Genomic DNA, 56022 nt, shown 5'->3' with positions numbered 1-56022 from the left:
TAGGTGCTTGCAGACCTTTAGAAGCATGCACGGTCATAATTTTTATCTTATTTGACGATTCTAAGTTTCTTTTAATCTCAATTTTTTTATTTTCAAACCAATAAACAAAGCTTTGCAAAGAGCTATCTATATTATTAGCATAATTGCTACTCAAATATATCAATTCATTTATTACATCATTACTATCAAATCCATTAGCTTCAACTAAAACCTTTCTAACATCCAAACAATCGACAATAAGTGAAAAAAAATTCTCACAATTTGTAACCTTGTATAGCTGCAAGAAATGACACAGTTTCTTATATATACTTGCATAGTTTGAGACAGTTTGTAGGTAACCCCAAATAGAATTCTTACCTCGAGAAATTGCAATAGTTTGTAGTGCCTGTTCACTCATACCAATTATTGGTGATTTTAACAGACTAGCCAAATTCAAATCATCTTGAGGTAGTAGTACAAATTTCGCTATGCTCATTAAGTCTAATACTGACAAATTTTTATTTAAAGTGATCCGATCAACATCTTCTACTGGCAAACTACGTTGCTTAAGACAGTTAATAATTTCAAGAATCAACTCATCTCTCTTGCGTACCAAAATCATAAAATCTGATTCTTTAACTTCGGAATTAGTAGCAGGCAGGATTCTTCGACTTGCTATTTGGCTTTTTATAAAACTAGCAATTTGTTGTGCAAGTAATTGCTGAGCAGATTTGGATTTATTATGCTCTTCCAGTAAAGACCAAAACAACTTACTCTCTTTTTCACCCTTAACTAATGACCAAAGTTCAACTCTACCTTTATGAGTTTGACGAAATGGCAAAATTTTAGGATTATCAGATGTAAATAATTGTGGAGTAGTATGTTTAATTTGTTGAAAAATTAGATAAACAATATCAATAATTTCTTTAGTAGATCTATAAGACCACTGGAGGGTAATATTTCTGAAATTCTTATTTGCATCAGATAGGTTTTTATACAAATTTTCATTAACATAACTAAAAGAGCTAATATCTGCTCCTTGGAAGCTAAAAATCGACTGTTTCTCATCGCCTACGACAAAAATAGTACTTTTTTGCTTAGTGCTAGAAGTAAAGTCTGCTATAATTGCAGTGATAATGTCCCATTGTTCCGGGCTAGTATCTTGTGCTTCGTCAACAAGCAAGTGGTCAATCCCGCCATTAAGTTTATAAGCTACCCAATTTTTTGCAGCATTATCCATTAATAATAACTGCGTAAGATAAATTAAATCATCATAATCAAGCAAACTATGCTGGGTTTTGTAGGAATCATATTTATCAAGAAAAATCTTTGCCAAGTTACGTAATGAATTTGAGTAATTCTCCATATCTTGCATTTTAGCTTGTTGATCTAGCTGAAAAATTTTCTCTTGAATATATTCAAGTTCATTCAATAACTTTGGGTACTTCATTGCCATAGATTTAGGCAATATATTCTTACGCTTAAGGTTTTCTTTAGTAAGAAAAAATTGCTGAATTTCTTGATCTAAGTTAATAGCTATTGAGTATTTTGCCAATAATTGCTTGGCTTGGTCATAAATATTTGATAATTGTGCAAAAATAGTTTGAGCATCGTACTCTACAAAATCCATTTGTTTGGCAAATAATTTCTTAAACTTAATTTTTTGCTGGATTATTTCAGAGAAAATATCATTGATAGTTGTTTCATGGAAATTTGTCAGAAAAAAACTAATCAGCTCATTATAAGTCGGATCTAAATAGATTTGGTTTCTTATTTTGCTAAGAACCCCTTGTGTTGTAATCTCGTCAAGAACCTGAAATTCTGGATTAATGCCAACTTCAAAAGGAAATAATTTAAGCATCTTCTGACAGAAAGCATGGATAGTGTAAATATTAATACCATCTTCAGAGTTTAGTAGTCTGTTATATAAAGTTTTGGTATATTGCACCTCACTTTCTAAAGGCTCTCTAGTAAGTAATAAACCTAACTCTTCAGTTAATTTAGCGGTTTCGTTTGCAGCAAATTGAGCAAGCTTATTTTTAATCCTACTCTGCATTTCAAGGGTGGCTGCATTAGTAAAAGTTAAGCATAGGATCTTTTCAAATGGAACTTCCTTAATTAGTAACCGTAGCACCCTATCTGTTAAAATTTTGGTTTTGCCTGTACCAGCTGAGGCAGAAACCCAAACAGAATATTCTGGGTCAGATGCTTGTTGTTGTAATTCATTCATTTTATTTCTATTTGAGTAACTTAAACTTTTTTACTCACATTAATAGCCATATTACACATTAATTTAATAACTTTATTAATTAAGGAAGCAAATACTACCTTACTACTACCTTGTACTAGAGCTATATCTTTATGTTCAATTTCCTCAGCCTGAAATTGTTTTATGCTATTTACTAATTCTTTCTCTAAATTATACAATTCGAGATAATCTATTTGTTTCTGATAATGTTGTTCAATCACTTCTTCTACACTTTGTGTTAGTAGCATGGCAGTTTCTGTTCCTATCAATATCGAACCACTACCAAGTACATAGCCAATAATATGCCAAAATGGTATCAAAATAGTTGGTCTAACATTATGTTGTAATAACAAGTTAGTAAAGTAGCTCAAATGTACTTCTTCTTGCTGCATCATATGTTTTATTGTAGAGGAATCTTCGTGGTTTTTGCAATAATTTAATTGCCCTTGATAAATTCGTTTAGCCCCATATTCTCCAGCATGATTTACTCTAATCATTTCTTTTATGATATTGTCTGAATTGGTGAAATCAGGTCTTGCCATATGCTGCCTTAGTATCTAAATAACGGATAATTTATTGCATTACGCGAATTCTGGTATTTTATAATAGACCTTATATCTTAAGAATGTGTTATAAGTAATTAAAGAGGGTGACTTGAATAGACCTTGACTAAAATAGTCGCTAAGAGAATAAGTACCCTCTTTTTGGTAGTTTACCTTGAACAAATTGCAGAAGGTGGTCTTAAAAAGAGCAGCCTTGCACAATAAGAAGAAGGAGATTATATCATGAATAAAATAATAGGTCTAGACGTAAGTAAAAACTGGCTTGATATATGTGTATATAATACAAGAGATAAACCTAAATATCATCGTTTTGCCAATGATGCAGCTGGTCATGAAGAGATGATTAAATTAGCAAAAGAGCAAGAGATTAAGCTAATAATATGTGAACCTACTGGAGGATACGAAGCTGAGATTTGTCAAAAGCTGGATAATAATAACCAACAAATACATAAGGTCAATACATATAGTTTTAATTCTTTTAGTAAATCGGTGAATTTGTGTAAAACTGATAGGAAGGATGCATTTAAATTAGCATATTATGCGGATAAGATGCAGCTTTCAGCGAATTATATATATCAAGTTGAATCAGAGACTTTGAAGAGATGTCAACAAAGACGAGAAGATTTAGTATTAATGCTTAGCAATGAAAAGAAAAGACTACATCATAGCATTGATGGTATTGATAAAGAGAGTATAGAAAAGCTCATTAAATTTTTACAGAATGAAATAGCTGAGCTTGATAAAAAGTTAAACAAAACAATAGATGAGTCAGAAGAGTTAAAAGAGAAGGTAAAAATATTAGAGACTGTACCTGGTATTGGTAAATGTTTAGCTACAAAACTAATTAGTTTTGTACCTGAATTAGGGGATAAAAATTATAGTAGCAATGAATTGTCATCAATTGTTGGTATAGCTCCATATGCTCGTGATAGTGGTAATAAGCAAGGACGAAGATTTATTCGAGGAGGCAGGAAAATACCTAGAGATGCTTTATACATGGCAGTATTAGCTGGTAAGAATGGTTTCCAATATTTAAAAATTTTATATGATAGGCTTGTTAATAATTTTAAACCTAAGAAAGTTGCGATAGTTGCTTGTATGCGTAAGTTACTTGAAGTGTGCCATAAACTTATTCAACAAAAACGTGTTTTTGTTATTAAATAATATTTATCTATTTTTATAAAATTTAGATAAAAGATAATTGCTATTAGGAATTTGGATAGGCAAGAATGAAGGTGCTAAATTTTGGATGCAGGTAGTAACAGAACTGAAGAATCGAGGAGTTGAACAAATATATGTTGCATGTGTTGATGGTCTTAAGGGTTTTCCAGAGGCGATAAATAGCATTTTTCCAAAAACGATAGTGCAGTTGTGTATTGTTCATATGATAAGAAACTCTGTAAAATACGTATCATATAAAGATTTAAAATCGGTAACAGCTGATTTAAAGGCAGTTTATTCTGCAATAAATGAAGCAGAGGGATTAAGAGAATTACAAAATTTTGCCAAAAAATGGGATGAAAAATATCCAGTTATTTTTGACATATGGCAACGAAATTGGTCTGGCATAGCTCCATTTTTTAGCTTTCCGGAAGACATTAGAAAAGCGATTTACACTACTAATGCTATTGAATCCACTAACCGTCAAATTCGTAAAATTATTAAAAATAAAGGAGTGTTTCCAGATGACAAATCAATTCAGAAAATAATCTTTTTGGCGTTGACAAATGCCTCTAAAAAATGGACAATGCCTATTAAGAATTGGGCGATGGCTTTAAATCAATTTGCAATCCTTTGTGATACTAATTTACAAAATTGGGCAAATGGAGAAATCATACTTACACAAAAAATCTGACAGACCCAATTTTAATTAACAATGGCAGCCCTTTGGGCTGCTCATAACCGTCAAGCCCCTCGCTTTGCGAGGGCGTTCTGACTGTTTCATCTAACTTATCCTGTGCTACTTTTAATGCGTCATCTTTTGCCTGTTTCTCTTTAAGCAAATCTGCCATTTGTACTGCATGCTCTTGCTCTTTTACTTGCTGAGCGTCAACCGCTTCAGCTAACTTAGCCTGCTCTTGTAATGCCGCCTGTTTTTCTTTAAGCAAATCTGCAACTTCCTGCTCTTTTGCTTTATGAGCTTCCGTCAAAGCTTCTATTTCTTTGCCTTTTTCTGCTAGCTGCTTAACGGCATCATCCTTTGCTTTAGTCATATCTTTCTGAGCTTGATTCAAATCTGCTATTTGCTGATCTTTTTTTGCTTTTTCTTCAGTCAAATCTGCAATTTGTTTTTCACGAGCTTCAACCGCTTCAGCTAACCTAGCCTGCTCTTTTAATGCCTCCTGTAGTTCTTTGTCCAGTATTTGATGAAGAATGTGAGTTATCTGAGGTATTACTACTATTATTTTGAGAGTCCTCCAATTCTCGCGCTTTTTCCTCTAATGCTTCCTGAAGCTCAAATTTCTTCCTCATCAGGTCCTGTATAGCACCTGCTTGAATTATGTTTACTTTCTTAAGTTCAGCCGTATTATCCTCAGTATTCTCAAAAGCATTAACAGAACTACAAAATAGCAGTATCATAAGAAAGTATAGTTTTTGGATTTTTTTATTCATTTGTATTTAGTTCTCCAACTATCAGAAAAAGTATTAATATATTGTAAATATAAATTGAAATATCCTTAATTTATCAAACTATTATTATAATTTGTCAAGTTTCGATTCCGGTGCGTCAATAAGTTATGACCTATTTCGTATTGTTGAGTGAGTTGTCTCATCTTCAATCAAAACCTTGACTCCGTCATGCAATCCTTTCTTTCCTGAAATAACCACTTGGTCATTCGGTTTGATGCCAGTAACTACCTCTACACTTTGGCTATCACTATCACCTATTTCAATCCTTACTTTTTTAGCTGTATTATTCTCAATAACATAAACATAGTAATAAGAGTCAAAGAAAACAGCTGAGTTTGGTAATTTTATCCGTTGCTTGTTGCCATTGAAAATAACATTTACGTTAACAAATAAGCCCGGCATGATTGAATTATCATCATTTGGAATCAATGCTTCAATATAGACTGAGTGATTCTTATCTTGGGCAATTTCTGAAGTTTTAAAATCACTTAGTTTAAGGGCTAAGTTTAAAGCGGGAATATAGATGTTGACATAGCTCCCTCCCGCACTTTTAAATTTTTGATAGTCGCTTTCATCAAGACCAAACGCAACCTTGATAATATGAATATCATAAAGAACGACTATTTTATCCTTTTGTGTAACAAGCTCTCCAACAGTAACAAGTTTTCGTTCAACAATTCCACTTAATGGGGCAACAACATAATGATTGGTTTTTTCATCAAGTAATGTATAATATTTTTGTTTAGCATCAAGGTATTCTATGTTATGGTTCACATACTCTGTATATCTAATGAGGTTCTTATCCAATAACTGCTTCATCGCATTAGCTTTTTTCTCTTTAAGACGATACTCTTCATTTGCTAGTTCAATCAGATAGTCAATTTGCGTGGTATCTAATACCGCTAAAATATCACCTTTTTTAACATAGCTACCTATAGGTAAGTCAAGTTCTTTAATTCTTCCTGTTGTATTGACTTTAACTGCATGTGTTTCATAGGCTAAGGTTTTGCCTGTTGTAACCAATATATCATTTGTCTCCTCTGAATATTGAGCCTTAACCACTTCAACAGGAATTACGACAGCTTGATTGTCCACTTGCTGTGTTGGGGCTTGTCTACTGACTACTTTTTTGATAGAAACTATCACTACAACAATTGCTACTGCAACAAATAATAGTCCATATATATAGTATCTTCGACTTATTAATATCTTCCCTAGGGTCATTTGAATTTTACCATATTTCTGATTAGATTGCTAACCTTCTCTTTAATCTATTCATTTTCAACTTCGATTATACTCAAATCATTTGAGTATAATTTCTGATAACAAAAGAACCGTGACAAACGGTTTTATTGTTTTCTAGTCACATATACAGTAAAATTTTATTTTGTGCAAGTAATTATTTTAAAATTTTTTAATTTTATTTACAGAAAGTAGTAGTGTAGCTAACATGGAAATGTTTTAACCATAACTAGTGTATAGCCTTATATACATTATAGCCAATATAGAAATGTTTGAGTCATAGTAATAGAATTGATGTGACCCCCTGCAAAACAAGGGTCTACAATCTATAAATATCCCCTCAGAACATTGCTTTTCCGCACCGAGGCTGGTATGACATCGATAGAAGCTAAATCTATATTTATACCACCCACTGGTAACGACTTTTAAACTGCCCTGTACTTATGTCTATATGCTGAGCTTACTACTAAACTCCTTACAAAAATTGTAGGCTATTGATGTAATCTACGCTTCTATGTTGCTATCGTCTTTTTTATTATTTAACAACTCTCTTGCTTTAGCAAATCTTATAAACCGTGCAAAAGCAAAAATCATAGAATCAACAAAACCATCAAAACCAAATACCCAATATCGTCTTATAAAAAATGATTTTAAAAAATAAAAAATACTTTCTGTAGCAATTCTTGTTTTTGATGGATTCCTACCTAATTTAACTAAATCTTTTGCTTGCTCAGAGGAATAAAAATTTGCTTTAGCTACTAGTTGCTCAATTGACGTGCCAGACCTATGATAAATTATACCATTTAAATCATAGATTTTGTTTTGTGAATTAATATTTGGATTAAACAACACCGAATCATGAGTAGTAGTGTTATTATTAGAAAAACTACTATATTTACGATTATATAATCTGATACATTTATTATAAGGAGCAAAACGACGAACCTTCTGATCATTACGGTGCAATATAACAATTTTAGTACGGTAAGCTAAATAATTAGCTTGATTATTTGAAGCAAATATAAACTCTATTTCATCTTGTAATTCTTTTGATAGTTCTTCATCAGCATCAATATTTAATATCCAATCATTCTGACATAAATTTTCGCCAAAAGTCTTTTGTTTAACATAACCATTCCATTCGTTAAAAATCACTTTGATTCCTAAATTTCTAGCAATTTGTACTGTATCATCAGTACTCCCACTATCAACAACAATAAGCTCCTCGACAATGTCCTTAACACTGTTGATAGCCCTTGCAATCCTAGTAGCTTCATTTTTTGTGATAATAAAGGCTGAAATCTTTAGCATATCCCTCTCAACTAGGTCCTTGCATACATTTTCTATCTAGCTTCTGTAAAGGTTTCATTTCTATAGTCTATATGTTCATTATTTTTAGGAAGTACCCACAAATTGAATAATTTTTGAGGAATTTCTGAGTAAAAGAGTAGCCAAGTAACCACAAGCAGTACATAATATGTCCATGAGGAACGAAAGCAAATTTTGACAACAAAATTACCAAAAGGAATCAATTCGTGAACACTCCTTTTTGTTCTCGAATCCTCACTTGCATACCTACTATTACCTACATCTTTTAAAAGTCGTATATTTGAACCTACTGACGTCATATACGACGTCCCACAAATCTAGAATGTGGGTAATAGTAATAAGGCAGGGATAATACACCCTAGGCTATTAAACTGTCTTTCATCGAGATTGGTATTACATAAAAGGCATACACAAGAAGCTAGAAGCTAATTCATATTTTTAATTTTTTGAGATAATCTACTGATTTTACGTGAGGCTGTATTTAATTTGATAATGTTTTTTGTTACACCTTTCATTATTTCAGATTGTGCAACAGTCAAAGCTAATTTAGCTGATTCTTTTGAGCCACTAATAACTTCTTGCAAAACTTTTTTTATATATGTTTTAATTCTACTTGACCTATTCTTATTTATTAAAGTTTTTTTTATTGTTTGTCTTATTGCCTTTTTTGCTGATGAATGATTAGCCATATTTATTATTTTCCTACAGATTTATTAGTTTTGTTCTTCATGGTTATGACTTTCTACTTTTGGGGTCATACAGCCTTTACTATTTACATCTCTATCAACGAACTCAATATAAGCTACTGATGCCATATCTCCATAACGAAAACCAGCCTTTATTATCCTAGTATAACCACCTGGACGTTCACTATATCTTTTACCTAAAACACTAATAAGTTTTTCAGTAGCAACTTTATCTTTGATTTTAGCAAGCAACATTCTTCTAGTCGCTAAATCAAATTTCTTGGCCTTAGTTATTAGTACTTCAATATATGGTCTAAGCTCTTTAGCCTTAGGTAAAGTTGTTTTTATTTGCTCATTCATCACAAGTGCAGCAGCCATATTAGCAAACATCGCCTGTCTATGACTACTTGTTCTATTAAGCTTTCTACCCTTAATTTTATGTCGCATGTTATTACCTTTTTATTAACCTCAATTCGATATAAGAATTGTTAATTCTTATATCGAATTGGCTTGTTATAAGGAAAAATGCATTCTTGAAGCGGATTTTACGAATGCATTTTAATCTATTACCACTAAATAATCTTATTTTTATATCATATAAAAATTAAGATTATTAGCAAATTAATATTTAACAATCAGGTGATGAACTGCTTCAAACCTGATTGTTTCTATATGTATCCCTGAATTAGATATAACCTGTTACATCTAATTCAGGTTTTATTAATATGGATCTTCATAACGCTTAGATAGTTCCTGAATATTTTCTGGAGGCCATCCTGGTATGTCCATACCAAATTTTAAACCAAAGCCTGATAATATATCCTTAATCTCATTAAGAGACTTTCTACCAAAGTTTTGAGTTCTAAGCATTTCTGCTTCTGTTTTGATAACAAGATCACCTATATAAATTATATTTTCATTTTTTAAACAATTCTGAGATCTAACAGATAATTCTAATTCCTCAACTTTCTTCAACAACGCTGGATTAAATGCTAATTCTTCTAACTTATCCTGTTTATCTTCTGTTTGTTCTTCAAATGTAATAAATAATTGTAACTGATCTTGCAGAATTCTAGCAGCAAGTGCTATAGACATCTCCGGAGAAATACTACCATTAGTTTCAACGGTCATAATCAATTTGTCATAATCTGTAACTTGACCAACACGTGTATTATCAACTTTATAGGTAACCTTTCTTACAGGACTGAATAACGCATCTATTGGGATAACGCCAATAGCTAATTCCGAACCAACGCTGCTTGCAGCGGGAACATACCCTTTTCCTGTCTCACACACTAATTCCATTTCAAGCTGAGCCCCTTTTGCCAAAGTACAAATCACATGGTTAGGGGTTAGTACCTCCACATCATGCCCTGTTCCAATCATCCCAGCAGTTACAACGCAAGGACCAGTAGCACTTAATCTGACAATCTTTCTTTCCGAAGAATGCATCTTAACGACCACAGACTTAAGATTCAAAACTACATCAACTAAATCTTCCTTAACCCCAGGTATAGCAGAAAATTCATGCACCACCCCTAGTATCTTTATTGATGTTATTGCAGCACCCTGAAGAGATGAGAGTAGAATTCGCCTCATAGCATTACCTATTGTTAAACCAAAGCCTCTCTCTAAAGGTTCAACCACAATTTTTACTATATTACTACTCTTATCAGGACTGTCATAAACTATCTTAGAAGGTTTTATTAATGCACTCCAGTTTTTATTTAATGATAACATTATTTACCTATGCCCCTATACTCTTCTTCTTTTTGGTGCTCTAACACCGTTATGTGCAACAGACGAAATATCTAAAACTGACGTAACTATAAAATTTTGACTAAATACCGCACGCATAGCCGATTCCCTTTGAGCCCCTGCACCTTGAACTCTAATTGAAACAGTTTTCAGACCGTGTTCTTTTGCAACTTCTGAGGCTTTATCAACAGTTATTTGAGCAGCATAAGGCGTAGCTTTTCTAGCCCCCTTAAAACCATGTGTACCTGCTGTTGAAAAAGCTATAGCATTACCTTGCACGTCCGTAAAAGTAACAATAGTATTATTAAAAGTTGTCTTTATATGAACAACACCAAGAGTGATATTTTTTCTTTTTTTCTTGACCTTAGTATTAGCCTGACTCATCATTATACCATATTACTTTGTAACTTTTTTCTTACCGGCAATCGCAACAGCTTTACCTTTTCTTGTTCGAGCATTAGAATGAGTATTCTGACCTCGAACAGGCAACTTTCTTATATGTCTAAGACCTTGGTAACTTCTAATATCCTTTTTCTTCTTGATATTAAGATTCACCTCTCTTCTTAAATCACCTTCTACTTTATATTCTTTTTCAATAATATTACGTAAAATAATAAGCTCTTGATCTGTTAAGTCTTTGACCCTTTTACTTTCAGATATTCCAGTTTTTCGACAAATCTCTTCTGCAGCAGAAAAACCAAGCCCATAAATATATGTTAAGCTCACTACTAATCTTTTGTTTGCTGGAATATTAACACTCGCTATTCTTGCCACAAATAATCTCCAAAATTTCGATAATAACCAAAAGGGAATAATATAAAAATATCCCTTAAAGTCAAATCATTTTTAATACTTTATATAAAACAAGCTCTACTTCTTCTTTATCCTTATTTGCATCAACAACATAGAATTCACTATTATCTCTATAATAGTTAAGTAACGGATAAGTTTCTATTTTATATTCTTCTATTCTTTGCTTAATAGTCTGTTCATCATCATCTTGTCTGTGCATAAATTTATCTGATCCACAAACATCACAGACATTATCAACCTTAGGTTTAATGAAATAACTATTATAAATTTGTCCACAATTTTCACAATTAAACCTACCTAGAATCCTCTTGATAATCACTTGATCGTCTATGTCGAAAAACACAACTTTAATCTTTTGATTAGCAAACATTCTTAGAAAATTAGCTTGCTCTAAATTACGAGGATAACCATCTAGAACATAACCGTTTTTATATATATCCTGAGTTAAAAACTCCTTAACTACATTATTCACCAATTTAGGAGGGACAAGTTTTCCTTGTGCCATATACTCTTTAATTAACAAACCATCCTTGTTATTAACCTTTACCATTTGCCTGAATATATCACCAGTAGACACATGAGGTAAATTTAACTTTCTTGCCAATAACTGCCCTTGAGTTCCCTTCCCTGAACCAGGAGACCCTATAAGCACTATAATCATTTGAAACTCTTCTTTAAACATAACATAATATATACCCTCCACTAAGTTAAAATGTATAATTTTTTGCTTTAAAGAATTGTTTTTTTATAATATAAGTTAGTTTTTTAACTTCATTTTTTTAATTAATCCCTCATACTTACTGCTAAATAAATGAGTTTGAATTTGTACAAATGTATCTAGAACAACATTAACAACAATTAAAAAACTTGTACCCCCTAAGGCAAAAGATACGGCATATTTATTCATTAACATTTCAGGAACTATACATATAAAACTAAGATATATACCACCTATTACAGTTAACCTAGTTAACAAATAATCAAAATATTCCGCAGTATTCTTACCAGGTCTTTTGCCAGGAATATATGCCCCATATTTTCTTAAGTTATTTGCTGTTTCTTCTGAATTAAAAACTACTGCTGTATAAAAAAAACTAAAAAACATTATCAACGCAACATACAACAAAATATATAAAGGCTTCCCATGCCCTAGATGGAAAGTTAATAAACTCATAATTTCTGAATTATTGCTAGAAAAATTAGCTATTGTCACAGGAAACAATAAAATCGAACTAGCAAATATTGGCGGAATTACCCCAGAAGTATTAAGTTTAAGAGGCATATGAGTCGAATCACCACCATAAATTTTATTACCAACTTGTCTTTTTGGATATTGTACCAAAACTTTTCTCTGTGCCTTCTCAAAGAAAATTATTATAGCTATAATTACAATAACTCCTAAACAAATAGCCATAACTACTATCGGAGACAAACCACCACTTCTTGACAACTCAAACATGCTTATAATACCACTTGGTACACCCGACACTATACCTATAAATATAATTAAGGACGATCCATTACCAATACCTCTACCAGTAATCTGTTCACCAAGCCACATTAAGAACATAGTACCTACAACTAAAGTAATAACGGTAGTAACCTTAAAAAAAAGCCCCGGTATAATAACTACTGGACCTACATTAGTCACAACATGTTCCAAACTTACTGCAACACCATATGCCTGAAAAGAAGCTAATAAAACAGTTAAATACCTAGATAATTGATTGATTTTCCTTTTACCAACCTCACCTTCTTTTTTTAAATTCTCTAAAGGCTTGTAGGCTATTGACATTAATTGAATGATAATTGAAGCAGTTATATATGGCATAATTGCTAAAGCAAAAATAGACATTCTACCTAGGGATCCCCCAGATAGCATATTAAACATACCAAGTATACCCGATTGATTTTGTTCAGCCACGCTGCTTAATGCAACCGAATCAATACCCGCTATAGGAATAAATGACCCAAATCTACATACTATAAGAGCCAAAATAGTAAAAATAATCCTATTAGCTAAGTCTTTATTAGATTTTTGTGTGGAATTTAAACTCATAAATTACAATATTTGACCACCAACTTGTTCTATTAACTTCTTAGCAGAGCTAGAATAAGCATCTAATTGAAATGATAAGGGACTATTAAAATCACCACTGCTAACAGATAATAACTTAACCAATAAGTTAGTATTCTTAATTAACCCGACTTCAACTAATCTATCCTTTGTTACAACTTCTGTTGAGTTCAAACGATTTTCTGCTATTAAAAATTCTATATCAGCAATATTTACTACACTATATTTCTTAGAACTAGGACAGTTAAAGCCTCTCTTTGGCAATCTTTTAATCATAGGCATCTGCCCCCCTTCAAAACCTTTGATAGCTACACCAGATCTAGATTTCTGTCCCTTAACACCTCTGCCACATGTTTTACCTTTACCACTGCCAATACCGCGACCTACTCTTTTTTTATCTTTCTTGGCACCAAAATTGTTAGATAACTCATTTAATTTCATTTTCTAAACTCTAATTTATTCTAATTTATATTTTCTACTTTTAACAAATGTTGTACCTTCTTGATCATCCCTCTAACAGAGTTTGTATCTTTCAAAATAACAGATTTATGCATTTTATTTAGACCTAAACCTACCAAGGTTTCTTCCTGATCATATTTACGACCTATACTACTACCAATTTGGGTAACTTTAACCTTTACCTCATTCACTTTTTCTTGATTACTACTCATAAATTCCTACAACCCAATTATTACTTTACTTTAAATATAAAGACTCACTATAGCCCATTGCTTCAAAGCCCCATTCACACGCAAATTCGGGATAAAAATTTGTCAATTCTTATCCCAAATTCGGTGAAATTATCGAAACAATCAGATTTGAGACGGCTCTGCATCTGATTGTTAAATTAATATTTTGCTAAAAACATGATTTTAATCTTTTAAAATCATGTTTTTAGCTTAAGGTTTAAAATGCATTCACAAAATCACTTTAAGAATGCATTTTTCTTTATTTTTTAGATTCTGCTACCTACCAAATCAAAACTTCTTAAGTTGACACTCATGAGCCTACGCTGGAAGGACTATTACACTACTTAAACTTGCACACTTGGTTCTGATATTATTTGTTGCCCTTTTGTAGATTTAGTTGATATCTCATTTATTCTTTTTCCTCTCCTTTCAGCAATATTCTTTGGAGAAGAGAGTTGAGATAACGCATCAAAAGTTGCAGCAATCATCGCATATACATTACTAGAACCCAAAGATTTGGCAACAATATCATGAACTCCTAAAGAATCAAAAATTGCCCTCATAGCACCGCCAGCGATAACACCAGTACCGGCTTTGGCTCTCCTTAAAATGACTTTAGCTGCTCCGCTTTTACCAATGACATCATGATGAATAGTCCTATTTTGATAAAGAGGAATTTTAATCATATCTTTCCTTGCTTCTTGAGTAGCCTTAGCTCTAGCTTCTGTTACCTCTTTCGCTTTGCCATGACCATAACCAACCTTACCGGCTTTATCACCAGCAACAATACAAGCAGAAAAAGAGAATTTTCTACCCCCCTTTACTACTTTAGTAACTCTGTTTACATCCACCAAAGTTTCTGTTAGTGCTTCACCCGTATTTTTTTTAGCTTTAGCCATTTCTTAAACCTAAAATTAAAATTTCATTTTTTTTCTTGCTGCATCAGCTAAAGCCTTAACAACACCATGATATTTATAACCACCCTTATCGAATACAACTTCTTGCACCCCTTTAAGCGATGCTCTTTCGCCTATTAAATCACCTACTTTCGTGGCTGTACCAATATTACAGTTGGATTTTTTTAACTGTCTAATTTCTTTATCTAAAGTCGAAGCAGATGCAATAGTTATTGATTGTTTGTCATCTATGACTTGTGCATATATGTGCTTTCCAGACTTAAAAATAGACAGCCTGAGTCTGTTTGATTTTGATATCTTAGACCTTACTCTAGCCTTTCTTATATCAAACTTTAACTTTGAACTACGCATATTGAACTCTTAAATTTTAATTTTTCTTACCTTCTTTTCTCTGAACATATTGACCTTTGCGTTTAATACCTTTACCTTTATATGGTTCAGGTGGTCTCTGCTTTATAATAATTGATATAAACTGACCTAATTTTTCTTTATCAACACTTTCCAATATAATCTGATTTTGTTTAGGAGCGGTAACTTTAATATTTTGAGGTATTTCTACTTTAGTATTATGACTTTTAGCAAGCATTAAGTTTAAATATTTATCCTTCACCAAAGCCTTATAACCAACGCCATTGACTTCAAGCTCTTCTGTAAAACCTTCTTTAACACCTTTTATCATACTATTTATTATACTTCGTGCCGTACCCCACATAGATCTAGCACTTTTAGTCTCTGCTAATGGTTTTACAAAAAGCTGATTATCTTGCAATAAAATTGCTATATTTCCTGCGAAAGTTTTTGTTAATTCTCCCTTGGGACCAACAACATTAACTTTCAACCCATCAAGTTCAACTTTCACCCCTTCAGGCACAGGGACTGGTAATTTTCCAATACGTGACATCTTTATACCTTAAAACACTTTACAAATTACTTCACCGCCAATTTTTTGGCTATGTGCTTCTCTATCTGATAAAACTCCTCTAGAAGTAGAAAGAATATAAATACCCATATTGTTATAATATCCTTTTAATTTATCAATAGAAGAATAAATCCTCTTACCTGGTTTTGAAACTCTACTTATTTCACATATAGCAGGTTTTCCATTAACAGAATATTTTAGATCCACTTCAATATGACTTATATTACCATCCTTGACAACTACATACTCTTTTATATAACCTTCTTTTTTTAAAACATCCAAAATAGTACATTTTATTTTTGAACAAGGTAGAGATATATTCATCAATTTACTTTTTTGACCATTTCTAATTCTAGTCAACATATCCGCTATATTATCTGTCATTGACATACGATAAACCTACTATTTTAACCTCAATTCGATATAAGAATTTTTATATCGAATTGGCTTTGTTATAAGAAAAAGTGTACCCTTGAAGCGACTTTTACGAGTACATTTCAACTTTTTTCATCATTCAATGGGTGATTTTAATTATTAAAACCACCTATTGAATAGAATATTACATTTTAACAATCAGGTACTGAACCGCTTCAAACCTGATTGTTTCTACTTAACCCTTGAATTCGATATAATAAGTTATATCGAATTCAAGCTATTTTACCAACTTGCTTTAATCAAACCAGGAACTAATCCCTTACTACCAAGATCTCTCAGCTTATTTCGCGATAGACCAAATTTACTATACACTCCTCTTGGACGTCCAGTAAGCTCACACCGATTTCGAACTCTATTCATAGCTGAGTTTCTAGGTAACTTAGCTAAAAGCATCACTAACGAAAATCTTTCTTCCAAAGATAAAGTTTTATCGTAAATCTTGTCCTTTAATTTAGCACGCTTGTTATATAAACTTTGTGCCATCTTTCTTCTTCTATTATTCTTTTTTATAGAACTTACTTTAGCCATCTATTTTTCTTCTAAAAATTAATTATAAAAAGGCAAATTAAAGCCAGAAAGTAATAATTTACCTTCTTCATTATTCATAGCACTTGTAACAATCGTGATATCCATACCACGAATTACATCTATCTTGTCGTAATTAATCTCTGGAAAAACAATCTGTTCTTTTATACCAAAAGTAAAATTACCTCTACCATCAAAGCTTTTGCTTGAGAAACCTCTAAATTCTTTAATACGCGGTAGAGCAACGATTACTAATCTCTCTAAAAAATCATACATTCTATCTTTGCGCAGAGTAACTTTACAACCAACTTTCATACCTTCACGAAGCTTAAAAGTAGCAATAGACTTTTTGGCCTCAGTTACTAAAGGCTTTTGTCCTGAAATTAGAGTTAGATCATTGACAGCATTATTAATTACCTTAGAATCTGCAACCGTCTCACCAACACCCATATTAACAACAATTTTTACAACCTTAGGCATTTGATGTTTATTCTTGTACGCAAACTCTTTCTGTAAGTTTGGTACAATCTCTTTAGTGTATAAATCTTTAAACCTGAGCAACATTACTTACCTTCCTTATTACTAATAATTTCACCAGACTTCTTAGCTACTCTTACTTTAGAGCCATCTTCTAGAAATTTAAAAGCAACTTTTGTATGGTTACCTGTTTTAGGATCTATGTGAGCAACATTGGATATATGTATGGATAATTCCTTTGACACTATGCCACCTTCACTTGTTTTACTCGCCTTAACATGCTTGCGAACAATATTTATACCCGAAACAATAGCTCTATTTTGCTCAGGCAAAACCTTTAAGACCTTACCCTTTTTTCCCTTATTTTTTCCGGTGATAACAATAACTTCATCACCTTTCTTAATTTTTAGCTTAATCATTACAACACCTCTTCTGCAAGTGACATAATCTTAACGAATTTTTTTGCCCTTAATTCTCTAGTTACAGGACCGAAAACTCTTGTACCTATTGGTTCTCCTTGCTTATTTAAAAGTACTGCTGCATTAGAATCAAACTTAATTGTACTACCATCTGTCCTTCTAACACCCTTTTTTGTTCTAACAATTAGAGCCCTATGTACGTCACCTTTTTTTACTTTTCCGCTTGGTAAAGCTTCTTTTATAGATACCACAATGACATCCCCAAGATTTGCTATCATGTGATGTGAACCACCAAGCACTTTAATACACATAATTTTTTTAGCACCAGAGTTATCCGCAACATCTAAGATGCTCTGCATCTGAATCATAACTTACTTCCACTTGAGAATTTAATAACGCAACAAAATAAACAATCTAAATAACAAAGTCAAAGGATAAAACTCACCATTCTGTGACAACCAAACCTATCATTAGAGAGATGCCTTTACATCCCCTAACACCACCCAAGACTTAGTTTTAGATATAGGACGACTTTCAACTATACTAACCTTATCACCATCCTTATAAGTATTTTCTGGATCATGAGCAGCATATTTTTTAGAGACTTTTACAATTTTTTTGTATATAGGATGCTTAAACCTACGCTCTACTTTAACTGTAATAGTCTTATCAGTTTTCGAACTTACAACAACGCCCTGTAGCACTCTTTTCGGCATTTCCCTATTCTCCAGTTTTTGATCTTATAGTTAACTCTGTATTAATACGAGCTATTGTTTTTTTTACAAAAGAAAACCTGCTAGTATTTTGTAATTCACCTAATGTTCTTTGAAACCGTAGATTAAAAAACTCTTTTTTAAACAAAGTTCTCTTTTTGTGAAGCTCTTCCGTAGTCTGCCCAACCAATTCCTTTGCTGATACCCCTAAATTATTCATAACGCCTCACTATCTTTGTTCTTACAGGCAATTTTGCACTAGCAAGCTCAAGTGCTTTCGTCGCTATATCATCTGTAACCCCTTCCACTTCAAACATAATTCTTCCAGGTGATACTCTCACTGCAAAAAATTCAGTAGAACCTTTTCCTTTACCCATTCTAACTTCCGCAGGCTTCTTTGACACAGGCAAATCAGGAAAAATTTTAATCCATAATCTCCCCTGCCTTTTCATACAACGAACTGCAGCCTTTCTTGCTGCCTCTATTTGTCTTGCGGTAACCCTTAAACCATCTAACGATTTCAAGCCAAAAGAACCGAAAGCTAGCATAGTACCAGCTTTTGCTTTTGAGGAAACTCTTCCCTTATGTGCTTTTCTAAATTTTTGTTTTTTCGGAGCTAACATTATTTTACTTCAAAATTAATTATGTTTCTTTCTATTTTCCACATGATCACCCCTATAGACCCAAACCTTTATACCTATAACTCCATAAGTTGTCATAGCTTCAGCAGTCGCATAGTCAATATCAGCTCTCAAAGTATGTAAAGGTACTCTACCTTCTCTATACCACTCTGTTCTCGCTATTTCAGCTCCAGCTAAACGTCCAGAACAAGCAACCTTTATACCTAACCCTCCTTGCTTAAAGCAGGCTTGGATAGCGGTTTTCATAGCTTTTCTAAAAGACACTCTTTTTTCAAGCTGCATAGCAATCGTTTGAGCAATAATGTTAGAGTCTATATTAGGCTTCTTTACTTCATGTATGTTAATATATATTTCTTCTAAACCCGTAATTTTTTGGACAGATTTTTTTAATTTATCAATGTCGTTACCACTTTTACCTATAATAACTCCAGGCTTTTTAGCAAAAATATTAATTATAACCTTCTTATTAGAAGGCCTCTCTATTAATACTCTACTAACTTGTGCTTGCACATAGTTCTTATTAACTAGATTTCTAACCTCTAAATCTTGGATAAGAAGGACTTTATACTGCTTCTTATCAGCATATAACACCGAGTCCCAACCTTTAATTAATGTCGGACCAACTCTAAAGCCATGCGGATTAACTTTCTGCCCCATATCTTATTTCCCCTCAACTTCAGTAACTGTAATATATAAATTACTAAAAAATTTATTAATCCTTGTTGCTCTTCCTTTAGCTCTTGGCATAATTCTTTTCATCACCAACGCCTTACCTACAGTTGCAGAAGTAATAAACAAAGTATCAATATCTAAACCAAAATTATTTTCAGCATTAGCAACAGCAGACTGTAAACATTTTTTTACATCTTGAGCAATTCTTCTAGGGGAAAAGGTAAGCTGAATTAGAGCCTCAGACACTTTCATATTCCTAATAGAAGTTGCAACCAAATTCAATTTCCTCGGACTCACTCTAAGAGACTTAGCAATTGCTGTAGTAGAGCCTTTATTCACCTTCACCATATCTATTTTCTCTTAACTTTTTTATCTGTGCCATGACCATGAAAAGTCCTAGTTGGAGAAAATTCACCTAATTTTTTACCAACCATTTCTTCACTTACAGTAACAGGTATAAATTTATTTCCATTATGTACAGCAAATGTTATTCCAACAAAAAATGGTAAAATTGTTGACCTTCTAGACCAAGTCTGAATCATTTCTGATTTACCAGATTCAATCAATTTTTGTACTTTTTTTATCAGATAACCATCTACAAAAGGTCCTTTCCAAACTGAACGAGCCATAATTACTACCTAATTACTTTCTTCTCTTAATAATAAATTTTGATGTAAGCTTATTCTTACGTGTTTTCTTACCCTTAGTTGGGAAACCCCATGGAGTCACTGGATGGCGACCACCAGAAGTTTTTCCTTCTCCTCCCCCATGTGGGTGATCGACTGGATTCATTGCAACACCACGAACATGTGGTCTCCAACCTAGCCATCTATTTCTTCCGGCCTTACCTAAATTGGTATTTTTTTGATCAGGGTTTGAAACAACACCTATGGTAGCCTTACAATCTAACGGTATCAATCTAAATTCTCCAGATCGAAGCTTGATCTGTGCATAACCCGAATCCTTACCTACTAAATTAACAGAAGTACCAGCAGATCTTGCAATTTGACCACCTTTACCAACTTTCATTTCTACATTATGTAAAGTAGTACCAACAGGAATAGATTTCAAAGATAAACAATTTCCTACTTTTATGTCAGCTTTATCACTTGATACTATTCTATCTCCTACAATAAGCTTTTGTGGTGCTAAAATATAAGAATACTCACCATCATCGAATTTAATTAAAGCAATGAAGGAAGTTCTGTTAGGATCATATTCTATTCTTTCAACAGTGGCAAATATATCCTGTTTATTTCTTTTAAAATCGATTATACGATAAAGTCTTTTATGCCCTCCTCCTCTATGCCAAGAAGTGGTTCTACCCAAATTATTTCTACCACCAGTCTTAGATAAACCTTTAGTTAAAGGTTTATGAGGCTTACCCTTCCAAAGATCAGATTTATCAACCTGTACTAATTCTCTAAGGGATGGAGTAACTGGATTAAACTTTTTTAAAGCCATTTATTTAATACCCCCAGTAAAATCAATAGTATAATCTTTTTCTAACGTCACAATTGCTTTCTTTTTATCTGATTGTCTGCCATTAACACCCTTGAATCTTTTTCTCTTACCTTTTACATTCATTATGTTAACTTTTTTAACCTTAACCTGAAAAATCTTTTCAACAGCCATCTTGATAGAAGCTTTCTCAGCACTACCAGCAACATGAAAAGTAAACTTATTTTGTTGCTCAGATAAAATATTGGTCTTCTCAGTGATCACAGGATTCCTAATAATATCATAATGTTTATAAGACTTCACTTTAACCTCTTTTCTAAAGCATCTACAGCTTCTTGTGATAACAAAACATAATCATGGCGTATTATATCATAAACATTTGCACCAATTTGCGGTACTGAAATAGTATTTGGAATATTTTGTACTGCCAAAGAAAAATTGATATCAACTTCATCACCACTAACAATAAAATAACTTTTACCATGAAAATTATTTAATAATTTTATAAGATTAGAAGTTTTGGATTCATGTAATTTTAAAGAATCTACTATTAGCAGCTTTCCCTCAGCCAATTTTTCTGATAAAGCATGTTTTAAACCAAGTTTTCTAACTTTTTTTGGTAATTTTGTAGCATGACTCCTTGTTACTGGACCGTGAGAAACTCCACCACCTCTCATTTGGACAGATCTTAAAGATCCTTGCCTTGCATTACCCGTACCTTTTTGCTTAAAAGGTTTCTTTGTAGTACCAGATACTTGCGACACTGTCTTTGTTTGATGTGTACCAGCCATAGCTTTAGCTCTCTGCCAATCAACAACAAGCTTGATAATATCTTCCCTAACAAAATCTACAGCAAAAACTTCGTTATCTAAATCAATCTCACCAACAGCTTCATTTTCAAGATTTAATAATTTGGCTTTCATATAGTTTATCCTATAGCTGTAATGGTTTTCTTAATAGCATCCTTAATGTAGACATAAGATCCTTTTGAACCGGGAATATTTCCACTAACTATGATTATGCTTTTTTCCATATCAGTATCGACTACTTTCAAATTTTGAATAGTAACTCTTGTATTTCCCATGTGACCAGCCATTTTCTTATTCTTAAATACTTTACCAGGATCTTGTCTACCACCAGTAGAACCATGCGAACGGTGAGACACAGATACACCATGTGAAGCTTCAAGTCCTCTAAAATTATGCCTTTTCATACTACCAGCAAAACCTTTACCAATAGTAGTACCTACAACATCTATAAACTGACCAATAACAAAATGATCCACATGCAATACAAAACCTACATCAAGGAAACAAGCTTCAGAAATTCTAAATTCCTTCAATTTTTCCTTTGGCGTAACTTGAGCATTAGCAAATACCTGCTTCATTGGTTTTGTTACTTTAGATAATTTTTTATCTTTTACCCCAATAACCAAAGCATTATAGCCATCCCTTTCTAGGGTCTTTTGTCCTACTACTTGGCAATCTTCAACTTGTAGAAAAGTAACGGTATATCTCTCACCTTTTTCATTAAAAATTGAACTCATACCAATTTTTTTAGCAATTAAACCGGTTCTCATCACTCAACACTCTCTAACTTAATCTCAACATCAACACCAGCAGGCAAATCAACTTTTTTTAAAGCATCAACAGTCTGAGGAGTTGGATAACTTATTATCAAAAGTCTTTTCTGAATTCTAATCTCAAATTGCTCCCTTGATTTTTTATTGACATGCGGAGACCTATTAACGGTAAATCTCTCAATTGTCCTTGGCAACGGAATTGGACCAATTATATCAGCACCGGTTCTTTTAACAGCCCCTACTATTTCTCTAGTACCTTGCTCAAGCGAGCGGTGATCAAACGACTTTAAACGAATTTTGATTTTTTGATTATTTTTCATTAACTAAACCTTTTTATAAACAGCTAGACCAGTCAAAGCACATTCTTTAATAGACTTACTCTAATTAAACATATTTTGCCTAACCCTAAAAAAATAGTCATCCTGAACTTTTTCAGGATGACTATTTCTTATTATTTTATAATCTTTGATACTACACCAGCTCCTACTGTCCTACCACCTTCACGTATAGCAAAACGTACGCCCTCTTCCATAGCTATCGGAGCGATCAATGCAATTTTCAGATTCGCATTATCACCAGGCATCACCATTGTTTTACCATCTTTCAAAGTGATTTCTCCAGTTACGTCAGTTGTTCTAAAATAAAACTGTGGTCGATATTTATCTGTAAATGCTGTATGACGACCACCTTCTTTCGTGGTAAGTACATAAACTTCAGCTTCAAACTCAGTATGCGGAGTTATACTTCCAGGCTTAGCTAACACTTGACCTCTGCATACATCTTCCCTTTTAGTTCCACGCAGTAATATACCAACATTATCACCGGCTTCACCTTGATCTAATAGCTTCTTAAACATTTCCACACCAGTACAAGTAGTTTTTTGAGTATCTCTTATACCAACAATCTCTACCTCTTCACCAACTTTTACTATACCTTTTTCGATTCTACCAGTAACAACCGTACCTCTTCCAGAAATAGAAAATACATCTTCTATCGACATTAAGAAAGGTTTATCTGTATCTCTCTCAGGTTGAGGTATATATTCATCAATAGCATTCATCAACTCTTTAATCGCAGCTTCACCTTCAGGTTTTCCTTCTAGAGCCTGTAAAGCTGAACCTCTGATAACTGGTATATCATCTCCAGGAAAATCATACATTGATAAAAGTTCTCTGACTTCCATTTCTACTAAGTCAAGCAATTCTGGATCATCAACCATATCAACTTTATTCAAAAATACAACTATTGCAGGTACGCCAACTTGCTTAGCAAGCAATATATGTTCCCTTGTTTGGGGCATTGGACCATCAGCAGCAGATACTACCAATATAGCAGCATCCATTTGAGCTGCACCACTTATCATATTCTTTATATAATCTGCGTGACCAGGACAATCAATGTGAGCATAATGCCTTTTTTTAGTTCTATATTCAACGTGAGCAGTAGCAATAGTTATACCCCTTTCCCTCTCTTCAGGAGCTTTATCAATGTCATCATAATTAGTAGCCTGTGCTCCACCTTCTTTTGATAACACTAAAGTTATTGCAGCTGTTAAAGAAGTCTTACCATGATCTACGTGTCCTATAGTACCTATATTACAATGGGGTAGATCCCTTTCAAATTTTACCTTTGCCATAATTCATTCTCCACAATTTAAGATTTAATACAATTTAACATAAAAATACAAATTTATCCAATTTCCAATTATCACCAATACTCTTGGAGCGGGTGATGGGAATCGAACCCACGTGACCAGCTTGGAAGGCTGGAGCTCTACCATTGAGCTACACCCGCGTATCTACCTAACCAACTTGTGGTGGAGGAAGAAGGATTCGAACCTTCGTACGCTCACGCGGGCAGATTTACAGTCTGCTGCCATTGACCACTCGGCCATTCCTCCAAAGAATTTACGCAAGTATTAAATGGTCTAATTAAACGTAAAGCATATATATAACTTAGTATAAGTACCAACAAATCTTTTTTGCTCTTTTCCAAGGACATTTGAACTTCGGGCTACAAGCCTTTATAAATAAGGATACAACCCTTTAATACATCAGTATTATTCCTGCACATCGCATGGGTATCAACTTAAGAAGTCTCGATATCCTTCCCGCGGCAGCAATTCAAAAAACAACCTAAATGGCTGTTATGTATCATGGACTTGCCTACACGGGAAGAACATATTTTTTGTTATAAAGCTGAAACTCAAATGACCCCGGCTCTTTTCTCTTGAACTATCCTAGGTTCTGTGAACGTTTCTATGTAATGAGTAGATTTATAGGCATTTTCGCTCGCAGAACCGTAGCGTACTAAATGTACGTGAGGATTCGAGAACGAAAATAACGACGAAATCTACTCATTACATAGAAACGTTCACAGAACCTAAATAAGCTAATATTAAACTTACATTACTTCAGAACGTTTATCAATTGTAACTTTCTATAATAAATAGTAGTTTGTGTCAAGAATAAATTACTCTAGGTTCTAATAAGATGAGAAATAAAGCTAAAATTTCTAAAGATTTGCACTATATATACGGCAAACATCCAGTATTTGCAGCATTAAGCAACCCAAAACGTTATATTCAAAATGTTTTATGTACAGAAGATATTTTCAATTTGCACAAAAATTTAATCTCTAACCACCCATATGAGATTACCAACATAGATTACTTAACCCGTCTTTTTGGTTCAAATCATAATCATCAGGGAATAGCCGCTAACGTTAAAAGTATCTTCTCTAATCGTATTGAAGATATTGACATAACTATTCCTAATTGTAAAGTTGCTATTTTGGATCAAATAACCGATCCACAAAATATTGGTGCTATTATTCGTAGTGCAGCTTCTTTTGACATCACGACCATAATATTACCTCTAGATAATGCACCTGATGAAAATGCTACCATAGCAAAAACAGCTTCTGGAGCTTTAGAAGTAGTACAAATGGTTAAAGTCACTAATTTAAGGTGGTCAATAGAATATCTAAAAAAACATGGGTTTTGGATTATTGGTCTTGATGGCAATGCAAAACAATCTTTAAGTACAAAAATATTTTCAGATAAAATGGCAATAGTACTTGGTTCTGAAGATAAAGGAATCAGACGTCTAGTTAAAGAAGCATGTGATCACTTAGTTAAAATACCCATTTCAAGTAAAGTAGAAAGCTTAAATGTCTCAAATGCTGCTGCAATAGCGTTTTATTTGATTTCATTAGACTCTTGATGTCATTCCCTCTTCGGTAAGGAATCCATATTTTTAGTAGGAGGAATTCTACCAATCATTTCATCTAGTGATATTTGAAAATGATCCGCTAGGGCTATTATAATTTGACTATTTAAAGTTTTTTTACTAACGTCCACACCAATATAAGTTGTTGTCATATAGAGCCTCATGATTTATATTAATAATAGGATATGCAAGGTTTAAACCTTATGACATCCGTTCGTAGTCTTTATCCAAAACAGGATGGGTCTTTGCTGAGGTATGAAGTCTTTAAAATTCAAAGCTTCAATTCGACATACAGTTTACCCATCCTACCACTATATATAACTGATCATGTTATATTTATCATGTTTTTTTTATTGTATGAGTTCGATATAAGAATTAATAATTCTTATATCGATACTTGCTTTGTTATAAGGAAAAATGCACTCTTGAAGCGATTCTGCAAGTACATTTTAACTTTTTTCATCATTCAATATGTGATTTTAATTATTAAAATCACATATTGAATGGAGTATTATATTTTAACAATCAGGTGGGCAGCCGCTTCAAACCTGATTGTTTCTATATATAACACTGAATTCGATGTAACAAGTTACATCGAATTCAGGTTATATTATATTTCTTTAATTTTTGGTATTGGAGGTATTGATTTAGGATCAGGGCATTTACGAGTTTGGAACATTAATTGATCAATAGAATGCCCCAATTTATCAGTGCTTAGTAGATTTTTATTTATCCATTTTGCCGTTATCAAATTACCCAGTTCAGAATGAATAATTGGAATATCCGGTACGGCACTAGCACCTATCCCTGCAATTTTAATATGATAACCCTGTTTATCTAATCCATATTGTTGTAATACTTTATCAACTTCTCTTTGAGTAACAATTGTTTGGCGTTCAATATGAGGATTATTACTGACAAATAAAATAACAAAGTCTTTTTGTCTACCAAATTTTCTACTTAAAATTCTTTCAGCAAAATTAACTGCTGCATCATGAGCAGTAGTGGCTGTATCAGGCCTTTCGTTATTCTTGCCTACTTTAGTATTGATTATTTCAGTACGTTTAACTTGATCCTTATTAAGGAACTTGTTTACTAGGTCACTACTCATCAGGTCTTCTGTGAGTTTTCTCTCATTGCTGCTTGCATAATTAGGATAGAATCTTCTAGGAAAAAGACCTAATGGACATTCTTCTTGTGTTTTATACTGAATAAATGGCTGAGCTTTATTTAACTTAATACCGTAATCTTTAGCAAGAGACTCGATATATCTTTCACCTTCCTCAATACAAGCTGAATCATTTCCAACTAATTGTACAGTATCCAATCTATTAATATCTGCCTTTCCTTGCCATGCTTCTAGCAATTCAGTGTATGTTTTGGGGTTAATGCCATCGAGATTAGCCCATAAGGGTCTTGCTCCTGTTAATACTAGTACTAATCCGTTAACTTTAATTTGTTCTGTTAATTTATTATAATAGATTATACGTGTCAATAACCTAATTCTAGCTGCCCCGGCAATCCAAGCTTCGTCGTATTCTTGATAGTTAGGTTTTATTTCATTAATAAGTCCCAATTGTCTAGCATCTACAATATATTGAGACTTATATTTAGTCATCCAATCTTTAGTGGTCAGTTCATTCCGTTCCTGACCAAGATTAAGATCAAACGCATCCTGAGCAACAAATAGTAACCAATCTTCAATATTTCGTACATTTATCTCATTAATAGATTTAAATAAATTTTTACGCAATGATTTAGCATTGAATTTACTAGGAGCGTTTTGATTAGCACCAGCTTTAGCCAAACTGCCCTGAATCAAACGAAATATTTTGTCTGCATTAGTCTTGTCAAAACATACTAGATCGTGCCATAATTTTTGTGGTTCAAAATATCCAGCTAGATAAAAAATCTTTAACAAAGCTTCTTGCTGGGTTGGTGAGGTAAAACCTAATTTGCTAGCAGCTAATTCGAATCCTGAAAGTTCTGATGAATGTTTATAATCCCCGTATGTTATGCTGGTAGTTAGGGCAACTGTTACAGATAGTAGCATTCTTTTTAAGGCTTGAAGCATAATATAATTTTCTTCGTTTAATTATAACCCTAGATTTTTGGGCTTTTGATACTTAATCCAAGTATCAATCAACAACTTAGTAATAATAATCGCAGAGAACATAGATGATATTATACCAATAGTTAGTGTTACTGCGAAACCTTTTATACCTCCAGCTCCAAATATAAAAAGTAAAAATGCTGCAATCAAAGTTGTAACATTTGAATCAAGGATTGTAGCAAAAGCTGATTCAAATCCCATCCTTATGGCATATAGATTAGATGCACCTTTTTTAAGTTCTTCCCTTATCCTTTCATAAATGAGTACATTGGCATCAACTGCCATACCAATCGTTAGGATTATACCAGCAATTCCTGGCAGAGTTAATGTAGCTTGAAAAAGTGACAATAACGCTAAAATATAAAGTAAAGCTAGGCTTAATGCTATATTGGCAAAAATGCCAAGAATTCCGTAAGACCAAATCATGAATATTACCACACTAACAAAACCAATCATACCTGCTTTCTTGCCTGCCTCTATTGAATCTGCTCCAAGATTTGGTCCTACGGTTCTTTCCTCTATTATTTTTAAAGGGGCTGGCAACGAACCAGCCCTAAGTAATAACGCTAATTCATTTGCTGATTCAACAGTAAAATTACCTGAAATTATACCGCTTCCTCCAAGAATTGGTTCATTAATTACTGGTGCACTTAATAATTTGTTATCAAGCACGATAGCAAGCCTCTTGCCAGAATTATTCTTGGTTATTTCTGCAAATAATTTACTACCAAGATTATTAAAAGAAAAAGCAACAGCAGGTTGGGAATTTTGATTGAAAGAAGCTTGGGCAGTTGTTAGCTGGTCACCACTAACAATAGCTTTTTTCTTAACAACTACGTAATATTCTTGCTTATTTTCATTTTCCCCTTTCACTAAAATTGAACCAAAGGGTAAATGTCCATTTAATGCTTGTTGTATGTTGGCAGTTTCATCTACTAAATGAAAGGTTAGTTTTGCAGTTTTGCCAAGAATATTTTTAAGTTGTTGTGGATTTTCCTCACCTGGTACTTGCAGTAATATATGTTTATCACCTTGCCTTTGTATGTTAGGTTCTGTTGTGCCGGTGCTATCCACTCTCATTCTGATTATTTCAATTGATTGGGCAATAACTTGATACCTTAATTCAGCAAGCTTCGAATCACTATAGCTAAGCTTAATATTAGTATTATCGTTTTCTACAGTAATTTCTCGGTCGACTTTACCTAAGATCTTTTTGACCTGTTTATAATCTTCTAGGTTTCTCAATTCAAACTGCACCGCCTTGTTCTTAACAACAAGATTTTTATAACCTATTTTATCTTCCCGTAAATATTTTCGTAAATGGTCAGCTAGACTGTCCATTACATCATTTAAGTAACTATCAAAATCTACATCTAGCAATAGATGAGCACCACCTCTTAAATCAAGACCAAGATTCACCTTATGGTTTGGCAGTATTTTAGAATCTATAGTTGTAAAATTAGGTAAAGCACAAATAAAGGCTGCTATTGTACATAAAATAGAAAGGAATATTTTCCATTTAGGAATATTATACACAGCTCATTTCCCTTTATCTTTTTTACTTTTGGCACTAACTTCTGTTTTATGACGACTTGTAATATCAAGTATTGAAGATTTCAGAATTTTGATTCGTATATTTTCAGCTACTTCAAGATCTACCGTGTTGTCAGCATCGTTAATCTTGCTTACTACTCCGAAAATTCCACTATTAGTTACCACCTCTTCTCCTTTCTTAACGCTACCAACTATAGCCTCTTTCTCACGACGGCGTTTATCTTGTGGTCTAATTAGAAAAAAATAGAATACAACGAAGATTAATACCATCGGTACAAGGCTTGTTAATATTGATTGAGTAGATGATGATTCAGCTACTGGAGTTACTTCTTCAGTTTCTGTTATTGATATTGTATCATTGTTATCTGCATAGGCATTTTCTATAAACATATATATCTCCTGACGTATTATGTAAAAGTAGTTGTATTAATTTATTGTATACTCTTCTGCTTTGAAGAATTATTTTTTGACAATGAGGAACTCGCGTACTCTAAAAAAGCTTGTACACTTGCAATATAAGACTGTTATCATTTTATTTCAATAAATATTTTTCGGGCGAAACCTATAGCTTTCAGACGTTCGCACACTTTTTCAAACACCGCTTTTGGTAAAATATTTAGTGTAGAAATTTCAATATATCTATTATCTTTTAACTCAAGAGAAAAAGATGGTGACTGAAATCTTGGTCCATCAATTTCCCTAGCAATTTTTATAAAATTACCTATTATATGACTGTTACAATAATCATATGAGTTAATCATTCTTTTTGCTAATCTATTAATATATGTATCACTTCTTGCTGTATAGGTAAGTGCAAGAGCAATACTAAGCATCAACCTCTGACGATGACTAAAAGGAATATCTGAAGCTAAAATAAATTCAACAATAAAATTAGAGCGAAGAGTTTTATCGATATTTTTATTATATTGTGCAAGCATTATGACCAAAGTAATTATACTAATTGTTGTTGTATCTGGTTGAATTAAGATAGGCTTAATGACTTCTGTATAATTTTTGATATTACAAGTAGTTTCATCAAAATTTACTAATGTCTTGATTCTTTCATAAATAATATCTTTCTCCTGTTCTTCTTTAGGGAGACAAACAAATCTAACACCTTCTTTTAAACCATAATTTGAAATTATTACCTTTTCAGGTAAAAAGACATTTAGCATAGATTTTGCCACCAAAATTGCGTTAGAATGAATTCTTGATTTATATTGTGTTCTCATACTATGAGCATGAGCTAATTTTTCGAGATATAGTTCAAATTCTCTACGATTTATTTCAAGGTTATGTAAGTTCTTAAGAGGATAATGAACAAACTCCATGTAAGAGCGTCCAATTAGCCTTAAAGCTCCTCCTATTAAGTATAAGTTTGGACAATGATACCCTTGTTGACATTGTTGTATACCCGAATGATTTGGGTATACCTCTCCAAACTCTTTGTTGATCATTTGGCTAATTATATTAATATCGTCAAAATGATTATTAGTGATTAAGCTAGTGCCTAAAGGTAGAGATTTTAAGATTCCCACTTTTTTGTCTTTGATTTGGGCAAGCTCAAGGCTACCTCCACCTAGGTCTGCTGCTATGCCACAAGCATCATTGATACCAGAAATTAATCCGGCAGCTGTAAGATAGGCCTCGCGATTACCAGAAATAATTTCAATATTAATATTAAATTTTCTTTTAACTATTTCTCTAAATTCTTCAGCTCTTGGATGCCCTCTAAGTACAGCAGTAGCAACGCATTTAACATCTGTTACTGATAACCTATCAAAAATATGTACAAAATATTGTAGTGATAAATATACTTGATGCTTTACTTCTAGGTCATCTAGATTAAGTAAATTGATAATATCACTTTTAAATTTATCATTGAAAATTTCTGGAGCTCCAAGTCTATCACATTCATAAACTACAGCTCTTATGGCATTATAACCAATATCAATAATGGCTGAACGCATAGAGGTTTATCTTATTGCTTACTTAAAAAATTAATCTTCTTTAGTAGTAGAATCTGTATTTTCTTGTTCCTCATCTACATTATTTTTATTTGGATCATAAGGTTTTTGAGTTGGAACAAATGTAGGCAGTAATAACCTATTTGTAAAGAACTTATCCTCATAATACTTAATTTTTAAAGATTTAATAGGTGGGAAAGATTCAATTAAAACAATTTGCTCATCTTTTGGTAATTGAATTACTTCTTGAGGCAAAAGCAGAGCTCTTGAAACTTGTGATACATTCTGCGTTCTTGTTGAAATATTAAGATCAAAAAATAGTGGTTTACTATAAGATCGTTGTTCAACTGTTTTATTACCCACTAGCTGTGATATCAGGTTGGCTGTTTCATAGTTATTAGCTGCAAAAGTAATACGATATGTAGCATTTGACAAGAATGAGTTCATTCCAGCATCCTCATAAGTTCCTTTGAGCTGCTGAGTATCTTGTATAATCAAGAATAGGCGAACTCTATATCCCCTGAAAAATGCGATACCAGCCTTAAATGTATCCATTTTGCCTAAAGTAGGGAATTCATCAAGTAGAAACATAACCCCATAAGGTTCTTCTTTTAAATCAGGCATTTTGCGGCTTAAAAACTCTGTAGCTTGCTGGTAAAAAACCTGCATCAATTTTTGTAAACGCTGTATATTATCCGGAGTTAAACCAACATAAACGCTTGTTTTAATCTTCTTAAACTCAAGTATATTAAAGTCAGATGATGCAGTAGCTGAGTCAATTAGCGGGTTTGCCCATAATTCTAAAGAAGAGTTCATTGTAGAGATAACACCTGAACGCTCTTTATCTGCTTTTTGTAGGAATGCAGCAATATTCATATAGGCCACAGGATGTATTACCTTACCTAAAGTATCTAGAACTACTGCCAAGTTGTACACTACGTCATCACTACGCATTGTCCTGACCACTTCGCCAAAGGATTTAGTTTTTGTCGGGTCAGCAATTAAGTATAGTACTACACCAAGAAATAAACTTCGTGCTTCATTATTCCAAAAATCTTTTTCAGGCATAATCAGATTTGAGATTTTTTGTACGTCATCCACCATTTGACCTGGTTTGGTACTTACCCAATCTATAGGATTGTAACAATGAGTTATCCCATCAGGATTGGAAGGTTCCCAAACAAATACTCGTTGTCCTTGTTTCTGCCGCCATCCACTTGTAAGACCATGATTTTCTAGCTTAATGTCATGTACTATAATAGAGTGTTCCCAAAATAATAAATTAGGAATTACAAATCCTACCCCCTTACCTGAACCGGTTGGGGCAAAAAGCAAAGCGTGCTGAAATCCATCAGCAACAAAATATCCTCCGCTATTGGTGCCAAGCAACATACCATGCTTTGAACGTAGACCGGCTTTATCTACATCAGCTTCAGTAGCCCAACTAGCATCTCCATAAACTTTTTCCGGTTGAATAAAAAATTGTAAATTCTTTATTCTTTTAAAATTTTTCCAGTAAAATATGATAACTATAATTGTCGGCATAGTAAGGGATAATATTAACTTAACTTTTAAGTAGTTATATGCTTGAAAAGTTAATTGCGACCATACACTAACTAGCCAATAAGTCCACTTATAAGCTATATCTATGGCTGTTAAGTCAACATTTATAGCTCTAATCTCGTTAGTAGTAAATGCAACTAGCACTCCACTAATCCATATCGTACAAAATACTACCAAAGGGTGTATTATAAAATGACCTAAGAGGTTACGGATAATGTTTACTATTCTCTCCAATCCCATCATTAGTCTTGCCTATTCTTACTATAGTATATTTCTGAGACATATCTCTTCCCACCACTACCACGTTTTAATTGTATCACAATATCGACGACCGCTAATATATATTTTTTCACTTCCTCTGGTGGCATGCCTAAACTAGCTTGCATAACCATTAGCTTAAGTTGTTCTATGGCCATTGCTGGTGCATCAGCATGTAAAGTAGATATAGAGCCAGGATGGCCTGTATTAATTGCTCGTAAGAAACTAAATGCTTCAGCTCCTCTAAGTTCACCTACAATAATTCTATCAGGTCTTAGACGTAAACACGCTTCAATCAAATCCTGAGTAGTAACTTTTGCACGACCTTGCCCCCCTTTTGAAGCGAGGAGATGTAATTTATTAGGGTGATTTGCTAAGATTACCTCCCTAGCATCTTCAACAGTAATTAATCGCTCGCTATTTGGAATTTCTGCTAAAGCAGCGTTAGTAAAGGTTGTTTTACCAGTTGATGTACCACCACTAATAATAATATTTTTTTTAGAAATTACAGCATGTCGAATAAATTCTTTTATTTTATTTTCTTTTAAATAATTATTTAAGATTTTTGCATTCTCGTCAATTAATTCTCCAGTAGATGTTGAATCAAAAGCTCCCAGCTTGGCATATTGATCTAGTGTAAGGTTCATTGTACTACCTTTCCTGATAGCATATCCGACATGGCCTGGTTCACAAGCAGGAGGAAATACTATTTGGATACGATAGCCATTTGGTAGGGACGCAGAGAGTAAAGGTTTTTCCTCAGAAATTGTCTGATCAGTTGACTGAGCTACAAGCCTACCAAGAGATATAAGATGTTCAAAATCAAGTTCAGGTACTGATTTACAAAACAAATCTCCTTTCTTCTCAACCCATACTTCTCCTGGTTTATTTACCATGATCTCATTAACACCATCTTCTGCGAACAGTTCTTTAAATGGTAATAGAAAAGTCTCTAATGCAGCAAAATTATCACTCATTTTATCAATCTTGATTTTCTTAGTACAGATTGAGGAAATTTATAATCTTTATTGACATAAATTTTAATTACCGTACCTTGATCTATAGTAATAGTTGGTTTAAATTCATGTTGCTGAATCATACCTTTCATAGTATCACTGATATCAGTAAAAGCTTTTTTTGAAGCTGCTTGTGCTTGGGTTGGAGTGCTAGCAGTTGCAGTGCTAGTTAGCAAACTAGCTGCTGCATTAGTTACTGCAGTCATTAATGCAACAAGCCTTTGACCAGGCTGTGATCCAGTTGGATTTTGTGCAGTATTACAAGCCTGCATCATGGAAATATAGGCTGATGAGGTCTTATCGGGAATGGCGTTCATGACACTAGAACATATCTGTGAAATTTTAACATCCTCAGTACCAGGACCATTATTAATACTTTGTGCTAAACTTTGTATATTAGCAGCAACAGCAGCATTAGCAGCAGCAGCTTGTGAATTAACTGGGGGAGCTACCACTTTGTCAAGGGCATTGGCAAGTCCAATATTAAATGCCGATAATAATACAGCATTGGTTAATCGTTCTTTATATTTATTATCTACTCTTCCTTGCTCACCTTTCCTTCCAAGATTATCAACAGCTATAGCATCTAAGGTAATGGTATAACCGTTTGACAGATCAATACGATTCCATATTATTGCAATTCGACCATACGCTCCATCAATACCAGTTGTATAAGCACCAAAAATCTTTGATCCTTTAGGAACTAAAATAATATTTTCCCTTTCAGAAAATACATTTCTGCTAATTATTGCCCTTACTTCCCCACCTAAATCACTATTAATAGCAGTCTCTAGTACCGCTTCAATTATCTTACCACGACCAAGAACAAATGCCATATCTCCACGATCTTGAAAATTTGCTTCTTCGGCAATTTGACTTGGTGTTTTTTTCTCTGGAACTCCTGCAATTAATACTATAGAAGATTTTCTCTTTGCTTCACGGCGTTTCTTTTCCTCGTCACTTTCAGCTATTCCTCCAGGAAGGGGTGATGATACAACGGAAGGAAGAGAAGCGTTATCAGCACTATTATTATCTACTGAAGTAGTAGGTAAAGGAAGCTTTGGCACATCAGCAACTTTAGGGGGAGGAGGTGGTGGAAGCTCCACAGGTGTTTCGAGTTTAGGTGCTTCTGGTAATTTTGGAATCTCTGGTAGATTTTTAGAATTATCTTGTGTCGGTTTAGTAATATCAGTAGGTGCTGATGGAGCTACCACCTCAGGTGGTTTATTATCAGCAATAAAAAGTTTAAAAAAAATAAATATAAAGACAGCAGAAATGACAAGTAGAATCAGAATGCTTTGCTTAGGATTAGAGGCAACTTTTGATAGCTCATTTTGAACTTCTGGTATGTCTTGTTCCTCTGCACTCTGTGTACTGATTTGAGAAGAGGTGTTATTTTGCTTTGCCATAGTAAATTAATATCATTATTACGCGAATTTGGGATAAGAATTAATTAATTCTTATCCCGAATTGAGGTATTATTGTGAAGTACTAAACCTTTTTTTAGGATAATAAAACCTAACTACATATACCAAGTCTTTTTCACGACCTTCTTCCAATTCTTTGGATACAACATCGAATTGGTAAGTCCTTTTATTAGTTATGATAGTCATATTTGTTCTAATGTTTTTTTCCAATGGCTTAATGAATAATCTATTTGCCAACGGAGTCATTTTCCAAGCATAGGATTCCCCTAGAACAATATTTTGGATCTCCTCATTTTTGGCAAATTCTATACTTGACTGAAAACCAAAATGCAGAACTAATAAATAAACTTCATTAGGATTATGTATATAAGTTTTAATTCTGTTATCAGTAGTTATGGCTAGATCATCTACATCATTATCTATATGCATATTACCTGCACAAGCGTTGGCAATAACCGAATGTAATAATATTGCCGCTACGAAAAGAAGTCTAGCTATTATCATCATCTACCCTATAATCATTAACTTGAAAACCTACTGGATTAATATCTCGATCTGCATCTGTTAATTCCATTGGAATATATGCGTAACTTACCACAGCTATTTTATTGAAAACCGTTTTATTGCCTGTTGTTTCATTAATAGAGAACCTAACCATATATTTATTTTTTTCTACTCCTGACCAAGATTTAATTACTAAAAAAGTTGTGTTGTTTTGACCATATATTAAAACTGGATTTACATCTTTATTTTGTATATATCCTAGATAGTTATAATATACTGGACTTGAAGATAATAATCTAACGCTTTTCCTTGCTTCAGTATCAAAATCAACAGGATTATATGTTTCTCTAGCTATGAGGTATTTTTTAATAAAATACCTTGAAAGTGCCTCGTCACCGTTTAGTATCTCCGAAGATATTGGATTTACAATCGTTGCCATTCCCGTACTATCATCAATTTGGATAACAAAAGGACTAAACTCTCTTGAATTTACCACTATAGTTACCGCTGCTATGGATGCCATTATAAGTATTATTAGTAATATAGATAATACCAACAAGATATTACGTTGTACAATTAACCTATCAGATCTTTCCTCGTACCAATTCCTAGTAGCTTTAACAAAGTTATTAGACTGAACGCTTTGGTTCTCTACCACATCAGAAGGTGATTTTAGTATATTTAATATATTAGCTAACTTAAACATTGTACATCCCCACTACTTGTAAAGCCTAAGACAAGTTAGTGAATAAATTAATTCAAACAATATAATCATAAATTATGATCATAACTTATTTCATAACAAAAACATTGACAATATAATTCATCAATTCTCAATATTTTTGCAGTATACACTAATTTCGAGCTACACTAATAGGTTATTTGTCATAATTTAAAAATATTACTTAACCTTAATTCGATATAAGAATTAGTAATTCTTATATCGAATTGGCTGTGTTATAAGGAAAAATGCATTCTTGGAGTGCTCCTACGAATGCATTTTAATCTATTATCGCTAATAATCTTATTTTTATAAGTATAAAAATAAGATTATTAGCAAATTAATATTTAACAATCAGGTGGGCAGCCGCTTCAAACCTGATTGTTTCTATATATATCAATATATCCCGGAAGTTCGATGTAACTTGTTACATCGAACTTTCTGTTACTTACGACCACTACCAAAGGAATAGATTAATTTACCTATTAAGGATTCAATATTAACTGCTGACTGGGTGTATTTTATCTGATCACCTCCAGCCAAATTTTCTTCAGATGAACCGGGGGTTACGGATATATATCTACTACCAAGTATTCCACTTGTGACTATTGCTATACTAGTGTCTTTAGGTAACTTTATATCATTATTGATGTTAATGGTTAATAAGGCAAAAAAGCTAGTTTTATCTAGAGTTATGTTAGTTACTGATCCGATTTTTATACCCGCTAACATCACGCTACTGCCTTGAACTATCCCTTCCGCATTCTGAAAATTTGCCTTAACTATATACCCAGATGCAACTTTTGATGAGTTACCAATTTTATAAGCAAAAACAAAAAAGGCTAAAGCAACTAGTATTACTATAAAGCCAACTAAAGTTTCTATAACATTATGTTTCATTATTTTGATTTATCTAAAGGTTTCCAGCTACTATATTTAGCTTCAGTTGTACTATTTTTTATTAGGTTATGAGATAAGCTAGTGCCAGTAATATTAGGGAGATAATTTTGTTGCCAGTCAAATTTATTATTGTTAGTTGGTACTTCATTAGTCATATAATGCAACCAAGCATGCCACATGGGAGGAACTTTCGATGCTTCCACTTTACCTTTATAAACCACCTGTCTTCTAGCTTGACCTAAATAATTCTGCTTTTTACTTTGATAATATTTGTTACCAAATTGATCTTTTCCAATCTCCTTAGAGAAAATAGGTATAAAAAAATTATCTATGAATGACATTTAAGTATTTTTATAGCAGTTTCTTTTCCTTGCACAGCTAGTCTATCAGCCACTTCATTACCTTCATTATTATTGTGACCTTTAACCCAATTCCAAATAATATAGTGTTTACTTAACTCTTCGTACAATTTTTTCCATAAATCAACATTCTTGACGGGATCATTGTTGTTTTTATGCCAGTTATTTTTTATCCATGTGTTAATCCACTGTGTTATTCCAAGCTGTAAATACTTACTATCTGTGTAAACTTCTACATAGCATGATTTTTTAAGAACTTTTAATGCTTCAATTACTGCTGTCATTTCCATTTGATTATTAGTGGTATATAGTTCATGACCGAATATACTCTTCTGCTTTAAAGGCAAGCTATCACGAAACTTCGTAGAGTTCTCACATATATCTAACATGTTTAACTTTTTTTTGTTATACCAATTTTTCAAAGCATTTGGATCTAGCTCTACACTAGCTCCATGAAACTGTAATAACGCTCCCCAGCCACCTGGTCCAGGATTACCTGAGCAAGCTCCATCAGTGTATATGGTAACCTTAGGCAAAGTAGCTTGACTCTTTGAAATACTTGGGTCTTGTATATTCATTATAATTTAACCTGAGTTATGCAAATTCGCGTAAATTATACCTCTAAATAACGCCAAAGTCTGTCTGTACCTTTGCTAATACCAATCCTAGGAGTATTAATAAATTTAGGGGTATTACCTACATCAATAATACAAAAAGACTTATTAGTAGTTACATCTTGACCATTTTGGGTTTTATTAATTCCAAGAGTACGACATAATTTACCAGGTCCATCAAGTAAAACTTGTAAAGGGCTATATTGATACACTCCCCTAATTAATACAGCAGCTGGAAATCCCTGTTGTTCTGTTACTATATTTAAACAATAATACATACCATAAATCAAATATACATATGCATGACCTGCAGAACCATACATAATCTTTGTACGGGGCGTTATACCTTTTGCTGCATGACAAGCAGGATCATCTTCTCCAACATAAGCTTCTGTTTCAATAATTCGTGCTTCTATATTACCAAAGCACAAAACCTTTCCAAGTAACTCTTGTGAGACAATAAGCGTATTTCTTTCATAAAATGTTTTTGGAAGTATTTTAAACATCTTAGTGGTTTAATAAAATATGATATAATTGTATTGATGCAATATAATTCACTATTACATCATTTCACAGCTTTTTCTTGACAAATATTAAAGGTGAGATATTTTGTACTTAGATTTGTATATTATAGAAAGATATTTGAGATTATTACATATATGTCAAAAGCTAAAACAGCATCTAAAAATAACCCAACCTCTAGAGAACAGGCAAAGGAGTATTTTCATAATGGACAAAAAATTAGGCCTGTAAAACTTATATCCGGTAAATCTTCTTTTTTGGCAGCAGAATATGATGTATCAGGAGATTTGGTACTTGGTTCTGATGGCAAGGCATTACCTTGGGACAGAACAAAAATTTAGCCTAAATATTAAGTTTTCAAACAAGTTTGTTGACCTTACATGTAAAAAGGTATATAAGCTACCTATCATTAATATGGTTTGGGGATGTAGCTCAGGGGTAGAGCATCTGCTTTGCACGCAGAGGGTCGGGGGTTCGATTCCCTTCGTCTCCACCACTCTCCTATTTTAACTAATAAGTTTATTCATCATATATTTAAATTTGGTTTTTTACTACCAAATGTATGGTATCTCTTACAATAAGTAGCAGCCACATATAAAAAATAATCATCTTTTATATCTATCTTTTGCAAAAGTACTTTTTCATAAAACCTTGTGTAAGTAGTAACGGTGATTAGGTTAGCAGATGACAAAGTACCAAGTACAGACCAAAATAACGTATTAATTGGTGTATATAGCAAGTCCTCGTCAATTAGAATGATGACAGATTTATCACTACAAGTCATTACTCGGCGAATTAATTTGCCAAGAGTACAATAATCATAAGGTCCTTTAGATTCGATAATTTCTACTACTGTTAATCCTTCTTGTTGGCTAGTAGTAATGACATCGTTTCTGAGCTTAAGATCATTACTTTTGTTATAAGGTGGGGTAAGAAAAATTACTGCATTTGAAGTTAAGGTTGTTGTATGTCTCATAATGGCATTCCCTCGTTGATTAAACTTAAAGTCAGAACGCCCTCGCAAAGCGAGGGGCTTGACGGTTATGAGCAGCCCAAAGGGCTGCCATTGTTAATTAAAATTCTCCTGATTCGTCAGAGCCTAAACTATCAAGTTGCTCTTGATTCTTAATGTAGTGTTTGATCTGATTCTCTTCAAATCCTACAGTTGAGACCGCATAACCTCTAGCCCACAACTTTTCTCCATTAAAATTACGTTTTCGTCCACCAAACTGCCTAGCAACGGCTATAGCACTTTTCCCCTTGATATAGCCTATTACTTCAGCTACAGAATATTTAGGAGGAATCTTGATGAGCATATGCACATGATCTTGTACCATATGCCCCTCTATGATCTTTCTCCCACGTTGAAAAGCTAACTCATGGAATACGTTCCCAAGATATTTTCTAACCTTCCCGTACAATTCTTTTTTACGACACTTTGAAATAAACACAATATGATATTTGCAATCCCATTTAGAATGATTTAAACTTTCGTATGTTGTCATATATTTTCTCCTTTGACCGTCAAGCCAAAGAAGTTATATATGATAACTTTTTATTTTATACTAAATCTAAAGGCCAAGCCTTGATGGTCTCACTAGTCAAACTAGTGGCTTACCTATCATTGAGTTAACCTCAAATATCGATGTACGCGAATTCGGGATAAGAATTTGTCAATTCTTATGCCAAATTGGGGTGTGAAGACATCGGTTTAATAGCATAGGGTGTTCCTTGCGTAGATAGGGGGCTAAAAAAATAGCATGTATTGCCAAAAAAAAGTTAAAAAATGGTTACAAAAAAGTTTTATAGAAATAAAGAAGATTTTATTTGTGATATATGTAGTGAATCGGTACAAGGAAATGGCTATACTAACCATTGTTCAGCATGTTTCTACAGCAAACATGTGGATATTAACCCTGGGGATAGAGCCTCTAGATGTAACGGACTAATGCAGCCAGTTTCCTATAAACTCGATAGTAAAAAGGGCATAATTCTAACTCATAAATGTCTTAAATGTGGAGAATATAAAAACAACAAGCTTGCAAGCACAGATAGCGTAGAGAATTTGCTAGATGCTTTCAGTTATGCCTGAATATACCCCAATTAGGGATAAGAATTGACAAATTCTTATCCTGAATTCGCGTAATATCAGGGCAATGGCATAAATTCTATCACCATTACGATGGCTCAAACATTTTCGGGTTAGCTACAGATTCAGTCTATTGTGTTTTTATTGCCACAAAGTATCTCTATAACACTATTGATTAATGCTCATAATAGTTTTTTAGTTTGTCCTAAAGAAAATAGTATGCTATATATACCGAACTAGGTAGCCTAAGTGGAATTTGGAGAGATTTGTGTTTCACGGGCATTATTTGAGAATCTAATAAGGGAATTCTTGTCTATATAATTTAAGGAGAAATATTATGAAAAAGTTGTTTTTAATCGCTGCTACAAGTACGGCTCTTTTAACTTCTGCTACATCTTTTGCTGAAACAGGAGGGTTTTATCTTAAAGCCGAAGGTGGTGCGACTAAGTTGAATAATACGAAAATGAAATTTGAAGATACAAAATCAGATAGCCTGAAATTTAAATCTAAAACTAACGCGATTTTGGGTCTTGGTGCTGGTTATTATGCCATGGATAATGTTAGAGCAGAATTGACACTTGATTTCCTAGTCAATCCAGAATTTACTAATAATACTACTAAAGATTTGGGTTCAAAGCGTCAAGAAGTTAGCAAAATAACAGCTAAAGGACAAGTGGTGTCATTGTTGCTCAGTGGTTATGTAGATTTGTATGATGCAGGTTTTGCTAAATTCTTTGCTGGAGCAGGTGTTGGTATGGCTCAAATAAAAGAAAAACTAACTGCGAATGATACTACAACCTTTGAGGGAAAGGTTCAAAGTACTGAAAGATATTCTGACACTAGGAAACCCGCTAATAATTTTGCTTATCAGTTGACTGTTGGTGCTTCTGCTAATGTGGCTGATGGTGTGAATGTTGAGCTTGCCTATAGCTGGAGAGATTATGGAGAAACAAATTCTAAAAATAAAGATAAGAAGGATACTGACAAAATATCTAAAACCGCTTACAGAGGTCATAATTTAATGGCTGGCTTAAGATTTGATATTTAATAATAATTTATAGATTTATTATTTTTGTGCTACAAAAGAAGAGGGCTTTTACTAACCCTCTTCTTTTGTTATTTGTAGGGTTATCTTGAAAATAAGCTAGCGGATTAGTTTAATTTATAGTAAAATGTAAATTAAAAAATAGAATTATGAAAAATTTACTCTTAGTAACGATTATAGCTATTTCACTTTTAGTCTCTTTTTCCTCTTTGGCTATTGAAAATCAATTTTATTTGAAAGCAGAGGTTGGGGCGAATAAAATGGCTAATATTAAGTTAAATGATAAAAAACTAAAGCAAAATACCGCTATGTTTCTTGGCGGAGGTTTGGGTTATTATATTCTAGATAATGTTAGAACTGATCTCATGCTTGCTTGGATTTCTAATCATCAATTTAAGCATTCTTTTGCCGGTACAAACTCAAAAATTAAGCCTCAAATTGCTACTTTAATGCTTAATGGTTATGTGGATATTGTTGATATAAGTATTTGTGAATTTTTTGTTGGTGCTGGTGCTGGAGTTGGTCAACTAAAAAACCAAATTACTAAGAATAATGGTGTATCAGTTTCTAGTGGTAAAAAAAATAACCTAGTCTACCAGCTTACTCTTGGAGTTGCTACAAAGTTAGCTCCAGGAGTAAAAGTTGAAGCAGCTTACAGTTGGAAAGATTTTGGTAGCACAAAAGAAATAAAAAATCATATTAAGTCATTAGCATATAAAGGTCATAATGTATCACTTGCCGTTAGGTTTGATGTGTAATATCATAGTACCCTACATTTTTCTATAATCGTCATAGTAAGGCTCTTTAGATGCCGTAGCGATCTAGGTAAACAGCGAGGCTGTTTTTTTAGAGTAACGCTTCGCGTACTTGGATTGCCGCGTCGCCGCTTTTTCGCGATTCCTCGCTAATAGACAGTTTAAGACTTACAACAGCGCTTCGCTAATAGACGATTTTTTAACTTTCAACAGTTGTGGAATAACATCATTGAACAATTCGGACACTATATGAAAATACCATACCATTGTGATGTTGCCAAAAGGGTTATATTAAAAGAATCTGCTGCATTAGTTGAATTATCTAATAATATTCCTAGTGATTTTAACAATATAGTAGATTATATAATTAACTGTAAAGGTAGGATTATTTTAACCGGCATAGGAAAGAGTGGTTATATAGCTCATAAAATAGCAGCAAGTTTTGCTTCTACTGGTACGGCTGCTTTTTATCTGCACCCAGCTGAGGCTAGCCACGGTGATCTTGGTATGGTAACTGACAATGATGTAGTATTTATGTTGTCTAATTCAGGAGAGACCAGAGAATTATTTGATATAATGAAATATTGTAAGAGATTTTCTATAAAAATAATTGCCATGACTATGAATGCCAACTCTACTATAGCAATCAATAGTGATTTCCTATTATTAATACCAAGAATCAATGAAGCATCTTATATTGCCGCTCCAACAACTTCTTCAGTAATGATGTTATCTCTTGGAGATGCACTTACCACTTCTGTACATGAAGCACGAGGCTTTTCTGAAGATGATTTTCGGCTGTATCATCCTGGGGGGAAGATTGGAGCGAATCTTATAAAAGTAGAGAGCTTAATGCGGGTGAAGGATCAGTTGCCTTTAGTATATGCTGATACCTCATTTACCGATACTATATTGGTTATGAATCAAAAGAGTCTTGGATGTGCTATAGTGGTAGATAAAGATTTGAGTTTGGTTGGTATTATAACAGATGGAGATTTGCGTAGACATATTAATGATAAAATAGATATGAAGTATGCATGCGATGTAATGACTTCTAATCCAAAACAAATTTCTCCTTTAAAATTAGCGGGAGAGGCTTTAGGTATAATGAATAGTAAATCGATTACTAGCATACCAGTAACTGAAAATAATATGGTGATTGGTATTGTTCATATCCATGACTTACTTAGGGCAGGAATTAGTTGATGAATGTCCATGATAATGTTACCCCAATTCTAGATAAGAATTAATTAATTCTTATCCAAAATTCGCGTATAATGTTGGCAATATTATGGTTAAGATTCCCTTCATAGATAAAGGTAGTAGTGCTATCATTTCATCTTATAGACGTTCAATTAGTCTATCAAAGATCTTATCTTGTTTAGGAATAATATTAACCTTATGTTTAATTTATATAAATTTAAATCCTATCAGTAATAATTCAAAATCAACGGAGGATAATAGTAGCAATAGTGCTTTTAATCCAAATGATAAAGATTATGAAATAAAAATTTCAAATTCAATTTTTAAGGGGTTCAATAAAAACTTAAATCCTTACCAGATTCAGACTGTGCAAGCAGTTAGGACTTTAGGTAATCAATATAAACTAGAAGAAATTAATGCTACATATAAAATAAATGACAACAAAGATTTAGTGATCAGTGCAAAAAATGGTATATTGAATGAGAGTAGTCACATATTAAAATTAGAAAATGATGTACAGTTTTTTTTAGGAGAAAGCACATTAAAAGCACAAGAAGCCCAACTGAATCTACTAAATAAAGAAACATATAGTAACACAGGGGTGGTATTATCTTATAAAAATTGTAAAATCACTTCTAATAATTTTAGTGCTACACATGATAATGATATTATAAATTTCAAAGGTAATGTATCGACGGTTATTGATGTATCGGATTTTTAGCATAATTTGCTGTGTATTGTTCTTTCTAATCATGAGTTTATCCGTAGCTTATGGGAAACATCCGTACTCAAAGCATTCGAGTATGGATAGATTATATATTCATTCTGACAATTTAGTAATTGATCAAACTAAGAATCAAGCTTGTTTTACAGGAGAGGTGATTTTGTGGTTTGATGATATGATGGTAAAAACAACTAATTTAGAAATTTTTTATAAAACAGTTGATAATAAAAAAACTATTGATTACATCTCCATACCGTCAAGATTGATTGCTAAGAGGAGTAATGGTCAAGAGTTACTAACTGCTACTTCTGCAAAATATTTTGTAGAAAGAAAAGAACTAGTACTGCTTGGTGATGTAATAGTACAGAATAAGGATGGTATTATAAAAACTGACAAACTAGTATATTATACGGAACTCAATAATATAGATTATAGCAAATCAAAAAATTAGTTATGTAAGAAATTTTTAAAGTATGCCGCATTTAATAATAGAGAAATTACAAGTAAGTAGTATTTCAAAATCTTATAATAAGAGAGTGATCCTAAACGACGTATCTCTTCAATTAAAAACAGGAGAAATAGTTGGTCTTTTTGGTCCAAACGGTGCAGGTAAAACTACCTGTTTTAGTATTATTATAGGACTTACCAAACCAGATAGTGGAGCATTATTTTATAATGATCATGATATTACTCATTTACCAATTTATTTAAGAGCTAGGTTTGGCTTTAGCTATCTTCCTCAAGAACCATCAATTTTTCGTGGGCTATCTGTAGGAGATAATATTAGATTAATGCTAGAGATTTTAGAAAATGACCAAGAAATTATCGAACAAAAAACATTAGATTTGCTTAAAGAATTTTCTATTCTTCATCTAAAAGACATGCCAGCAATAGGATTATCCGGCGGAGAAAGACGTAGGCTAGAAATCGCAAGAACAATAGCACTAGATCCCAAATTTATTATGCTTGACGAACCACTTGCAGGCATTGATCCGTTAGCAATTGAGGATCTTAAAAATTTAATTGTTCACTTACGTAACCGCAATATCGGCATCCTAATTACCGATCACAATGTTAGAGATACTCTTAATATAGTTGACAGAGCCTATGTTATTTACGAAGGAAAAGTCCTATTAGAAGGAACTCCACAAGAAATAGCCACAAGCTATCAAGTAAAGGAAGTATATCTAGGGCAATCTTTTTGTTTGTAATAATAGACCTTATATCTCTCTCTTGGTACTCTGCTCCTTACGTACATCATCGTCCGCTGCGGGTCAAGGTTTCGTGGCTTCTTTAAATCCTTGCACATAAACGAGTTTGCCAAAGAGATATATTTTTTCGTTCACTATTATGTCAACCTGATCAATACATGTTTTTTCTTACCTGCGGATATCTTAATAACCTGGTTGTCCTGCATAAAAGTTAAATCAACAACCATATTTTCGTCTTGGATTAATTGATTATTGATTTTTGCTCCAGCCCCTCTAATCAACCGACGCCCTTCGGATTTTGATTTAACAAGACCTGCTTCATAAAGTAATTCATATGCTGGAATACCTAGAGCTAACCTTCCCTGTTCTAGATAAATAGTTGGTAAATTGCAATCAATTTCTCCTTGTTCAAAAAGCTTGGTAGCTGTTTCTAAAGCTGTCATAGCCGCCTCTTTACCATGACAAAGTTTAGTTAAATTAAAGGCTAATTGCTTTTTGGCACTATTAATATCAGAGGTACTAAGCAAGATAAACTCTTGCATGGCATTTTCTCCTAACTCACTATATAATTTTGCGAACTTGACCACATCTTGATCTTCACAATTCCGCCAATATTGATAATAATCGTACGGGCTTAACATATCCTCATTTAGCCACACAGCTCCACCAATAGACTTGCCCATTTTGTTGCCAGAGGCAGTTGTTAATAAGGGCGTAGTCATACCAAAGACTTCATTACCTGTTAGTTTCCTTGTAAAATCAACGCCCATTACTATATTACCCCACTGGTCGCTACCACCTATTTGTAAAGAACAACCATATAGTTTATTTAAATAATAAAAATCGTAGGCTTGTAGTAACATATAATTAAATTCCAAGAAACTCATATGTTGCTCTCTCTCTAAACGTAATTTTACAGAGTCCATAGATAACATACGATTCACAGAAAAAAAACTACCAAAATTGCGAAGAAAATCTAAGTAATTTAACGATTCTAGCCAATTTGAATTATCAACTAATATTGCATCATTTTCCCCAGTACCAAATTTAATAAATTTTGATAATGATTTTTTTATACCTTCAGCATTTTGGGCAATTTCTTCTTTTGTTAAAGATTTCCTTGCCTCATCTTTACCAGTAGGATCACCAATTTTACTAGTTGCCCCTCCTAGGAGTACTATTGGTTTATGACCATATTGTTGCAATAAACGCAGTATCATAATTTGCATCAGACTACCTACATGTAAAGATTGTGCTGTACAATCAAAACCAATATAAGCAGATATTTTACTGTTTTTCATTAGCTCTGTTAGTTTTTCTAAATCAGTACATTGATATAGAAAACCTTTACTATCAAAATTTTTAATAAACATTTTTTAAACTAATTTTTTTTAATATTTATTATTATTTTGTAGCAGGATTGAAGGCCTCTACTTCAATTTTGCCACTCAGCTTTTATCCAAAAATTTTATCTAGAAACTTGATTTATCAATTCTTCAAGTTTTTGAAGTAGGTCAATATAGGAGCAGATATAAAAATAGATGAATATGTACCAACTATTATACCAAAAAACACTAATACACTAAAACTATAAATAGCTTCCCCACCAAATATTACCAAAGCTAGGTTTGCGAGTAAGGTTGTAACAACTGTTAGAATAGTCCTAGACAGAGTTTCATTAATACTCAGATTAATAATTTGTGGCATTACTTTCTTATGTGATTTGCGTAAATTTTCTCTGATTCTATCATAGATAACTACTGAATCATTCACAGAATAACCTATTATGGTAAGAATAGCAGCTATGGAGCTTAAATTGAAGTCTAGCCTCATTACACTCATAAAACCTAAGCTTAGTATGGCGTCATGTAACAAAGCTACAAGTATACCAAGCCCAAAATACCACTCAAATCTAACCCAAGTGTAAACCATTATGGCAAGAAACGAAAGAATTAGTGCTGTTATTCCTGATTTTATCAATTGAGTACCAACTTGTGGACCGACAAAATCTACTTTACGATACTCAAATTTATAAGGAAATTGGTTTTTTAAAGTTGATTTGATAAGCTCAATATTTTGCATTAAAGTATCTTCACTATTGCTGCCAACTCGTATTGACAAATCATGCTGATTACCAAAATTTTGCAATACTACTTCACCAATCTTAAGGTTATTAAGCACTTCACGCATTTTGGTTAAATCAGGGTCTTGATCAAGCCGCACTTCTATAACAATCCCACCAGCAAAATCAATACCAAAATTAAATTTGTAAATCCCTATCCAAATAATACTTACAAGAGATAAAATAATGGATATCGTATAACTTACTTTTTTAAATCTGATAAAGTCAAAGTTGATTTTATCAGGTAAAAGCCTTAATGGATATAATTGCATTATTGAATTCTTTAATTTATATACCGAGAGCTTGTCTATACAATTCTAAGATCGCATCTTGTTCAGCTAGCTTATTTCTATCAAGTTTTTTTAGTTTTAACACCGACTTCATGGCCTTGGTATCAAAGCCACTAGAGCTGGCTGCATCAAATATATCTTTTATTGCTTCAGATAATTCAGCTTTTTCTTGTTCAAGCCCTTCTATTTGATTTATATATTGTTCTAATTGTTCTTTAGCTATCACTTCTGTCATAAAATTAAAGTTTATTTTTTATCAAAAATTGTAATATGGCTAGTATATATTATTTTTATCAAGCCACTAAGTAGTTTATAGATAATTTTGCTATAAATACTAGAAAAATTTTTAGATTAGTTGTTACCCTCTTGAACGATCCTTATAAAAACAAAGAGCTATTAGGCTTGAAATAGCACAAGCAATTACATAATAAATAGATGAAGTAATAGTACCAGTTTTTTGTACAAGATATTCTAGTATTAAAGGTGTTGTACCACCAAAAATACTGGTTGCTGTATTATAAGACAATGATAAAGCAGTATTTCTGATATTGGTTGGATAGAATTCAGCTTGCAGTGCAGGTTCAGGACCAATATAACAAGCAGCTAAAATTGATAATACGATTTGAGATATAATTATAAAATAAAATTCTCCAGTTTCAATTACATTCATCAAAAAAGGAATAACTAAAATAATTACCAGTAAATTAATCACAAAAATTTTCTTTCGACCAATTACATCAGATAAATAGCCAGAACATAAAGTAACAATAGCCATGATTATATAACAATAATTAGCTAAATTGCTAACTTGGTCATCGGTAAAACCACGATTTATCCTCAAAAATGACATTAGATAAGTAGCTTGTAGATAGAATATTACTGAACCTGTAGAATTGATGAAGATTGATATTAACATATCAATCCAATATACAGAGATAACTTTTTTCAGAGGAGATTTTAAAATCCCACCATTTTCTTTTATACTTTGAAAACTAGGGGTTTCACTGGTATATTTTTTTATATAAAGTCCAGCAAATAAAATAAAAATTCCTAATAAAAATGGTATTCTCCACCCCCAATCATTAAATTGTTGTCCTGATAAAAGGCTTTGTATAAGCTGTGAAATGAGTGATCCAAATAATAGACCAATACAAATACTGGACATTGGTATACTGCCAGTAAAGCCACGATGTACCTTACCTGTATGTTCAATAGCAAATGCAATTGAGCCAGTAAGTACTCCGCCCATTGATAAACCTTGCAGCATCCGAAGTAGAATCATTAATATAGTTGCGGTAACACCTATATTGTCATAAGTTAGTAATATGCCAATTAGTGCCGTTGGCAGAGACATACAAAATATAGATGTACTTAAAGCAGTTTTTCTACCAAAACGATCTCCCAGTATCCCAAAAAATACCCCACCTATTGGTCTCATTAAATAACCGATAGCAAATACCAAAAAAGCATGCAATAAAGACGAGCTAGGAGTTGATCCAGGAAAGAACTTTGCTCCTATTATAGGAGCAAAGTAACCAAATAGTGCGTAATCATACCACTCAAATGCATTTGCTACACCGCTTGCAAAAACCAACTTACGTTTATTCATATTTTTTATTATTTCATTGGTGTCAAGGGTTAGAATGCTTATTAACCTCAATTTCGGATTAATGAAATTAATCCGAAATTGGAATGAGAGATGTTATTCCCTACAAACGATGTCATTTCTACTAGCCACTATGTCACCCCTGCGAAAGCAGGGGTCTAAAAATGCTCAACAATACTTCGAACTACTTTTTTTAGATACCAGCTTACGCTGGGATAACATCGAGGTTGCTTAAGTTGACACTTATGTGCTGTAGCTCGGATGACATCGTTAGACTTACTGCATAAGTCAATCTAGTTGGTGATTTTGTCGTCGAAACTCGCCTCCGCTCCTCACGTACGTCTGTGTACGCTGCGGTGCTCGGCTTCGTTTCTCCTAAAAATCCCTCAACTATCTTTGATTTATGCAGCAAGTCTGTTATAGAATTTTCTCTTCTAAATTCTTCAATTTTTTGCAGTATATATCAAAAATTTATTCCACTAATATGTTTGTACAGAAAATGTAAACAATCAAGCTTAAAGCGGTTTGACGCCTGCTTGTTAAATATTTCATTTGCTAATAACAGATCAGAATGCATTCGTGTCAGCCGCTTCAAGAATGCATTTTTCCTTATAACAAGCCTATTCGATATAAGAATTAACAATTCTTATATCGAATAGAGGTATTGCGAGTGCTTCTTCATGCAGTAGCTTTATCATTTTGTGTTATATTTCCTTTCTCAGAATATATTATAAACAATGTTGCAGGTATTATTATCAATGCTCCGTATAAAGTACTGTTTTCAGGGATTTCATTAAACACAAGATATCCAGCTGATGCTGAAATTATTAACTCTAAATATCTATAAGGGGCTGTGGCTGTGGCATCAACTAGAGAGAAAGCCTTTAATAAGAAAAATAAGATTAAACTACCCCCAGCTCCTAAGGTAAATAGCAAAATAAATTCTGAACTGGTAGGTGTTTGCCAATACATTATTGATGGTGGTATTGATACTAAAGATGTTACTAAAGCAGAATAAAATAGCATACTAATCATTGATTCTTTTACTACAAATTTCTTATTGATAATATCTAACATGGCAAAAGCTATAGCAGCTAAAACAAAAATCAATATCTGTGGATTAAAGTCACTAGCATGAGGTCTTAGGGTAATAACAATACCAATAAAACCAAATAAAGTTGCTGCCCATCTTTGCCAAATAATATTCTCATTTAAGAAAAACACTGCTAGCACTAGAGTAAATAAAGGTGTAGCAAGACTAATAACTGTAGCAGTAGTCACTGGGGCAATACTGAGACCATAAGTCCAAGACGTCATACCAAAAAACAATAAAACCCCTCTTGCAATATGTATAAAAGGACGATTAGTTGTAAGAGTCTGTTTCCCATAATATAAAATAAAAGGGATAAGAATTAAAGCACTAAAGAAAAAACGAAAACAAGCCACCTCAAAACTATGTAGCCTAAGTCCAAGATATTTTGCTGTTATGTCATTAGTTACACTACTTATCAAGCTTAATATAAACCAACCAATACCAACAAAATAAGTGTTTAATTTATTATTCATTGTATAGACCTTAATTCGTTATTTTTTTATATTTTTTGTATTAGTGTTTTCTATATTTAGTGTTATAGTGTCACTAATGTTAAACAAGTTTAAAAATCTTATTATCAATTTGATTTCCAAATAAGAAAGAATATATATATAATACAGCAATATATTTAAAGCAAGAAAAGGTTTATAGTTATGATAAAAGTCACGAAAAAATTTGGAATATTGTTATTGGTAAGTTGTGTAAGTATCTCTAGCTTTGCTAATTCTGATTTAACTAATAATGACTATGATGCCGATTATTATGAAAATGAAGGTAATCTTGTGTTTAAAATAAGAGGGGGGGGGATAAAATCTAGTGCAAAGCAAAAAGGCTTTCCTAAGGCTACCGCCGCAAGCCCAGTATCGATTGGTAATTTTGTTGAAAATGGTTACGGTTTTGATGCTTCTACATCAATATTCTTTGCTAGTAATGTTGCTGCAGAGTTATCTTTAGGTTTTAATGTATTACGTCCTAAAAATAATAGTTTAAAGAATGTGGCTTATAATTATGGTGGTAATCCAGTAGATGTTGGTAAGAGAAAAGATCTTTATATGATACCCCTGACTGTTACGGGACAATATCATATAGCTCCCTTTGGTGCTATTAGACCTTATGTTGGCGTTGGTTATCATGGAGCTTATATGTTCAGTAAATCTAAAGGATGTACCGTCAAAAATGGTCACGGTGCTGTATTACAGATCGGGGTTGACTTATATGCTAAGGATGATACATTGATTAACTTAGATGTAAGGCAGTATTTTCTTAAGACCAAAGTTGATTATAAAAATAGTTTAGTAAAACAACCTATATCATCTAAAGTAAGGTTTAATCCGTTAATGATTGCAGTAGGTATTGGTTTTTGGTTTTAGGCTTGCCTGACCTAATTAAACGAGAAATTGAAATAGTCTAAGATGTCTATTGTTGACTTATTAATTAGAAGAGACTATATCTTTTCTAGACATATCAATATTATATTATTAGTTTTTTACTATGAGTTCACAACAAAAATTACCTATACTGCCTAAAGCAACTGCTATTTGGTTGATTGATAATACTGCTTTAACGTTTAAGCAGATAGCTGATTTTTGTGGGGTTCATGAGCTTGAAATTAAAGGTATTGCTGATGGTGAAGTGTCTCAAGGTATTATGGGGTTAGATCCTATTGCTGGAGGACAATTAACTCAAGAAGAAATAATGCGTTGCACGAAAGATCCAAGTAGTAGTTTAAGACTTTTTGTGAGTAGTGCCTATGATTTGGTAAGTACAAAGAAAAAACAACAATCTAGATATACTCCTATTGCTAGACGTCAGGATAAACCAGACGCGATATATTGGTTACTTAAAAATTGTCCAGAAATTTTAGATAATCAAATTATAAAACTCGTTGGTACTACTAAGTCAACCATAGAAGCTATCCGTGATCGTAGTCACTGGAACATGAAAAACATTCGCCCACGTGATCCAGTTTTACTTGGAATTTGTAGTCAAGTAGAATTAGACAAGAGTATTGAGCAAGTACAGCTTTTATCTAAGCAAGAAAAAACTGTTAAAGAGTAAGTCTCAGGGCAATTTAAAAGCCGCGATCGGTAGTTGCTATAGACATGCCTGCAAAGGCTATGAGATATTATAGATTCCCGCCTATGCGGGAATGACCTACTCATGTTCCATGTAACAAATCCTCTATGCGGAAGTTGGGAGGATTTAAAATGGCATCTTTAGTCCAGGTGGCAAACCAATATTACCTAAAGCATCAGACATAGAGTTTTGTGAATCTTCATCGACCTTGCTTTTAGCATCGTTGAAAGCAGCAACAATTAAATCTTCCAATAATTCCTTCTCTGTTTCTTTAAGCAAAGAGGAATCAATAGAGACCTTTCGAACCTCTCCACGACCACTAACGGTAATATTTACTAACCCACCACCTGCTTTTCCAAAATATTCAGCATTTGCCATTTTTTCCTGCATTGCTTGCATTTTTTTCTGCATTGACTGAGCTTGTTTTAAAAATTGATTAAAATTTGTCATACTATGTACCTTTTAATTTTCTAACAAAATATCTGAGATTGTAACATTTGGAAAGTGTTGTGTTAAAATTTTCCAATCTTGACTTGATTTTACTTTATTTAGCAATTGTTCTTTAAGAGTGATTATTTTTAACTGTTTTGTAATGATAACATTCCAAGTTTTTCCTGACCAAGCAAATAATAAATTAGTAATTTGTTCTTTTATTTTTGTGTTGAGATCGCTTCCAGCAATTTCTATAGTTTGAAGAACAAAAGATTTTAACTCCACTTGGTTTAGTAATCTGTAATAAACTTCCATCTCATTATGCAAATGTAAAAACTCAAGAAAACCGGTAATTTGATAGTTCTTAGTTGATTGTTGTAATACCGGTTGTTCTAGTTGCTCCCCATCATTATATTCCACTAATTCTTCTAGCGATGGTAACATCTGGGAGTAAATAGATTTTATCACCAGCATTTCAGCTTCTATCAATTGATTATGTGAAGTTTTCATCTCTATAATTCCTTTACTATATATTTGCCAAATAATAGATAATTGAGAAAGAGTAATTTTTGTTAGAATATTTGTAACATTATCATTAAAAGATACATATATAGGATTTTGATAATTAGGTAATATCTTTATTTTACTAAGATAGGCAGTAAAATCAGCAACTAATGCTACAAAAGTTTCTAAATTTGCTGAAGACATATAGAGATTGTTTACTAAATCAATAGATTTAGCAGCATCTTTTTGAATAATATATTCAAAAAACTTAACTATACTAGCTGTATCCACCAAACCAAGTATTTGATAAACGATTTCAGGAGTGATCAAGTCTCCTGCTGCCAAGCTTGTTGCTTGGTCTAGTACTGAAACTGCATCTCTAGCTGAACCATCAGATCTAGATGCAATTATTCTAAGAGCCTCTATCTCAACGTTTAACTGTTCTTTTTTAGCGATGGACTGAAGCAATTGAAAAATCTCATCAAATGTTAGCCTCCTTAAATCATATCGCTGACATCTAGAAATTACGGTTAATGGAATTTTTTGTGGTTCAGTAGTAGCAAATATAAATATTACATGTGCTGGTGGTTCTTCAAGGATTTTAAGTAGAGCGTTGAATGCACCTTTAGATAGCATATGAACTTCATCAATTATGAAGATACTGTACCTAGCGATTAGCGGCTTATATTCACTACTTTCTATTATTTTACGGATATCATCAACACTTGTCTTGCTAGCAGCATCAATTTCAATTATATCGGGATGGTTATTTTTATTAAAACTGCTACAATTCTGACAACTCTCACAAGGTTTAATACTATCACCTTCAACTATCAGATTGGTACAATTAATAGTTTTAGCGATAATACGTGCTGAAGTAGTTTTGCCAACACCCCTAATACCAGTAAGAAGATAACCTTGAGATATACGATTTTTTAGAATAGTATAGCTTAAAATTTTTGTTAAAACTTCTTGTCCGTATAGCTCAGAGAAATTAGTAGGGCGATATTTTCTAGCAAAATTAATATATTGGTCAGTTGTTTTTGTCACTATGGTATATTCACAAAAATATGATCTACTCAAATGATTTCAAATCCAATTCTTGAAAACAGAAGAGTATGCTAGTAATGACCCACTAGAGACTATTTTGGCTGCTTCCTTTCGAACCTGACCACCTGAACAGCACCAATGCCCACTACTAGCACATGATAAAATAGTTCTTTTATCATCTAGAGGCAAGTTATTTAAGTGGCTAAATTGTATTTTTTTTCTATATCGTTTTTTGTCAGTCTACTTGGTGTTCCGAATATGTCTGGATTCTTAAGCTTAAATAAATCATCATCAAATT

71 protein-coding genes, 3 tRNA genes, 1 other RNA gene and 2 pseudogenes (2 of these 77 only partly in view) are annotated in these 56022 nt (G+C 33.0%); 15 read left to right on the top strand and 62 right to left on the bottom strand.

Features of this window, described 5'->3' with window-relative positions:
* Positions 1 to 2209: pseudogene (locus tag AAHM80_RS01315) on the bottom strand (UvrD-helicase domain-containing protein) (its annotated part extends 269 nt beyond the left edge of the window); the annotation flags it as partial.
* 20 nt (positions 2210 to 2229) lie between these two features.
* The gene (locus tag AAHM80_RS01310; RefSeq protein ID WP_341751331.1) at positions 2230 to 2769 is read right to left on the bottom strand and encodes a demethoxyubiquinone hydroxylase family protein; all 540 of its coding nucleotides are present in this window, start codon (positions 2767 to 2769) and stop codon (positions 2230 to 2232) included.
* A gap of 243 nt (positions 2770 to 3012) precedes the next feature.
* Between AAHM80_RS01310 and AAHM80_RS01305 the strand changes: the two genes are divergently transcribed.
* Together AAHM80_RS01305 and AAHM80_RS01300 are read left to right on the top strand one after the other, a co-directional pair.
* The gene (locus AAHM80_RS01305) at positions 3013 to 3954 is read left to right on the top strand and encodes an IS110 family transposase (RefSeq protein WP_342259457.1); all 942 of its coding nucleotides are present in this window, start codon (positions 3013 to 3015) and stop codon (positions 3952 to 3954) included.
* Positions 3955 to 3994: 40 nt separating this feature from the next.
* Positions 3995 to 4645, top strand: a pseudogene (locus AAHM80_RS01300) (IS256 family transposase); the annotation flags it as partial.
* Here AAHM80_RS01300 and AAHM80_RS01295 read toward each other — a convergent pair.
* From AAHM80_RS01295 to AAHM80_RS01125, 35 genes are all read right to left on the bottom strand, one after another.
* Complete coding sequence (locus AAHM80_RS01295; protein ID WP_342260046.1) at positions 4629 to 5066, bottom strand: hypothetical protein; 438 nt, start codon at positions 5064 to 5066, stop codon at positions 4629 to 4631. The pseudogene AAHM80_RS01300 and the gene AAHM80_RS01295 sit on opposite strands and share 17 nt — an antisense overlap.
* Before the next feature lie 43 nt (positions 5067 to 5109).
* Positions 5110 to 5403, bottom strand: coding sequence for a hypothetical protein (locus tag AAHM80_RS01290; protein ID WP_342260045.1), 294 nt, complete (start codon positions 5401 to 5403; stop codon positions 5110 to 5112).
* Between the two features lie 123 nt (positions 5404 to 5526).
* The gene (locus AAHM80_RS01285; protein WP_342260044.1) at positions 5527 to 6645 is read right to left on the bottom strand and encodes an efflux RND transporter periplasmic adaptor subunit; all 1119 of its coding nucleotides are present in this window, start codon (positions 6643 to 6645) and stop codon (positions 5527 to 5529) included.
* Between the two features lie 522 nt (positions 6646 to 7167).
* The gene (locus AAHM80_RS01280; RefSeq protein ID WP_342260043.1) at positions 7168 to 7974 is read right to left on the bottom strand and encodes a glycosyltransferase family 2 protein; all 807 of its coding nucleotides are present in this window, start codon (positions 7972 to 7974) and stop codon (positions 7168 to 7170) included.
* A 443-nt stretch (positions 7975 to 8417) separates the two neighbouring features.
* A complete protein-coding gene (gene rpsT, locus AAHM80_RS01275) occupies positions 8418 to 8681 on the bottom strand; it encodes a 30S ribosomal protein S20 (RefSeq protein ID WP_341748197.1) in 264 nt (87 codons plus the stop codon).
* 24 nt (positions 8682 to 8705) lie between these two features.
* Positions 8706 to 9125, bottom strand: coding sequence for a 50S ribosomal protein L17 (gene rplQ, locus AAHM80_RS01270; protein ID WP_342260042.1), 420 nt, complete (start codon positions 9123 to 9125; stop codon positions 8706 to 8708).
* Positions 9126 to 9398: 273 nt separating this feature from the next.
* Positions 9399 to 10418, bottom strand: a complete 1020-nt coding sequence (locus tag AAHM80_RS01265; protein WP_341755294.1) for a DNA-directed RNA polymerase subunit alpha — start codon at positions 10416 to 10418, stop codon at positions 9399 to 9401.
* Between the two features lie 15 nt (positions 10419 to 10433).
* Complete coding sequence (gene rpsK, locus AAHM80_RS01260; protein ID WP_342260041.1) at positions 10434 to 10820, bottom strand: 30S ribosomal protein S11; 387 nt, start codon at positions 10818 to 10820, stop codon at positions 10434 to 10436.
* Positions 10821 to 10832: 12 nt separating this feature from the next.
* Positions 10833 to 11210: a 30S ribosomal protein S13 gene (rpsM, locus tag AAHM80_RS01255; RefSeq protein WP_341748193.1), complete on the bottom strand. Its 378-nt coding sequence runs from the start codon at positions 11208 to 11210 to the stop codon at positions 10833 to 10835.
* Between the two features lie 61 nt (positions 11211 to 11271).
* On the bottom strand, positions 11272 to 11910 hold the full coding sequence (locus tag AAHM80_RS01250) for an adenylate kinase (protein ID WP_341748430.1): 639 nt from the start codon (positions 11908 to 11910) through the stop codon (positions 11272 to 11274).
* A gap of 96 nt (positions 11911 to 12006) precedes the next feature.
* The gene (secY, locus tag AAHM80_RS01245; protein ID WP_341748192.1) at positions 12007 to 13308 is read right to left on the bottom strand and encodes a preprotein translocase subunit SecY; all 1302 of its coding nucleotides are present in this window, start codon (positions 13306 to 13308) and stop codon (positions 12007 to 12009) included.
* 3 nt (positions 13309 to 13311) lie between these two features.
* The gene (rplO, locus tag AAHM80_RS01240; protein ID WP_341748191.1) at positions 13312 to 13767 is read right to left on the bottom strand and encodes a 50S ribosomal protein L15; all 456 of its coding nucleotides are present in this window, start codon (positions 13765 to 13767) and stop codon (positions 13312 to 13314) included.
* Positions 13768 to 13787: 20 nt separating this feature from the next.
* Positions 13788 to 13997: a 50S ribosomal protein L30 gene (gene rpmD, locus AAHM80_RS01235; protein WP_341748190.1), complete on the bottom strand. Its 210-nt coding sequence runs from the start codon at positions 13995 to 13997 to the stop codon at positions 13788 to 13790.
* A gap of 362 nt (positions 13998 to 14359) precedes the next feature.
* On the bottom strand, positions 14360 to 14914 hold the full coding sequence (gene rpsE, locus AAHM80_RS01230; RefSeq protein WP_342260040.1) for a 30S ribosomal protein S5: 555 nt from the start codon (positions 14912 to 14914) through the stop codon (positions 14360 to 14362).
* Positions 14915 to 14929: 15 nt separating this feature from the next.
* On the bottom strand, positions 14930 to 15283 hold the full coding sequence (gene rplR, locus AAHM80_RS01225; RefSeq protein WP_341748188.1) for a 50S ribosomal protein L18: 354 nt from the start codon (positions 15281 to 15283) through the stop codon (positions 14930 to 14932).
* A gap of 16 nt (positions 15284 to 15299) precedes the next feature.
* Entirely contained in the window at positions 15300 to 15833 is a 534-nt protein-coding gene (gene rplF / locus AAHM80_RS01220; RefSeq protein WP_341748187.1) for a 50S ribosomal protein L6, read from the bottom strand.
* A gap of 9 nt (positions 15834 to 15842) precedes the next feature.
* Complete coding sequence (rpsH, locus tag AAHM80_RS01215; protein WP_342260039.1) at positions 15843 to 16241, bottom strand: 30S ribosomal protein S8; 399 nt, start codon at positions 16239 to 16241, stop codon at positions 15843 to 15845.
* Positions 16242 to 16508: 267 nt separating this feature from the next.
* On the bottom strand, positions 16509 to 16814 hold the full coding sequence (gene rpsN, locus AAHM80_RS01210; protein WP_342260038.1) for a 30S ribosomal protein S14: 306 nt from the start codon (positions 16812 to 16814) through the stop codon (positions 16509 to 16511).
* Positions 16815 to 16832: 18 nt separating this feature from the next.
* Positions 16833 to 17372 carry a 50S ribosomal protein L5 gene (rplE, locus tag AAHM80_RS01205; protein ID WP_375331539.1) on the bottom strand — a complete coding sequence of 180 codons (540 nt, stop codon included), beginning with the start codon at positions 17370 to 17372 and terminating at the stop codon, positions 16833 to 16835.
* 2 nt (positions 17373 to 17374) lie between these two features.
* A complete protein-coding gene (gene rplX, locus AAHM80_RS01200; RefSeq protein ID WP_341748183.1) occupies positions 17375 to 17707 on the bottom strand; it encodes a 50S ribosomal protein L24 in 333 nt (110 codons plus the stop codon).
* Positions 17707 to 18075, bottom strand: a complete 369-nt coding sequence (gene rplN, locus AAHM80_RS01195; protein ID WP_342260037.1) for a 50S ribosomal protein L14 — start codon at positions 18073 to 18075, stop codon at positions 17707 to 17709. Before rplN ends, rplX begins: the two co-directional genes overlap by 1 nt.
* A gap of 102 nt (positions 18076 to 18177) precedes the next feature.
* Positions 18178 to 18423 (bottom strand): 30S ribosomal protein S17, encoded by a 246-nt coding sequence (rpsQ, locus tag AAHM80_RS01190; RefSeq protein WP_341751357.1) that lies wholly within the window; start codon positions 18421 to 18423, stop codon positions 18178 to 18180.
* Positions 18424 to 18427: 4 nt separating this feature from the next.
* Positions 18428 to 18640 (bottom strand): 50S ribosomal protein L29, encoded by a 213-nt coding sequence (rpmC, locus tag AAHM80_RS01185; RefSeq protein ID WP_341751358.1) that lies wholly within the window; start codon positions 18638 to 18640, stop codon positions 18428 to 18430.
* Positions 18633 to 19043, bottom strand: a complete 411-nt coding sequence (rplP, locus tag AAHM80_RS01180) for a 50S ribosomal protein L16 (protein ID WP_341748179.1) — start codon at positions 19041 to 19043, stop codon at positions 18633 to 18635. Before rplP ends, rpmC begins: the two co-directional genes overlap by 8 nt.
* Positions 19044 to 19058: 15 nt before the next feature.
* Complete coding sequence (rpsC, locus tag AAHM80_RS01175) at positions 19059 to 19718, bottom strand: 30S ribosomal protein S3 (RefSeq protein ID WP_342260036.1); 660 nt, start codon at positions 19716 to 19718, stop codon at positions 19059 to 19061.
* A gap of 3 nt (positions 19719 to 19721) precedes the next feature.
* On the bottom strand, positions 19722 to 20081 hold the full coding sequence (gene rplV, locus AAHM80_RS01170) for a 50S ribosomal protein L22 (RefSeq protein ID WP_341748177.1): 360 nt from the start codon (positions 20079 to 20081) through the stop codon (positions 19722 to 19724).
* A gap of 2 nt (positions 20082 to 20083) precedes the next feature.
* Positions 20084 to 20362 carry a 30S ribosomal protein S19 gene (gene rpsS / locus AAHM80_RS01165; protein ID WP_341748176.1) on the bottom strand — a complete coding sequence of 93 codons (279 nt, stop codon included), beginning with the start codon at positions 20360 to 20362 and terminating at the stop codon, positions 20084 to 20086.
* Between the two features lie 13 nt (positions 20363 to 20375).
* Positions 20376 to 21197, bottom strand: a complete 822-nt coding sequence (gene rplB / locus AAHM80_RS01160; protein WP_342260035.1) for a 50S ribosomal protein L2 — start codon at positions 21195 to 21197, stop codon at positions 20376 to 20378.
* Positions 21198 to 21497 carry a 50S ribosomal protein L23 gene (gene rplW, locus AAHM80_RS01155; RefSeq protein ID WP_341748174.1) on the bottom strand — a complete coding sequence of 100 codons (300 nt, stop codon included), beginning with the start codon at positions 21495 to 21497 and terminating at the stop codon, positions 21198 to 21200.
* Positions 21494 to 22117, bottom strand: a complete 624-nt coding sequence (gene rplD / locus AAHM80_RS01150; RefSeq protein ID WP_341748173.1) for a 50S ribosomal protein L4 — start codon at positions 22115 to 22117, stop codon at positions 21494 to 21496. The genes rplW and rplD overlap by 4 nt, the downstream gene beginning before the upstream one ends.
* Before the next feature lie 5 nt (positions 22118 to 22122).
* Positions 22123 to 22773: a 50S ribosomal protein L3 gene (rplC, locus tag AAHM80_RS01145; RefSeq protein ID WP_342260034.1), complete on the bottom strand. Its 651-nt coding sequence runs from the start codon at positions 22771 to 22773 to the stop codon at positions 22123 to 22125.
* The gene (gene rpsJ / locus AAHM80_RS01140) at positions 22773 to 23096 is read right to left on the bottom strand and encodes a 30S ribosomal protein S10 (RefSeq protein ID WP_341748171.1); all 324 of its coding nucleotides are present in this window, start codon (positions 23094 to 23096) and stop codon (positions 22773 to 22775) included. Before rpsJ ends, rplC begins: the two co-directional genes overlap by 1 nt.
* A gap of 131 nt (positions 23097 to 23227) precedes the next feature.
* Positions 23228 to 24412: an elongation factor Tu gene (gene tuf, locus AAHM80_RS01135; RefSeq protein ID WP_341748170.1), complete on the bottom strand. Its 1185-nt coding sequence runs from the start codon at positions 24410 to 24412 to the stop codon at positions 23228 to 23230.
* 84 nt (positions 24413 to 24496) lie between these two features.
* Positions 24497 to 24570 (bottom strand) — tRNA-Gly (locus AAHM80_RS01130).
* A 20-nt stretch (positions 24571 to 24590) separates the two neighbouring features.
* Positions 24591 to 24676 (bottom strand) — tRNA-Tyr (locus tag AAHM80_RS01125).
* Positions 24677 to 25268: 592 nt separating this feature from the next.
* Between AAHM80_RS01125 and rlmB the strand changes: the two genes are divergently transcribed.
* On the top strand, positions 25269 to 26000 hold the full coding sequence (gene rlmB, locus AAHM80_RS01120; RefSeq protein ID WP_342260033.1) for a 23S rRNA (guanosine(2251)-2'-O)-methyltransferase RlmB: 732 nt from the start codon (positions 25269 to 25271) through the stop codon (positions 25998 to 26000).
* A 2-nt stretch (positions 26001 to 26002) separates the two neighbouring features.
* On the opposite strand, the gene AAHM80_RS01115 is transcribed toward rlmB, so the two are convergent.
* The 14 genes from AAHM80_RS01115 to AAHM80_RS01050 all read right to left on the bottom strand — a co-directional run bounded on the left by AAHM80_RS01115 (position 26003) and on the right by AAHM80_RS01050 (position 39508).
* Positions 26003 to 26158: a hypothetical protein gene (locus AAHM80_RS01115; RefSeq protein ID WP_341755302.1), complete on the bottom strand. Its 156-nt coding sequence runs from the start codon at positions 26156 to 26158 to the stop codon at positions 26003 to 26005.
* Between the two features lie 458 nt (positions 26159 to 26616).
* Positions 26617 to 28080: a hypothetical protein gene (locus tag AAHM80_RS01110; protein WP_342260032.1), complete on the bottom strand. Its 1464-nt coding sequence runs from the start codon at positions 28078 to 28080 to the stop codon at positions 26617 to 26619.
* A 21-nt stretch (positions 28081 to 28101) separates the two neighbouring features.
* A complete protein-coding gene (gene secD, locus AAHM80_RS01105) occupies positions 28102 to 29655 on the bottom strand; it encodes a protein translocase subunit SecD (protein WP_341748331.1) in 1554 nt (517 codons plus the stop codon).
* A gap of 3 nt (positions 29656 to 29658) precedes the next feature.
* Positions 29659 to 30063: a preprotein translocase subunit YajC gene (gene yajC, locus AAHM80_RS01100; RefSeq protein ID WP_341755305.1), complete on the bottom strand. Its 405-nt coding sequence runs from the start codon at positions 30061 to 30063 to the stop codon at positions 29659 to 29661.
* Positions 30064 to 30200: 137 nt separating this feature from the next.
* Positions 30201 to 31643 (bottom strand): Ppx/GppA family phosphatase, encoded by a 1443-nt coding sequence (locus AAHM80_RS01095; protein WP_342260031.1) that lies wholly within the window; start codon positions 31641 to 31643, stop codon positions 30201 to 30203.
* 30 nt (positions 31644 to 31673) lie between these two features.
* Entirely contained in the window at positions 31674 to 33443 is a 1770-nt protein-coding gene (locus tag AAHM80_RS01090) for a type IV secretory system conjugative DNA transfer family protein (protein WP_410521515.1), read from the bottom strand.
* A 2-nt stretch (positions 33444 to 33445) separates the two neighbouring features.
* A complete protein-coding gene (gene virB11, locus AAHM80_RS01085; protein WP_341748334.1) occupies positions 33446 to 34438 on the bottom strand; it encodes a P-type DNA transfer ATPase VirB11 in 993 nt (330 codons plus the stop codon).
* The gene (locus tag AAHM80_RS01080; RefSeq protein ID WP_342260029.1) at positions 34435 to 35886 is read right to left on the bottom strand and encodes a TrbI/VirB10 family protein; all 1452 of its coding nucleotides are present in this window, start codon (positions 35884 to 35886) and stop codon (positions 34435 to 34437) included. Before AAHM80_RS01080 ends, virB11 begins: the two co-directional genes overlap by 4 nt.
* 69 nt (positions 35887 to 35955) lie before the next feature.
* A complete protein-coding gene (locus tag AAHM80_RS01075; protein WP_341751373.1) occupies positions 35956 to 36408 on the bottom strand; it encodes a TrbG/VirB9 family P-type conjugative transfer protein in 453 nt (150 codons plus the stop codon).
* Positions 36395 to 37114: a virB8 family protein gene (locus AAHM80_RS01070; RefSeq protein ID WP_342260028.1), complete on the bottom strand. Its 720-nt coding sequence runs from the start codon at positions 37112 to 37114 to the stop codon at positions 36395 to 36397. The genes AAHM80_RS01075 and AAHM80_RS01070 overlap by 14 nt, the downstream gene beginning before the upstream one ends.
* A gap of 459 nt (positions 37115 to 37573) precedes the next feature.
* On the bottom strand, positions 37574 to 38029 hold the full coding sequence (gene mlaD, locus AAHM80_RS01065; RefSeq protein WP_341751375.1) for an outer membrane lipid asymmetry maintenance protein MlaD: 456 nt from the start codon (positions 38027 to 38029) through the stop codon (positions 37574 to 37576).
* Positions 38029 to 38370 (bottom strand): complex I NDUFA12 subunit family protein, encoded by a 342-nt coding sequence (locus tag AAHM80_RS01060; RefSeq protein ID WP_341748339.1) that lies wholly within the window; start codon positions 38368 to 38370, stop codon positions 38029 to 38031. Before AAHM80_RS01060 ends, mlaD begins: the two co-directional genes overlap by 1 nt.
* Positions 38358 to 38966, bottom strand: coding sequence for a ribonuclease HI (locus tag AAHM80_RS01055; protein WP_342260027.1), 609 nt, complete (start codon positions 38964 to 38966; stop codon positions 38358 to 38360). The genes AAHM80_RS01060 and AAHM80_RS01055 overlap by 13 nt, the downstream gene beginning before the upstream one ends.
* Positions 38967 to 39001: 35 nt before the next feature.
* The gene (locus tag AAHM80_RS01050) at positions 39002 to 39508 is read right to left on the bottom strand and encodes a DNA-3-methyladenine glycosylase (RefSeq protein ID WP_342260026.1); all 507 of its coding nucleotides are present in this window, start codon (positions 39506 to 39508) and stop codon (positions 39002 to 39004) included.
* Positions 39509 to 39661: 153 nt separating this feature from the next.
* Here AAHM80_RS01050 and AAHM80_RS01045 point away from each other — a divergent pair, with 153 nt between their 5' ends.
* Together AAHM80_RS01045 and AAHM80_RS01040 are read left to right on the top strand one after the other, a co-directional pair.
* On the top strand, positions 39662 to 39865 hold the full coding sequence (locus AAHM80_RS01045; RefSeq protein WP_341748342.1) for a hypothetical protein: 204 nt from the start codon (positions 39662 to 39664) through the stop codon (positions 39863 to 39865).
* Positions 39866 to 39945: 80 nt separating this feature from the next.
* A tRNA-Ala gene (locus AAHM80_RS01040) sits at positions 39946 to 40020 on the top strand.
* Between the two features lie 30 nt (positions 40021 to 40050).
* On the opposite strand, the gene AAHM80_RS01035 is transcribed toward AAHM80_RS01040, so the two are convergent.
* Positions 40051 to 40500: a hypothetical protein gene (locus AAHM80_RS01035; RefSeq protein ID WP_342260025.1), complete on the bottom strand. Its 450-nt coding sequence runs from the start codon at positions 40498 to 40500 to the stop codon at positions 40051 to 40053.
* Here AAHM80_RS01035 and AAHM80_RS01030 point away from each other — a divergent pair.
* Positions 40492 to 40653: a hypothetical protein gene (locus AAHM80_RS01030; RefSeq protein WP_342260024.1), complete on the top strand. Its 162-nt coding sequence runs from the start codon at positions 40492 to 40494 to the stop codon at positions 40651 to 40653. The two genes, AAHM80_RS01035 and AAHM80_RS01030, sit on opposite strands and share 9 nt — an antisense overlap.
* On the opposite strand, the gene tnpA is transcribed toward AAHM80_RS01030, so the two are convergent.
* Positions 40598 to 41029: an IS200/IS605 family transposase gene (gene tnpA, locus AAHM80_RS01025; protein ID WP_342259494.1), complete on the bottom strand. Its 432-nt coding sequence runs from the start codon at positions 41027 to 41029 to the stop codon at positions 40598 to 40600. The genes AAHM80_RS01030 and tnpA overlap by 56 nt on opposite strands.
* A gap of 281 nt (positions 41030 to 41310) precedes the next feature.
* Here tnpA and AAHM80_RS01020 point away from each other — a divergent pair, with 281 nt between their 5' ends.
* From AAHM80_RS01020 to lptB, 7 genes are all read left to right on the top strand, one after another.
* Positions 41311 to 41616 carry an RNHCP domain-containing protein gene (locus AAHM80_RS01020; RefSeq protein WP_342260023.1) on the top strand — a complete coding sequence of 102 codons (306 nt, stop codon included), beginning with the start codon at positions 41311 to 41313 and terminating at the stop codon, positions 41614 to 41616.
* A 334-nt stretch (positions 41617 to 41950) separates the two neighbouring features.
* Positions 41951 to 42661: an outer membrane beta-barrel protein gene (locus AAHM80_RS01015; RefSeq protein ID WP_342260022.1), complete on the top strand. Its 711-nt coding sequence runs from the start codon at positions 41951 to 41953 to the stop codon at positions 42659 to 42661.
* A gap of 146 nt (positions 42662 to 42807) precedes the next feature.
* The gene (locus tag AAHM80_RS01010) at positions 42808 to 43416 is read left to right on the top strand and encodes an outer membrane protein (RefSeq protein ID WP_342260021.1); all 609 of its coding nucleotides are present in this window, start codon (positions 42808 to 42810) and stop codon (positions 43414 to 43416) included.
* A gap of 246 nt (positions 43417 to 43662) precedes the next feature.
* Positions 43663 to 44619 (top strand): KpsF/GutQ family sugar-phosphate isomerase, encoded by a 957-nt coding sequence (locus AAHM80_RS01005; protein ID WP_342260020.1) that lies wholly within the window; start codon positions 43663 to 43665, stop codon positions 44617 to 44619.
* An 85-nt stretch (positions 44620 to 44704) separates the two neighbouring features.
* Entirely contained in the window at positions 44705 to 45337 is a 633-nt protein-coding gene (gene lptC / locus AAHM80_RS01000; RefSeq protein ID WP_342260019.1) for an LPS export ABC transporter periplasmic protein LptC, read from the top strand.
* A gap of 82 nt (positions 45338 to 45419) precedes the next feature.
* Positions 45420 to 45791, top strand: a complete 372-nt coding sequence (locus tag AAHM80_RS00995) for an LptA/OstA family protein (RefSeq protein WP_342260018.1) — start codon at positions 45420 to 45422, stop codon at positions 45789 to 45791.
* Positions 45792 to 45813: 22 nt separating this feature from the next.
* A complete protein-coding gene (gene lptB, locus AAHM80_RS00990) occupies positions 45814 to 46551 on the top strand; it encodes an LPS export ABC transporter ATP-binding protein (protein ID WP_375331938.1) in 738 nt (245 codons plus the stop codon).
* Positions 46552 to 46688: 137 nt separating this feature from the next.
* On the opposite strand, the gene tyrS is transcribed toward lptB, so the two are convergent.
* The 5 genes from tyrS to AAHM80_RS00965 form a co-directional block, all read right to left on the bottom strand.
* On the bottom strand, positions 46689 to 47924 hold the full coding sequence (gene tyrS / locus AAHM80_RS00985; RefSeq protein ID WP_342260017.1) for a tyrosine--tRNA ligase: 1236 nt from the start codon (positions 47922 to 47924) through the stop codon (positions 46689 to 46691).
* 115 nt (positions 47925 to 48039) lie between these two features.
* On the bottom strand, positions 48040 to 48945 hold the full coding sequence (secF, locus tag AAHM80_RS00980) for a protein translocase subunit SecF (RefSeq protein ID WP_341748163.1): 906 nt from the start codon (positions 48943 to 48945) through the stop codon (positions 48040 to 48042).
* A 16-nt stretch (positions 48946 to 48961) separates the two neighbouring features.
* Positions 48962 to 49198, bottom strand: a complete 237-nt coding sequence (locus tag AAHM80_RS00975; RefSeq protein WP_341751598.1) for a DUF2312 domain-containing protein — start codon at positions 49196 to 49198, stop codon at positions 48962 to 48964.
* A 123-nt stretch (positions 49199 to 49321) separates the two neighbouring features.
* Complete coding sequence (locus tag AAHM80_RS00970) at positions 49322 to 50572, bottom strand: MFS transporter (RefSeq protein WP_342260016.1); 1251 nt, start codon at positions 50570 to 50572, stop codon at positions 49322 to 49324.
* Between the two features lie 675 nt (positions 50573 to 51247).
* Positions 51248 to 52135, bottom strand: coding sequence for a DMT family transporter (locus AAHM80_RS00965; RefSeq protein WP_342260015.1), 888 nt, complete (start codon positions 52133 to 52135; stop codon positions 51248 to 51250).
* 180 nt (positions 52136 to 52315) lie between these two features.
* Here AAHM80_RS00965 and AAHM80_RS00960 point away from each other — a divergent pair, with 180 nt between their 5' ends.
* Both AAHM80_RS00960 and AAHM80_RS00955 read left to right on the top strand, forming a co-directional pair.
* Entirely contained in the window at positions 52316 to 53032 is a 717-nt protein-coding gene (locus tag AAHM80_RS00960) for an OmpW family outer membrane protein (protein ID WP_342260014.1), read from the top strand.
* A 121-nt stretch (positions 53033 to 53153) separates the two neighbouring features.
* Complete coding sequence (locus AAHM80_RS00955) at positions 53154 to 53720, top strand: cell cycle transcriptional regulator TrcR (protein WP_342260013.1); 567 nt, start codon at positions 53154 to 53156, stop codon at positions 53718 to 53720.
* 144 nt (positions 53721 to 53864) lie between these two features.
* On the opposite strand, the gene AAHM80_RS00950 is transcribed toward AAHM80_RS00955, so the two are convergent.
* The 4 genes from AAHM80_RS00950 to AAHM80_RS00935 all read right to left on the bottom strand — a co-directional run.
* Entirely contained in the window at positions 53865 to 54188 is a 324-nt protein-coding gene (locus tag AAHM80_RS00950; protein WP_341761546.1) for a YbaB/EbfC family nucleoid-associated protein, read from the bottom strand.
* Between the two features lie 12 nt (positions 54189 to 54200).
* Positions 54201 to 55727: a DNA polymerase III subunit gamma/tau gene (dnaX, locus tag AAHM80_RS00945; protein ID WP_342260389.1), complete on the bottom strand. Its 1527-nt coding sequence runs from the start codon at positions 55725 to 55727 to the stop codon at positions 54201 to 54203.
* A gap of 59 nt (positions 55728 to 55786) precedes the next feature.
* Positions 55787 to 55882, bottom strand: an RNA gene (gene ffs, locus AAHM80_RS00940) — signal recognition particle sRNA small type.
* Between the two features lie 36 nt (positions 55883 to 55918).
* A protein-coding gene (locus AAHM80_RS00935; RefSeq protein WP_410521505.1) for an outer-membrane lipoprotein carrier protein LolA crosses the window boundary here: on the bottom strand, positions 55919 to 56022 show its 3' portion. 700 nt of this gene lie beyond the right edge of the window; only the last 104 of its 804 coding nucleotides appear in the window; its start codon lies beyond the right edge, outside the window; its stop codon occupies positions 55919 to 55921.

It is taken from the genome of Candidatus Tisiphia endosymbiont of Metellina segmentata (assembly GCF_964030715.1).
In the GTDB taxonomy this organism is placed as follows: domain Bacteria; phylum Pseudomonadota; class Alphaproteobacteria; order Rickettsiales; family Rickettsiaceae; genus Tisiphia.
Note: the sequence above shows the minus strand (reverse complement) of the source record. Positions and strands in the feature narration are given on the sequence as shown.

Coding starts and splice junctions, on each gene's coding strand:
- AAHM80_RS01310 (WP_341751331.1), bottom strand. CDS start 2,769: ATGGCAAGACCTGATTTCACCAATTCAGACAATATCATAAAAGAAATG.
- AAHM80_RS01305 (WP_342259457.1), top strand. CDS start 3,013: ATGAATAAAATAATAGGTCTAGACGTAAGTAAAAACTGGCTTGATATA.
- AAHM80_RS01290 (WP_342260045.1), bottom strand. CDS start 5,403: ATGAATAAAAAAATCCAAAAACTATACTTTCTTATGATACTGCTATTT.
- AAHM80_RS01285 (WP_342260044.1), bottom strand. CDS start 6,645: ATGACCCTAGGGAAGATATTAATAAGTCGAAGATACTATATATATGGA.
- AAHM80_RS01280 (WP_342260043.1), bottom strand. CDS start 7,974: ATGCTAAAGATTTCAGCCTTTATTATCACAAAAAATGAAGCTACTAGG.
- rpsT (WP_341748197.1), bottom strand. CDS start 8,681: ATGGCTAATCATTCATCAGCAAAAAAGGCAATAAGACAAACAATAAAA.
- rplQ (WP_342260042.1), bottom strand. CDS start 9,125: ATGCGACATAAAATTAAGGGTAGAAAGCTTAATAGAACAAGTAGTCAT.
- AAHM80_RS01265 (WP_341755294.1), bottom strand. CDS start 10,418: ATGTTATCATTAAATAAAAACTGGAGTGCATTAATAAAACCTTCTAAG.
- rpsK (WP_342260041.1), bottom strand. CDS start 10,820: ATGAGTCAGGCTAATACTAAGGTCAAGAAAAAAAGAAAAAATATCACT.
- AAHM80_RS01250 (WP_341748430.1), bottom strand. CDS start 11,910: ATGATTATAGTGCTTATAGGGTCTCCTGGTTCAGGGAAGGGAACTCAA.
- secY (WP_341748192.1), bottom strand. CDS start 13,308: ATGAGTTTAAATTCCACACAAAAATCTAATAAAGACTTAGCTAATAGG.
- rplO (WP_341748191.1), bottom strand. CDS start 13,767: ATGAAATTAAATGAGTTATCTAACAATTTTGGTGCCAAGAAAGATAAA.
- rpmD (WP_341748190.1), bottom strand. CDS start 13,997: ATGAGTAGTAATCAAGAAAAAGTGAATGAGGTAAAGGTTAAAGTTACC.
- rpsE (WP_342260040.1), bottom strand. CDS start 14,914: ATGGCTAAAGCTAAAAAAAATACGGGTGAAGCACTAACAGAAACTTTG.
- rplR (WP_341748188.1), bottom strand. CDS start 15,283: ATGCGTAGTTCAAAGTTAAAGTTTGATATAAGAAAGGCTAGAGTAAGG.
- rplF (WP_341748187.1), bottom strand. CDS start 15,833: ATGTCACGTATTGGAAAATTACCAGTCCCTGTGCCTGAAGGGGTGAAA.
- rpsH (WP_342260039.1), bottom strand. CDS start 16,241: ATGTCAATGACAGATAATATAGCGGATATGTTGACTAGAATTAGAAAT.
- rpsN (WP_342260038.1), bottom strand. CDS start 16,814: ATGGCTAAAGTAAGTTCTATAAAAAAGAATAATAGAAGAAGAAAGATG.
- rplX (WP_341748183.1), bottom strand. CDS start 17,707: ATGATTAAGCTAAAAATTAAGAAAGGTGATGAAGTTATTGTTATCACC.
- rplN (WP_342260037.1), bottom strand. CDS start 18,075: ATGATTCAGATGCAGAGCATCTTAGATGTTGCGGATAACTCTGGTGCT.
- rpsQ (WP_341751357.1), bottom strand. CDS start 18,423: ATGCCGAAAAGAGTGCTACAGGGCGTTGTTGTAAGTTCGAAAACTGAT.
- rpmC (WP_341751358.1), bottom strand. CDS start 18,640: ATGAATAATTTAGGGGTATCAGCAAAGGAATTGGTTGGGCAGACTACG.
- rplP (WP_341748179.1), bottom strand. CDS start 19,043: ATGTTAGCTCCGAAAAAACAAAAATTTAGAAAAGCACATAAGGGAAGA.
- rpsC (WP_342260036.1), bottom strand. CDS start 19,718: ATGGGGCAGAAAGTTAATCCGCATGGCTTTAGAGTTGGTCCGACATTA.
- rplV (WP_341748177.1), bottom strand. CDS start 20,081: ATGGTGAAGGTGAATAAAGGCTCTACTACAGCAATTGCTAAGTCTCTT.
- rpsS (WP_341748176.1), bottom strand. CDS start 20,362: ATGGCTCGTTCAGTTTGGAAAGGACCTTTTGTAGATGGTTATCTGATA.
- rplB (WP_342260035.1), bottom strand. CDS start 21,197: ATGGCTTTAAAAAAGTTTAATCCAGTTACTCCATCCCTTAGAGAATTA.
- rplD (WP_341748173.1), bottom strand. CDS start 22,117: ATGAAAGCCAAATTATTAAATCTTGAAAATGAAGCTGTTGGTGAGATT.
- rplC (WP_342260034.1), bottom strand. CDS start 22,773: ATGAGAACCGGTTTAATTGCTAAAAAAATTGGTATGAGTTCAATTTTT.
- rpsJ (WP_341748171.1), bottom strand. CDS start 23,096: ATGAAAAATAATCAAAAAATCAAAATTCGTTTAAAGTCGTTTGATCAC.
- tuf (WP_341748170.1), bottom strand. CDS start 24,412: ATGGCAAAGGTAAAATTTGAAAGGGATCTACCCCATTGTAATATAGGT.
- rlmB (WP_342260033.1), top strand. CDS start 25,269: ATGAGAAATAAAGCTAAAATTTCTAAAGATTTGCACTATATATACGGC.
- AAHM80_RS01115 (WP_341755302.1), bottom strand. CDS start 26,158: ATGACAACAACTTATATTGGTGTGGACGTTAGTAAAAAAACTTTAAAT.
- AAHM80_RS01110 (WP_342260032.1), bottom strand. CDS start 28,080: ATGCTTCAAGCCTTAAAAAGAATGCTACTATCTGTAACAGTTGCCCTA.
- yajC (WP_341755305.1), bottom strand. CDS start 30,063: ATGTTTATAGAAAATGCCTATGCAGATAACAATGATACAATATCAATA.
- AAHM80_RS01095 (WP_342260031.1), bottom strand. CDS start 31,643: ATGCGTTCAGCCATTATTGATATTGGTTATAATGCCATAAGAGCTGTA.
- AAHM80_RS01090 (WP_410521515.1), bottom strand. CDS start 33,443: ATGGGATTGGAGAGAATAGTAAACATTATCCGTAACCTCTTAGGTCAT.
- virB11 (WP_341748334.1), bottom strand. CDS start 34,438: ATGAGTGATAATTTTGCTGCATTAGAGACTTTTCTATTACCATTTAAA.
- AAHM80_RS01080 (WP_342260029.1), bottom strand. CDS start 35,886: ATGGCAAAGCAAAATAACACCTCTTCTCAAATCAGTACACAGAGTGCA.
- AAHM80_RS01075 (WP_341751373.1), bottom strand. CDS start 36,408: ATGATAATAGCTAGACTTCTTTTCGTAGCGGCAATATTATTACATTCG.
- AAHM80_RS01070 (WP_342260028.1), bottom strand. CDS start 37,114: ATGTTTAAGTTAGCTAATATATTAAATATACTAAAATCACCTTCTGAT.
- mlaD (WP_341751375.1), bottom strand. CDS start 38,029: ATGAAACATAATGTTATAGAAACTTTAGTTGGCTTTATAGTAATACTA.
- AAHM80_RS01060 (WP_341748339.1), bottom strand. CDS start 38,370: ATGTCATTCATAGATAATTTTTTTATACCTATTTTCTCTAAGGAGATT.
- AAHM80_RS01055 (WP_342260027.1), bottom strand. CDS start 38,966: ATGAATATACAAGACCCAAGTATTTCAAAGAGTCAAGCTACTTTGCCT.
- AAHM80_RS01050 (WP_342260026.1), bottom strand. CDS start 39,508: ATGTTTAAAATACTTCCAAAAACATTTTATGAAAGAAATACGCTTATT.
- AAHM80_RS01045 (WP_341748342.1), top strand. CDS start 39,662: ATGTCAAAAGCTAAAACAGCATCTAAAAATAACCCAACCTCTAGAGAA.
- AAHM80_RS01030 (WP_342260024.1), top strand. CDS start 40,492: ATGTCTCATAATGGCATTCCCTCGTTGATTAAACTTAAAGTCAGAACG.
- AAHM80_RS01035 (WP_342260025.1), bottom strand. CDS start 40,500: ATGAGACATACAACAACCTTAACTTCAAATGCAGTAATTTTTCTTACC.
- tnpA (WP_342259494.1), bottom strand. CDS start 41,029: ATGACAACATACGAAAGTTTAAATCATTCTAAATGGGATTGCAAATAT.
- AAHM80_RS01020 (WP_342260023.1), top strand. CDS start 41,311: ATGGTTACAAAAAAGTTTTATAGAAATAAAGAAGATTTTATTTGTGAT.
- AAHM80_RS01015 (WP_342260022.1), top strand. CDS start 41,951: ATGAAAAAGTTGTTTTTAATCGCTGCTACAAGTACGGCTCTTTTAACT.
- AAHM80_RS01010 (WP_342260021.1), top strand. CDS start 42,808: ATGAAAAATTTACTCTTAGTAACGATTATAGCTATTTCACTTTTAGTC.
- AAHM80_RS01005 (WP_342260020.1), top strand. CDS start 43,663: ATGAAAATACCATACCATTGTGATGTTGCCAAAAGGGTTATATTAAAA.
- lptC (WP_342260019.1), top strand. CDS start 44,705: ATGGTTAAGATTCCCTTCATAGATAAAGGTAGTAGTGCTATCATTTCA.
- AAHM80_RS00995 (WP_342260018.1), top strand. CDS start 45,420: ATGGATAGATTATATATTCATTCTGACAATTTAGTAATTGATCAAACT.
- lptB (WP_375331938.1), top strand. CDS start 45,814: ATGCCGCATTTAATAATAGAGAAATTACAAGTAAGTAGTATTTCAAAA.
- tyrS (WP_342260017.1), bottom strand. CDS start 47,924: ATGTTTATTAAAAATTTTGATAGTAAAGGTTTTCTATATCAATGTACT.
- secF (WP_341748163.1), bottom strand. CDS start 48,945: ATGCAATTATATCCATTAAGGCTTTTACCTGATAAAATCAACTTTGAC.
- AAHM80_RS00975 (WP_341751598.1), bottom strand. CDS start 49,198: ATGACAGAAGTGATAGCTAAAGAACAATTAGAACAATATATAAATCAA.
- AAHM80_RS00970 (WP_342260016.1), bottom strand. CDS start 50,572: ATGAATAAACGTAAGTTGGTTTTTGCAAGCGGTGTAGCAAATGCATTT.
- AAHM80_RS00965 (WP_342260015.1), bottom strand. CDS start 52,135: ATGAATAATAAATTAAACACTTATTTTGTTGGTATTGGTTGGTTTATA.
- AAHM80_RS00960 (WP_342260014.1), top strand. CDS start 52,316: ATGATAAAAGTCACGAAAAAATTTGGAATATTGTTATTGGTAAGTTGT.
- AAHM80_RS00955 (WP_342260013.1), top strand. CDS start 53,154: ATGAGTTCACAACAAAAATTACCTATACTGCCTAAAGCAACTGCTATT.
- AAHM80_RS00950 (WP_341761546.1), bottom strand. CDS start 54,188: ATGACAAATTTTAATCAATTTTTAAAACAAGCTCAGTCAATGCAGAAA.